The sequence below is a fragment of the Mesorhizobium sp. B2-4-17 genome (assembly GCF_006441275.1).
Classification (GTDB): Bacteria; Pseudomonadota; Alphaproteobacteria; order Rhizobiales; family Rhizobiaceae; genus Mesorhizobium.
Genome location: NZ_VFUX01000035.1, coordinates 1 through 57,671, shown reverse-complemented (window position 1 = coordinate 57,671; position 57,671 = coordinate 1). Strand labels below are relative to the sequence as shown.

The following is a 57,671-nucleotide window of genomic DNA, read 5'->3' as shown; positions in this document are numbered from 1 at the left end:
TGCCGCCATGGCGAGGACATGTACTGCGACAACGGCCAATTTCCCGGCCTTGGCATGAATGGCGGCTTCGCCGAGTATTTCATCACCAGCGAACGTTCGCTGATCAAGCTGAACGCCAATGTCACGCCGATCGAAGTGGCGCCGCTGGCCGATGCCGGCATCACCGCCTACCGCGCCGCCAAGCGCGCCGCCAAACTGCTGCGACCAGGAAGCTACTGCGTGCTGCTCGGCATCGGCGGGCTCGGCCATATCGCGCTGCAATCGCTGCACGCGATCTCGGGTTGCCGGATCATCGCCGTCGATCGCGAGCCGGCTGCGCGGGTTCTGGCCAAGGATCTGGGTGCCGACTTCATCCTTGATGGCGGGCCAAACGTCGTCGAGGAGGTCAGCCAGATCACCGGCGGCGGCGCCCATGTGGTCATCGACTTCGTCGGCGAACTCGGCGTCGAGAACATCTGCTGGAAGATGGTGCGCAAGGGCGGGCAACTGTTCGTCGTCGGCTATGGCGGCAACATAAACGTGCCGACCGCGCATCTGGTCATCGAGGAGATCAACATCGGCGGCAGCCTGGTCGGCAATTTCACCGAGCTGGTCGAACTGATGGAACTCAACGCCGACGGCAAGGTGAAGATGCACTACACCGAGTACAATCTTGCCAGCATCAACACCGCGCTCGACGATTTCAAGAACCGGCGGTTCACCGGCCGCGGCGTCATCGTTCCCTGACGCTCGGCCGGAATGCAGGCGTAGGCCGGTCGCCAGTCCGATCCATCGGCTGCAATTCCCCAACCCCATGGCGCGAATGCCGTGGGGGTCTTTTTTGCTGCGTGTCAGAGGAACCCGCGCCGGATGCCGTACTGGCCGAGCTTGCGATAGAGCGTCGGCCGGGAAACCCCAAGCCGCAGCGCAACCTTGCTGAGATTGCCGCCCTCCGCGGCAAGCGCGTTCTTGATCGCCTGGCGTTCCGCATCCTCAAACGAGCACACCGGCGCTTCGAGCGTGGCCGTGGGATGGTCCCCGAGCCTGGCCATGCTGTTTCGATCGCCCGAGCCGATTTCCCCGGGAAGGTCTTGCAGGTCGATCGCACTGTCGCGCGCCAGAATATGCAGGCGCTCGACCAGGTTCTTCAGTTCGCGCACATTGCCCGGCCAGCGATAGGCCAGAAGCGCGTCGAGCGCGTCGTTTGAAAACTCCAGCGGATCATTGCCTGCCAGCTTTGCGATCTGCCTGTTGAAGTGCTCGATCAAAAGCAGGACGTCCTCGCCACGCTCGCGCAACGCCGGGACGTGGATGGAGACCGCGCCGATGCGGTAGTAGAGGTCGCTGCGGAAGCGCCCGGCAGCCACTTCCTGCTTGAGGTCGCGGTTGGTCGAGGCGACCAGCCGCACATCCACCGGCCGGCCCTTCGAATCGCCGATGCGATGCACCACGCGCTCTTCCAGGACACGCAGTAGGAACGGCTGGATTTCGAGCGGTAGCTCGCCGATCTCGTCGAGGCTGAGCACGCCGCCATTGGCGAGTTCGAAGATGCCCGGCTTGCCGTCGCGCGAAGCGCCGGTAAACGCGCCCGCCACGTGACCGAACAATTCGCTGCCGAACAGTTCCTTGGTGATCGCCCCGCAATTCATGGCGATGAACGGATCGTTTTCCGAGCGCCGGCTGCCGGCATGGACAAGCCGCGCGAACAGCTCCTTTCCGACACCCGTTTCGCCTTCTATCAGCAGCGAGGTGACGCCGTTCGATCTTGCGACGCGGGAGGCGACATCGATGGCGGCAAGCAGCTTCTCGCTCTCGCCGACAATCATCGCAGCCGCCGTCTGCAGCTGCTTGTTCGCCTGTCGGTCGATCACGGTCACGCTGGAGACGACCGGCACCGAAGGGAAAACCAGCGCCGCGCCCCGAAGGTCACCGTCGAGCTTCAGCGGCGTGACATGGCAGGATCGCAGATGCGCCGGCAGCGCATTGGCGAGATCGGTCTCCGAGCCGGAGGCCGGCAGGTTCATCAGCCAGCGGCCGCGGCCCGGTTCCATCGGGCCGTCCATCATCTCCGTCGTGTCGCCGTTGGGCACGTTGTTGCAGAAGATCGCGCGGCCGCGATGATCGACGATCACCAGCCCATCCTTGCGGCGATAACTGGGGGCCGACGAGATGAAGGCCTCGAGCAAGCGCGTGCGCTGCTCCTGCTGCTGTTCGGCCAGCGCCTTTTCGATCTGCCTGGCGGTGGCGGCGACGAGTGCTGTGTTGTGCGGCCGAAAAATCGGCGAATAACCGGACAGGTCGACCACGCCGACGATCTTGCCGTCCAGCGGATCGCGGATTGGCGCACCGGCGCAGGTCCAGGATTTGATGCCGGCGCAGAAATGTTCGGCCGCATGGACGAAGATCGGTTCGCCGGTCCACAGCGCGGTACCGATGCCATTGGTGCCGACGGCGTCCTCGTTCCATTTGCCGCCGATGCCCAGATGAATGTCCATGCCGTCATGCAAGGTCTTCTTGTCGCCGATGGCGTCGATCAGCACGCCGTCGCTGTCGGCGAGCACCAGCATCGCTCCCGTCCCCTCCAGCAACTGGCCAAGGGACGCGAACGATCGCCGTGCTGCCGAAAGCAGCTCGGCGTTGGCGCGGGTCAGGTATTCTATCTCGTCACGGTCACTGCTCAGCGGCGCTTCGATGCCTTGCGCATTGATGCCGCCGGTGGCGCTGCGATACCAGGAATCGTGGATCAGCGAGCGAACGTGGACCGGATCGCGTGCGCTTGTCGGCTCGTCGGAAAGAAAACTCTCCCACGCACGCATGGTGGCGCGCTCATCATAGTCGATCTTGTCCAGAACCAGTTGCCCGGTGGCGATCGACGCACGCGCCGGAAGAGCACCGGGTTTCATAGGATTGGGGCCGCTCGCGTGTTTCATTCAGTCATCACAGTACCTTTGAGGTATGCCATTTCTGTATGCTGTCGCGGATCGGACGTGCACAGCCACGCCGGATATCAGTCCTCAGTCGATGCCTAGTCTCGCCCCGATGTCGGCAGCAAGCTGCTCTTCGCTGTAAGCCGCCGTCAGCCGCGATCCATCCAGCCCGGCAAGCGCCTCGGCGATAGTGTCGTCGACCGGTGAGAAAAAGCCGTTCTTCTTCGTAGCCAGCACGAAGGTCTGGTCTCCGTTGCGGTTGCGGACATCGCCGATATGATGAAGTTGGCGGCCGGTATTCTGATCCTTTGAGATCACCCGGCCATTCATCGTCACCTGGATGGACGGCTTGGCGTCAGTCGCGGTTGTCGTGCTGCCGCCGACATGGATGATCAGGCCTTCCGCCTTGGGTTGCTGGCGCGGCTGCCTGGACGCCGAATAACCACCACCGCTGATCTGGTCGGCGAGGCGAACGATGGTCGAGCGGTTCTGCTCGATCAGCCGCTTGACCTGAACATCCTCGCGTCGCGGGCCGTCCCGCTTTGAGATGATCTCGACCATGAATCCTCCCAGATTCGTCGGCAGTGCCGTGGACGCGGCGAATTCTTCTTCCTTACAGCGAACCCTACACTGACGCAGCCAGCTTCGCCATTCACACATTAGATAGCAACGAAATTCGGCTGGTTGGTAGCAGGTGGCTGCTACAGTCCCGCCCCCAAGCCGCGCAGATCAAACTGGATCACAACGCGATGCTGCGTTCGACTATCGAATATTCATGCGCACATTGGCTAGAGAAGACCAAACTGCGAGTGCCGCCTGTTTGCCATACAATCATCAGGAAGCCGTTGAGGAACCCTCGCAGGCGGCTGAGCTCGCGATCACGAAGGGCGAGATCGAGGCGGCCGGCCGCAAGGCCTATGTCTACACGATGGACGTCAGCAAGAAGAAGGACATCGAAGCGACCGCGCAGGCGCTGCTCAAGGCCGCGGGCAGCATCGACGTGCTGGTCAACAATGCCGGCATTCTGAAACCCAGTTTGCTGCAGGATCTCGACGAGGCCAACTGGGACGCGCATTTCGACGTCAATGCCAAGGGCGTGCTGATGATGTGCCAGGCGGTGTTGCCGCACATGCGCGCCAAAAAATCGGGAAGGGTGGTCAACATCGCCTCGATCGCAGGCCGGCAGGGCGTGCCCACACAGGGCCATTATGCCGCGACGAAGGCGGTCGTGATCACGCTGACCAGGGTGCTGGCGCAGGAGGTCGGCATGGACGGCGTCACCGTCAACGCAATCTGTCCCGGCATCATCCTGACCGAGATGGGCAAGAACAATCTGGGCAGCGAAGCGGCGATCCGCCATTGGGAAGATGTCGCGGCACTCAAGCGCCTTGGCGCGCCGGAGGATGTCGTTGGCCCGGTGCTTTTCTTCGCCTCGGACCTATCGGCATTCGTCACGGGGCAGGCGCTCAACGTCGACGGCGGCATCTACTATCACTGACGATCAGCTTCAGCGGCACGGCAGCTGCGCCTTCTTTGCCGAGCGTGGGACCATTGAAGTCCCCACCCGTTCAAGCGCCTCGCTGAAGTCAGCAGGGTATCGTGGCGCCGGCAATGCAGAAAATGCTCGCGGCGAGACCGCGGGGCAGCTGGCGCCAAACTCGTCAAAGTCGCTTTGGAGCAGGTGAGGGCTCTGAAGCAGCTAATTAGAAGCGTAGCTCAGCGGTTCAGATCATCGGCGTTGGCAGCGAAATTTCATCGCTGCCAGATACTGGAGTAATGGTACTATTTGGAGAGCGGGTGAGATTTAGAGAGCGGGTGAGATGCGTTTTGAAGACAAGGTCGTAATCGTCACTGGAGGCAATTCGGGAATTGGACGTGGAATAGCGCGGTACTTCGCCAAGGAAGGCGCCAGACTTGCTCTTGTCGGTCGCGACATTGCCAAGGGCTCGGAAGTGGAGGCGGAAATTGTTGCCGCAGGGGGAAGAGCCACTTTTTTCCAGTGTGATCTTGCAAGCGAAACGGCGGTCGAGGCGCTGGTGAGGACGGTTGCTCAATGGGGCAGTCTGGACGTCGTCGTCAACAATGCGGGGGTCGGCTCTCGCCGGTCAGGCATCGAAGCCAATGAATCGCCGGGCCAGCGCTGGTCGAAGTTGCGCGGCCCCAATCTCGATTCGACCTATTTCGTCTCCTCCTATGCGCTTCCGGTGATGCGCGACTGCGGCGGTGGGTCGATCGTAAACATCTCGTCGACGGCCACACTGCACGGAAACTGGGGATTGTACGGCGTTGCGAAGGCGGGGGTGGAGGCGCTCACACGCTCGCTGGCGGTCGAAGGCGCGCCATTCGGAATCCGGGCAAATTGTGTCAGCCCCGGCTGGATCGCCACAGAGCTCGATGAAAAAGAACCTGCATCGAGCACGAACTCCTCGGGCGAATGGGAAGTCCCGCCGGGTGTCTTCAACCGCATGGGTACACCCAACGAGATTGCCGCAGCGGTGGCCTTCCTCGCAAGCGAGGAAGCATCCTTCATCACCGGTCAGACGCTTGTGGTCGATGGCGGGTTGTCGATCCTTGATTACACGTCCTTGTCGCTGCTCAAGACGCGCGGCCCCGCGCTGTTTTCGGGAACGTTGGCCGATAGGTCCACCCAGCAGGAACCAAAGTGACACAATCAAGGCGCTCATCGCCGGTGCGGGTGCGAAGGATGGCTGAGTTAGAACCCTAGCACGGCAGTTCAGATCATTCGGCGTTGGCAGCGAAGTTTTCACTGGGAGCCAGGTGCGATCACTTGGCCTGCTGGCAGGTCTATTTCGAAGAGGCAAACTAAGCCTGACTGCTCAAATGAAAGCGAAACGGTGCCAGCGGATTCGGACTCGAAAATCCGCTCCAGCATCCTGGTGCCGAATCCCTTGCGCTCCGCCGGTTTTACGGGCGGACCTCCCTGCTCGCGCCATTCGACCCTAAGACGTCGAGCTCCGGCCGTATCGATCGCGACCCAGCCAATTTTGATTGTTCCGTCGGCCACCGAGAGGGCGCCATACTTGATGGCATTGGTGGTGAGTTCATGAAAAGCCAACGCCAGCGACAGGGCGAGGTTGGGCGGTAGCCATACGGATGAACCCGTAAGCTGAAACCGACCTGTAACCGCGTGCGGCGAGACCGAGGCCGTAATCACGTCCTTAAGGTCGGCACCCGTCCAGTTCTCGTGGGTCAGAATCTCGTGCGCTTTCGAAAGAGAGACGAGTCGGCTCGCGAGAGTGCGCCCGGCCTCGGGAAGGCTCGTAGCGTTTCGCAGGGTTTGACTGGCGATCGCCTGGACCACAGCAAGAGTGTTTTTGACGCGGTGGTTGAGCTCGTTCACAAGCAGCTTGCGCTGTTCCTCGCCGCGCTTGCGATCGGTTATGTCCAGGCTGATTTGCACCGCACCTATGATGTTGCCACTGGAACCGGGAATAGGGCGCGCACTCGAGAGCAGGAAGCGTTGTACGCCAGAGGGTAGGATATAGGCGAACTCCTCGTTGTCGGTCTGCTCGCCACGCATGGCCCGGCTAAGCGGCCGATCCGCTCGACTAACCTTGTGGCCGTCTTTGAGGGCGATGGTGTCGATGACCATGTCAGGAGCGCCGAAGGATCTTCGAGTATCGGTCGGCAGCCCCATCAGCTCTGCAGCAAAGCGGTTGCGAATGACCTGAAGTGCCTGCGGGTCATAGGTGAACCACACCGCGGCAGGGACCGTTTCGAGTACGGCTTCCAATTCGTGTGTTCTTTCAGCGATGGCGCGCTCTGCCCCAGTTAGAGCGTCCGCGATGGTCGCGAATTCCGAGACTGAAGTCGGCATTGGCGTGACCGGCTGACCCTTACCCATCGCCTCAGCGCGAACCTCAAGATTACGAGCAGCTCCGGCAAAGCGCTTGCCTACGACATAGGCGAGGGCAAAGGACAATAGCATCGCCAAAAAGCCAATCGCGCAGATAGCGGCGAGAGAACGCCAGAGCGGAGCCTGAACTGCGGACAGGGGTACATTGGCGGTATAAAACCAATCGGAGAGACCTGAGCGGTAGTAGCCTGCAAGCAGTGTCGTTCCCTGGTAGTTGCGCGATGTGAACGTCCCGGAACTTCCCACGATCTTCTCAAGATACTCCGGCAGCCCCGGCTTGCCGGTCATTTCGTCGTGCAACTGAGAGCGTGCCACATAGGTGCCGCTGCGATCCCCGATACCTATCGTCCAGCCTGCGGGTGCTGCAGGTATCATGACATCGCGAATCTCGCTGGTCGGAACAGTAAGGGCAAGAAGCCAGCTTTCGCCGTGCGGGCCTTGCACTGGAATAGCGACGGCAATTCGATACTCTTTCGACGTAGGGCTGGCGTAGACTCCGCTGACCAATGGCAAATGCGATTTGAGCTTGTCGAGATCGGCAGGCGACAATGGGACAGCGGGAGGGAGTCCGCTCTCATACTCGGCTTGCGTGTTGAACAACTGACCACGGTCGAGGTCCCGGAGGAGTATGATCCGATCCGTGCCTTGAATTAGACTGCGTGCCTCTCTGTGCAGAGCCTTCAGATCGCCGTTGGCCAATGCCGTTGATTTGGATAACCCCTTTATCACTGTCTGAAGGTTGACCAGTTCACCTTCGACAACAAGAGCGACCTGACGTGCTGTCTGCAGCGCGTCCTCCTTGAAGCGATCTTGTTCACGGACGGCGTACTGGACAAGGAGATAGGCCGCAAAAAGCCAGACCGGAAAAACAGCGGCGGCGATCAAACCGAGTAGGTGCAATCGAGCGGAAACGCGACGCATCTAGTCCCCTGCGGAATTTTCCTCGCACAATAGAGGCGGCGATAGGAGCTGCAAGTGGATACTCGCATACGGTCACCCAGTGGCCCAGATGTGTGACTATTGCGCCGGTGCGTCGTGGGCCTAGGGAATTCCGCGCTAAGCGCTTGAATTAGGCGCCTATCGGCGGTGGCGGCGAGACCGCGTCCTTTCGGGCCCCGACGTCTCGCCCCTGATGCAGGGCGTTGGCGTTGGGGCTGTCGCAAAAGACCTGCCGATCAACTGTCACCTTGCGTCACAAGCGGACGTTGGCGCTGCTACGCGTTCTTGCCAGGGGTGCATCAGATCTGAAACAACCCCTTGGTTGCTTGAAGGCCCGATGCGTTTGGAGCGACCATCGCCATGGCCTGCCTTGAGAGTCCAAGATGGTCTTTCAACACAGCGTTGACGATCGAGCGTATATCGGTGGTGACCGCTAAATCGGTCCCCTCGTCGAGCTGATCTGGCGCCAACCCGGGCCAGCGACCCGCGATCCGCCCCCCGGCTATCGCACCACCCATCAAGAACGCTACGCTGGCACTGCCATGGTCGGTGCCGCCTTGTTCGTTGAAGTGGATAGAGCGCCCGAATTCCGTAACGCCGAGCACAACGGTTTGACGCCAGATCGCGGCTGCTGCTTCGGAGAACGCGACAACACCACGCGCCAATGTCTCAAGGGTCGCCGAAAGACGCTCTCCCTGAGCAACGTGGGTATCGATGCCGTCCAACCGCAGCAGGGCCACGCGCGGACCGTCCGGCCTGGACAGCGCCTGCGCCGCGGAGGTCGCCGCTGCGGCAAAGCTGGCAGCACTCAGCGCATGGCGCTGTGCAAGCAACGTCTGTACCGTGTCTCCGGCTGAACCGGACGCCGCACCGAGCCACAGGCGGGCGATGTCAAGTCCCGGATTGGCCAACACGAGATCGAAAAGCACATCATTCGAGAGGTCGGCCGGCGCTGCGCGCCAAAGTGTTTGCCTTCCCTGCGACAGCACCGAAGCGGCTCTTCCTGGCCAGCCAAAATCGCCGCCGTCGACATCGCCGTCGAACAGGACCCTCTGCGCGGCGTCATGCGATTTCCCGATACCCGGGATGCCCGTCGCGGGCAGGATCAGCAATTCGCCGGCCGAATAGAACCGAGCAAGAGGTTCCAGCGCCGGATGAAGCGCAAACAGCGGATCAAGCTTCACCCCGAACGCGTCGTCGGACGTGTCAAGTTCTCTCGCCGTGCCTCGCACCCGCCGGAAATCCGGATCACCATGGGGCGGCAGCGCGGCCAGCGCATCAAGTCCGCCCCGAAGATGAACGACCAGCAGCCGTGGGTGGCTGTCGCCAGCAAGAACCGCCGAGGCAAACCCTGCGCTCGTGCCAAACAGCGAGGCAAGACCCAAACCCTGGAGGGCCGTGCGGCGCGTCAATTGCATTTCGGATAATCCGGATCGGTGACGTCCGACTTTCCGGGCGTCGAATATCCGACCTGATCGGCATTTGGGATCACATACTTTTTGATCGGGACCTCCAGCAAATTCGCAGGGTTCCGAGCCAGCAGTCCTGCCAGAACTGGAGCGGCAAGGGATGTCCCCGAACAGATATTCTGTCTTAGCTCGTGTTTTTTTGTGCTCCGCCAAAGCACCGGGACGTCAACGCCGGGCTCGGACATGGCCGCGCCAAAAGAGCCGCCATTCCAAAGCAGATCACACCAATCGTTTGAAACGGTGCTGCACGCACCAATGACGATGGTACCGGTCGGGATATAAGTGCTTTTGGATGCCGAGACACTTTGGATGAAGCCTTGCGTCGGGTTTGGAGAAAAATATTCCGACGCATTCGCCGGGAAAAAGGACTGTACCCACGACGCCTCGTCGTCTTCCGGCGCATTGCCCGCCGCGATCACAATGCGGACCTGCTTGTTTGCGATCGCAAACAGCAGCTTGTCCATCAGACCAAGCTGTTCTAATTGGCCATCCTTCCTCGCGGTCTCCAAGAACTGCGCGCCCCAACTGATGTTCAGGATTTGGCCGGCGGACGCATTGTCACTGACATATTGCAGGGCGACAAGCGGCGATCCGACGATCTTCGACTTGTTATCCTTAAATGCCTTGACAATCTTGAGCGGCACCCCGGGGCTGATCCCAACGATGCCAAGGTATTTTCCACTTGTTGTACCTGACACACGCTTTCCGCCAACGATGCCTGCGACCATCGTGCCGTGACCTTGAGTGTCTGCCACACCCATGGTCGTGCTGCATGGAGTGACCGTGCAGTTGATCCGTTCCGAAATGTTAAGAAGCCCTTTTGTGACGATGTCTTCGTCGACGCCGCTATCGATGATCCAGACCGCGGACCCGTTGGTCACAGGACTGGGCGACCCGACGACTCTGCAAACGCTCGGCGGCACGAGCTTGTCCCCCGTCACATCCGCTAGCGGACTGCGTCCTTCGCAACCGCCATCCGCGAACAGGCTTACCTCAAATGAGTCCGGTTCCTGATACCCTTCCGACAGGAGCTTGTTCGCTTCCTCGTCAGTAAAGCTTCCCGTGACCAGGCTAAATCCCAGGTCCGGCATGTCGACAGCCTGCAGGGCGTCCCCCGACGGATTGATCTTTTTCAGACTGGCGATAACCGATCCAAATCTGTTCTTGTCCGCAAGTGGCGCAATGAATGTGTGTTGCGTTACTTGTGGCCCGTCCGGGTCTTCGTCCGCGTGCGCGATCGTGGCCGCGAAAAGGGTGGTGGCAAGAAAAGTCACAAGCCAGGTGAGCCTCATGGATCCCTACCGTCTGCTGGTCGACTGACGGGCAGCATGCTCCCAATAGCTCTGTCTGTCCACGGCAAAGCATTGGAGGCAAACCGTTGAGGCTCTTCTTGCAGCCGAAGAAAAAGCAGCCTAGGTTGTTCTCGCACGCCTCAAGCGCGGGGAGTAATGCTTGTGCCCAAGGTGAAACTCAAGCAGGGCCGACAGGCTCAGGAGATTGGCGCGGCGCTCGTGGGGGCCTGGCTGAAGGCTTTGCCGCCCGCGTTCACGGCGACTATATCAGCAGTAGGTTCGACCAGTCCTTTGAGTATAACCGTGAACGTGGCGAACGCATTCATGCTCAATGAAGTCATAGCTCTGCGCACTGAAGACAAGACTGGCGGCGTTCGAAGTGTGAGGGTAGGACCGATCACCACGGGAACTTCGGGTAAAACCTTTCGTGTAGTTGATCTTGATGGTGTCGATATCAATTACGAAGGAAAAAGTTTGGTGAATGGCGTGGTGTCGAAAGTAAAAGACTTGAAAGACGCCACTTTTCGCAACGAACTTAAGATTGTGCTGGAGCAGATCGTCGACGCGAAAGTGAACCTGGCGTGCGATGCCCCAACGGAGCTGACTGTGGTCCTGCCAGCCCTGCCGGAAGGCGTTGTCACGCGCGAGGACCTGATAGATTACCTCGGGACGTACCACAACAACGCACAGGGTCGGCACTATCATGAGGAGCTTGCGTCCGCGGTCCTTTTCGGCTGCCGATAGCAGACTTCAATATCAGTTCGGCAGCCCTGCGGCGAGCAGCGCCTTGAACAGCGTGGCCCGATCCTCCTCCAGGCGATAGGGCTCCTTGGCCACGAATCGACTGCAAGAAAAGCTGGGCGTACCCGCCAACACGCGAGCCGCATACAACTTCGCGTCGCTGTCCCGGCCAAGCGCCGAGCTCGAAGCGGCCATGTAGGCGCTAACCCATGTCGGCATTGTCGACGAACGGCTCAAAGCGACCAATGCCGGCTCGGGCCGGCCCGCAATGAAGTGGACGATGCCGCGAAACGGCCAATACCAGGATGGTTCATAGAGGGGATCGAGCACCTGCGCCCGCTCGAACCATTGCATGGCGCGATCCGGTTCGCCGCCAAATGTATAGAGGGTGCCGAGATAAGAAACCTGCTCGGGATCGTTCGGATTGAGGGAGAGGGCCCGTGCATAGAGTTGCGCGGCGACGTCGAAGTCTCGCAGGTGCAGCAGCACCCAGCCGAGAATGTTGAGGCAAACCGGATCGTTGGCGGAGAGCGCCACCGCCTTCTTGGCAATTGCATGCGCCTCGTCGAGCAGGGCATCGGAAGATCCCATGTCGCGAAACCATTCCAGCTGCTTGTAGTGAGCCAGCTTGGCGTAAGCGCGCCCATAGGTCGGATCGAGGTCGATGGCGCGCTGATACCATTGCCTGGCTTCCGCTTCAGACGCGAGGTCGCCTAGCGGCAAGGCATTGCCGCGCAGCACGCACTCATAGGCCGCCAGGTTGGCCGGCGGCTTGCGCCGCGCCTTCTCCGCACCCGCTGCCTTGAGGCGCCCGATAACCGTGCCCACGATCTTGCGGACCAGTTCGTCCTGCACATCGAATATGTCCTGATCGTCGCTGTCATAATACTCGGCCCAAACGTCACCGCCGGACGTCGCGTCAACCAGTTCGCACGAAAGGCGGATACGCTTCCCCATCCTCCGGATTCGCCCCGAAAGCTCGAAATCGAGCCCGATATCCGAGACCAGCTTCGGCAGTTCCACATCCTTGAGCCGCAACGAGGTATGATATGACGCGACGGAGAGCTGCGTGAACCGCGTCAGCTCGGTGATGACGTCTTCTGTGAATCCTTCGCTGAAATAGGGTTCCACGCCGCCGGTGCTGACAAATGGGCGGACCAGGATCGATGGCGTGTTCGAGCCAGAAGTCTCGGCGCCGATCCTCGGAGAGGGGCCTTCGGGTCGGTGAATAAGCGAGTAGACTGCCACGGGTCGGGGAATGTTCTTGAGCTGAAACTCGCCGCAATATTCGAAGGGCAATTGCAGCCCTCCGCGGACCTCCTCATGCACTTTTGCCGAAAGGCAAATGCCTCCGGGTGCTGCGATCTGTTCAAGGCGTGCAGCCACGTTCACACCGTCGCCGAACACGTCTCCGTCGCCGTCGACGATAATATCGCCGAAATTTATGCCCATTCGAAGCAACAGACCGGGCGACGATCGCTCGGGGTTTGCGAGATGGGCTTGAATAGCCACGCCACACCGGACCGCTTCGATGGCGCTGGGGAACTCCGCTACGACACCGTCGCCGGTGTTCTTTACAACGCGGCCGTCATGCCGATGAAGGTAGCCTGGGACCTCGTCGTGCATCAGCGCCCGGACGCGGGTAAACGTGCCTTCCTCGTCTTCCGCCATCTGTTGCGAATAGCCGACCACGTCGGCGACCACGATCGCGGTCAGGCGCCGCTTCAGGGTGCCGTTGTTTGCGGTCAATTCATGCTTTGGGGTCAATCCATACCTCGGGTCGGACGTCCGAACGTACTTTAGCACATTTGCAGGATGCTATCGCGCATGGCAGCGTGTAAACTGCCACATGAGAGCTTCGGACGTGCGACAGAGTGAATCCGTTCAGAAGCGCTCGCAATGCGAAGATCCGCACATTCGAGGGCTGCGTGGGGTCGAGTCTTCTTTATGGCCCGGTGGTAATCTCGGACCCGTTGCTCGGCTGTCCTCTCACTGTGGCGGCCGGCCGCGTTCGCGCCGCCCGAGATGGGGATGAGAGCACTTACTTCGTGTCTGGTTGGGGCACGACAGCCGAGCAGGCGCTGCAGGGCTGCCTTTATGAGGCGGACGAGACCTACTTCGCCCAGATCATTCCCGAGAGGCGAATTCTCCGGTCTTGCGCCAATGCGATTTATGGGCGGGTCGTCGAGCCGCCCGGCATCCTTCTTTTCAGCGAAGAGCAATATGACCGGAGAGAGGGCGGGAACCGACAACCCGCACTCCGCAACATGGTTCCGACCCGCTGGGATAGATCCGCGCCTGAAGACTGGATCCTGAGTGACGACAAGCTCGGTACGGAGCAAGCTTGGGTGCCCGCGAGACTGTGTTTCCTCGGATATAATCCCTGCGGCGAGGACTCATCTCTGCCGGCTGCCGACTCGAACGGACTTGCGCTGGGCATCAGCCTTGAGGATGCTGCGATGAGCGCGCTTCTCGAGCTGATAGAGCGAGATGCGACCTCTATCTGGTGGTACAATCGGCTTGTTTTGCCTCGAATCGATCCGAAGTCGATGGCAAGCGACACCGTATCTTCGTACGAGGATTGGCTTCGGCATCGAGGCCGCGAATTGCGGCTTCTACGACTTACGTTGGATTTGGCGGTGCCAACAGTTGCGGCAATCTCCAGCGACAGTTCCGGCCGGTTTCCGGCGATGGGGTTTGCGGCAGGCGCATCGTGGTCAGAGGCTGCCATAAGGGCGGTCGGCGAGCTTGCTCAATGCGAAGCGAACCTCGCTCTGCTCTCACAACAGGCGCGGCAACAAGGAACGATCCGCTTTACGCCCGGCGCGCGGCAACTTTATCGCTGGCATCAAGAAACAGATCTTGGGCTATATCCATATCTGCAGGGTGGGAATAGCGGGCCAGCTTGCACGGATGAATCGACACTTGATTACGCCTCATGCGTCAAACTCTGCCACGAGCGAAACCTGGAGATATTCGCCGTCATCTTGATGCAGGATGAGCAGCAGTCCCTTGTCCGCATTTTCGCTCCAGGCTTACGTTCGACCAAACCAAGGTTTGGCCCGGGCAGGCTCTATTCTGTTCCAGGCACTCTTGGCCTCAGGCCTGCGAGCTCAAATCTCATATGCCGAGACCCTTTCCCATTTTAGCGTCGAACCCAAGGCTGCCGCAAAGTTCTAAATTGGGACCGAACACTGCTCTGCCGCTTCAGCCCATTCGACGCTGTTGCGTCGAGAGGAGATGGTGCGCTGGCCGTTGTTGAAGGCCGCCTCCAAAGCCGATGTGGCGCGGATCCATGGCGTGATGGCGAAGGTTGTAGTGCGCTGGGTTGAGCGGTTCCTGTCGGAAGGACCTGCCGGCATGGCGGATCGTTCGTCGCGGAACCGCTGATATAGCGCGACATTATTCCTGCTTGGCTTTGTCAGAATTCCGAAACCTGGAGGCGGCGTGGCCGCGCAGGCTGGCTAGCTCCCTGGAGCAGTCCATCCGAGTTCCCGGCCTGTGCAATAGGGAATATGGCATAGCGCGCAACTTCGGAGAGTTCAGAGACGGATCCATTGCGACCGTTGCGACGCATAGAGCCGGGCCCATGCCTCCTCATGTTCACAAGCCTTTTCAAGCCGGGTACGGCAGGTTACCAATCATTATAAGACAATTGCAAAAGGCCGCCGCATGACCGAGGCCCTTGGGTCCTTGCAAGATTGGTTCCACCAAACGGTTCCCCCGGTGCTCTCATGGTGGCTCGGTTCGATCATGACCGGCGTAGCCCTGTCGCCGGCGTTTGCCCTGGTTCTACTGCTGATGTCGATTCTTTGTGCGGTGCTTGGAAGAAGTATCGCCATCATGATCGTTTCCCTCTGCTTCAGCGCGAATGCCGTTGCACTGTGCGGTCTCGTCCCTACGCAGCCTTTGAGAGGCGGGTTGATCGTCCTGGTAATGTTGGGCTTCGGATTGTTGGCGTCGGCCTTATATCGTGAGCGGGGCAAGGTCGACAAAATGTATCAACGACTGGAAGCCGCTCGAAAAGAGACTGAGGAAATAAGGGGGCTTCTGGATAATGAAATCAAATGGCGCAAGGCATCGGAATGACGCCGCCGAGGTTGGTAGCGGCCCGCACCCTTGACGGCCATTGAATTGCGCCTTGGGGCTGAACCATGTCGTGGCCAGGCACCATGACGCGCCTCGCGGGCTGGCGGGTGTCGGCCTGTCGGAATTTCCAGGCTCATCCGCCGAGAGCAGAGGAAGGAAGCAAACAGGCAGCTGCCAACGCCTGGCGGGTGGGGGGAAAGGCGTTGGCAGCTATCAGGGCGCGCATGCTCACCCCGATCACCCCGTCGCCCCCCCGCAATCAACGACGACGGAACGCTATTCGATCATTCTTCGTTCATGGCCCGCTTCATCTGATCGGTGAATGGCTTGACCAGGTAGGAAAGTGCAGATCTTTCCTTGGTGTGCAGGAAGACCTCGACCGGCATGCCTGGCACCAGTTGCTTGCCTTCGAGGCCACTGTCATCGACGATCGCGATTGTTGAAAGGTAATAGGCCTGGCCGGTCTGCGCGTCGACACTAGCAGCCGCTCCAACAACGTTGACGCGTCCGCCAATCTCGGGTGTGGTGCGCTGGTTGAATGACGAGAAGCGCAGCCTCACATCCTGGCCCGTTGATACCTGGTCTATATCGGTCGGTGCGACCCGAGCCTCGATGACAAGTTCGTCACCGCCAGGCACGATTGACATGACGGTTTCGCCGGGCGCAATCACCCCGCCCACCGTGTGAACCTTGAGATCGTTGACGATTCCCGAAATCGGCGCCCGCAGCTCCATGCGCGTGAGACGATCCTTTGCGGCGACGATACGATCGTCCAGCTCGGCGACTTTGGCCTCGACGTCGCGCAATTCACGCTGGGCATCAGTCCTGACCTGCTGGTCGAGTTCAATCATCTTGAGATTGACCTCGCTGATCTGGCCCCTGGCCCGCGCTATGTCGGACTCGACCTCGGCGATATGGCCGTCGATCTTGATCAGGTCCCGTTCCAGCGTGCGTGTCTTGTCGCCTTCGATGAGCCCCTTGCGCAACAAGGGCGCCAGGCGGCCCAGATCTTCAGCGACGAGGGCACGTTCGCTTTTGCTGGACGTCTTCTGCGCTTCCAGGCCTCTGATCTGTTCCTCGTACTGTTCGATCTGCGATGCCAGTTGCGCCTTCTGAGCCACACGCGTGGCCCGGTTATTGGCAAACAGCCGCTGCTCGCCATCCACGATGGCGTGCGGATCGACATCGGCTGCAAAATCGAACGTGATCTGGTCCAGATCGTCGCGCTCGGCGCGCAAGCGGGCGGAGCGTCCCTGGAATTCCAGAAACTGGCCACTCAACACGCCCAGCTCCGCCCTGGTCTGGGTTTCGTCGAGACGGATCAAAACGTCACCGACTTTCACCCCATCGCCGTTGGCGACTTCGATCGCGCCGATGATGCCGCCGTCGCGGTGTTGAATCATCTTCAACTGCTTTTTCGAGGTGACTTTACCCTGTGCGATGATCGCACCCGACAGGTTTGCATTGGCCGCCCAACCTCCGCAGCCCAGAACCAAACCCAACGCCAGGAGGCCGGAGACCGCCACCCTGGAGCGAATGGTGTAATGTGGCCGACGCGTCTTCTTCTCAAGATTCTTGTCCACGCTTTACTCCTATCGTCTACGCGGTCGCCAATGCCTGACCAGGCATTGCGGCGTCGTGCTTTGCTTCAAGAATGAAGTCCTGGGCCGTCAGTTCGTGATGGCCGTCCAGGGCCAATGAGAATTCATCGTCCGGGTCGCTGTCGAGATTCCCGGAGACGAGCGTGACCTCGTGATCAATGTCGAGCGTTTGAAATTTGAAGACCACCGCCCCTAGATCGGCTGGTGCCGCCGAGGCCGCGCCGGCAAAGAACAGTTTGTGGCCTGCAAAGTCATTGAGATCTTCGGAAATGCGCGACAGATCGATGCGGTCTCCGGCATGGAAATCCATTATCAGGTCGCGCGGCCCGCCCTGGTTTTCCAGGGATTGAAGCGACTGGAACACGAACAGGTCACTGCCGCCGCCGCCCACCATGACATTGACGGCATCGTTCGCCACCAGCGTGTTTCGCCCATGGCCGCCCACGATGCTCTCGATTTCAAAGATATGGGCCTCTTCGATGCCATCGAGGAAGACGAGCCCGTCCGGCAGGTCCACAAGGGTGTCGTGGACATTGGCGGAGAGATCGAGCGTATCCTGGCCCGCGCCGCCAACCACGATATCGATCCGGACGTCGTTGCAAAGAACAATGACGTCATCGCCCGCGCCGCCGTCAATGTGGTCGAGACCTGCGCCATCGCTCAGATGATCATTGCCGTCGCCGCCGCTCATGGTGTCGTCACCGGCGCCGCCAATGAGCGTGTCATCGTCTTGCCCGCCGTCGAGCACATCGTTGCCGTCGCCGCCGTCCAGCGTATCGGCGCCCGTATCACCATGGAGCGAGTCGGCGCCGTCGCCGCCCAGCAAAGAGTCCGCGCCGTCGCCGCCGGCGATTGCATCGTCACCGCTGCCGCCAATCAGGAGGTCGGCCCCAGCGCCGCCGTCGAGAGCATCGTTGCCATCGCCGCCGTCCAGCGTATCGGCGCCGTCTTCACCTTCCAGCACGTCACTGCCCGTGCCGCCGTCGGCGACATCGTTGCCATCGCCACCATGGATCTGGTCCTGGCCCTCGCCGCCGAGAAGCAGATCGTTGCCCGCATCGCCATACAGAATGTCGTTGCCCTCGCCGCCGAACAGGGAATCGTCGCCATGACCGCCAAAAAGGACGTCATTGCCGCGGCCGCCCCAGATGACATCGTTGCCGTCGCCCCCGATGAGCCGGTCGTTGCCGTCGCCGCCGTGGATCGTATCGTTGCTTTCGCGCCCATAGACGACGTCGTTGCCGCCGCGGGCATCGATCAGATCATCGTAAGGGGTTCCTATCAGCACATCGTCACCCTCGGTGCCGGCCGTGGATTCACCGGCGGGCTCCGTGACTTCGAGGTGAGCGCTCTGCTGGATGGTCTCGACGCCGTCGCTGATTTGATAATGGAACGTGACGGCTCCAATCTGGTCGTGCTCGGGCGTATAGAGCCATCGTTCCAGTCCGATGCGGCGAAGTTCACCACTATCGGCCTCCAGCGAGCGCACGATCAAATTGTCCCCATCCGGGTCGCTGGCGCCATTCAGCAGTTCGCCCATGGTGATGATGACCGACAGGTTCATCATGCCGTCGGAAAGAAAGACCGGACCGGTCAGGACCGGCCGCCGATTTGACTTGGTCGGTCCTGGCGAACCCTGGCCGGGGTCGGTTTGGCCGGGCTGATTTCCTTGTCCCCCGCTGCCGCCCGGGCCCGACCCGCCGCCGGTTTCGCTCCCGCCATGGCCCGGCAAAACGCCACCGGGAGGTGAGGATCCCCCACCACCATTGTCGTTGCTGGCAACGGGTGGCGGCGGGGCGCCATGGCCGACCGGACCGTGGATGCTGTTGCCGACGCCAGCGCGAACGTTCGGGTGCAGCCCTTGCACGCCCCAGGGCCGATGCGGCTGCCAGACGTCGAAATTGAGGTCGCTAACATTGACGCCTATGGGTTCGGCGAGACTTCGCAGATAGTCCGCGACATCGCCGATCTTCTGTATCTGCGTCACGACCGGGTCGTCCTCGGCGTTGGGTGGGTGATCGTCGCCCTTGGTGGGCTGGTCGGCATGTCCGCCCGGGTTTTTGTCGGGGACGTTCTGGTCGGTCTCGAACATCTTTTTCAGGAGTGCCGCGAATGCACCGATCAGGAATGGAAAGGCGGAGACCGAATTGACGCGCGAGCGTGCATCACGCAACTTAAAACGGTTCTTCGGAGCGTCGAGCTCCTCGTGGTTGGGCAGTCCAAGTGCGAGCCGATCGTCCATTTTTCGCTCATCAATCCTTTTGCGCGGCCGCAACGGCCGCCGCGGCGCGCACCTTGCCGCCAGAGCTAGGCGTTGGAGCGGCGCGCGTCTTGCCAGCTGAGGCAGGCACCGTGGCGACGCGCGCCGGTTCGCGGATCAGCTCATCCTTCGGGCCTATCGCAACCAGCTTGCCGTTCTGTATCAGCCCGACGAGATCGACCGCTGCCAGGGCACTCGGGCGATGGGCAATCACAATGGCGATGCCACCACGCTGACGAACGCCCTTGAGCGCCTCCGTCAAGGCGGCCTCGCCTTCGGCGTCGAGGTTGGAATTCGGCTCGTCCAGCACGACAAGGAAAGGGTCGCCGTAAAGAGCGCGAGCAAGGCCGATGCGCTGGCGCTGGCCGGCCGCCAGGGAGGTGCCGTTTGGCCCAAGTTCGGTCTGGTATCCCTGGCTGAGCCTGACGATCATTTGATGGACACCGGCGGCGCGCGCGGCGGCAACGATCCCGCGTGCGTCGGCTTGCGGATCGAAGCGCGAGATGTTCTCGGCGATCGTCCCCTCCAGCAGAGACACATCCTGAGGCAGATATCCGATATGGGCACCAAGTTTATCGCTGTGCCACTGATCGAGATCAGCATCGTCGAGCCTGATCGAGCCGCGCAGCAGCGGCCAGACACCGACAATGCTTTTGGCCAGCGATGTCTTGCCGCCGCCGCTTGGGCCGATCAGTCCCAGCGCATCGCCGGCCTTGAGTTCGAAAAAAACCTCGCTCAGAAGAACCGCGCCGGTATGGGGCGCAACGACGGTTGCTTTTTCCACTTTCAGCGTTTGGCAAGGCGCCGGAAGATCGATAATCCGGGCCTCATCATCCATAGCCGCCAGGGTTTCCTTGAGCCGGCCAAAGCTTCGGCGTGCAGCGACGAAACCTTTCCAGTTGCCGATCGCCATGTCGATGGGAGCGAGGGCGCGCGCCGAAGCGACCGAACACGCAATGATGGAACCCGATGAGAGTTCTCCTTTCATGGTGAGATAGGCGCCAAGGCCCAGAAGCGCCGATTGCAGCATCATGCGCAGCACTTTTGCCAGGCCGCTGAAGGACCCCGTCACATCGCTGGTCTTGGTTTGCAAATGGAGATGTTTGTCATTGGCGGCTGAAAAGCGCGACACGGCACGCGAGCCGAAGCCCATTGCCTTGAGAATATCGGCATTGCGCGCATGTGCGTCGGCGATGTTCGAACGCGTGATGGCGGCGCGGTGCGTATCCTTGACGACATTTCTCGTCATCACTTCGGTAACGACGGTCAGGGCGATGAGGACTATGGCGCCCGCGAGTGTCAGCAATCCGAGCATGGGGTGGAGGAGATAGACGAAGCCCAGGAAGAGCGGCATCCAGGGCAGGTCGAACAGGGCGATAGGGGCCTGGCTGGATATGAAGCCGCGCACGGTATCCACGTCCCGGCCCCGCTCGAGTGCTTCCGACGTGGAATAGCCGTAGCGCGGCATCTCGATAACCACCTGATGGGCCAGCGGGGCCAGCCTGGCGTCGAGGCGCGCACCATAGCGGACGAGAATCTGGGACCGCAACACGTCGAACAGGCCCTGGAAGAGGTAGAGTCCGATGGCCAGCACCGAGAAGGCTACCAGCGTGGGCACGCTGCCGCTGGGCAAGGCCCGATCGTAGATCTGCAGCATGTAGAAAGAGCCGGTCAACGCCAGAAGGTTGATGACACCGGAAAGGCAGAGCAGAAAGACTGCAAGCCCGCGATAATTGCCGATGTATTGCGACACATCGGGAGCAGAACGGGTGCGTTTCTTTTGGGTACTCATGAAAGCCCACCTCAACCATATTGAACTGTCTGCAGACTTGAACGGCCGCCAGGGATTGCCCCGGCGGCCAGAACGTTCAGGCGAACTTGAACGAGGTTCCGTCCAGGTCGTGGTGGCCGGCAACATCGATGCTGAAGTCGGCCGCGCCGTCTCCGTTGATCTCGCCCTTGACCAGCGTATGTTCACCGTCCGCGGCGGTCTGGTAGCTGACCATCACCTGGCCCGCCGAAGTGAACCCGGCTCCGGCAAAGAGGACGAAGGACTGGTGGCCCGCGGCACTCGTGTCGGCGTCGATCAATGACAGATCGATCTTGTCGCCCGGCTGCAAGCCCACGATCGTATCGCCATTGGCGTCGGCTGCCGACCCGAACACGAAGGTGTCGCTGCCAAGCCCGCCATCCATTGTGTTGGCGGCGGCGTTGGCAATGATTGTGTCATTGCCGGAACCGGCGATCATGTTCTCGAAGCCGAACACCGTATCCTGACCGCTTTGCGCGCTCGAGACACTGCCGTGGTGCAGCAGCCCGTTGCCAAGATCGATTGTCAAGCTGGCGCCGATGGCCGCGTAGTCGAGCGTATCCTGCCCATCCTCGCCCCAGTAGACGTCGTCGCCATCGCCAACATTGGCGATGATGTGGTCGTCGCCGGTGCCGGCATAGACAGTGTCGTTGCCAGCTCCGCCTTCCACGACGTCGTTGCCCTCGTCGGCAAATATCCGGTCGTTGCCGCCATCGCCGAAGATCGTGTCATGCCCGGCGCCGCCGAAGATGTTGTCGTTGCCTGCGCCACCGAAGACGACGTCGTCGCCGGCGCCAGCCTTGATGAGGTCGTCTCCGGCACCGCCAAGCAGCGTGTCCGCGCCGTCATTGCCCAAGATGACGTCGTCACCCTGGCCACCGCTCAGCACGTCCGCATCGGGCCCGCCGATCATGACGTCGTCACCATCGGTGCCGAGATGGGCATCGCCGCCGGGCACCGGCGCATCCCCGCCGTCGCCTTCTCCCGCGGCAGCCGCCGTCAGATCCAGCGAAGCCGTTTGGTGGACGGAAGCCTGGCCGTCGCTGATGTCGTAACTGAAGCTCACCTGGCTGGTGTCGTCGGTATCGGGTGTGAAGGTCCAGCCATCGGGCCCCTGGGTGACAGTTCCTGAAGACGGCGTGAGGTTGGTCACGGTCAGGGAGTCGCCATCGGCATCCGAGGCTCCGGCCAGAAGCGTCGCCGCGGTGATCAGCATCGCCGTGTTCGCGCCCAGCGGGGGCAGCACGATGGCTCCGTTCACGACCGGCGCACGGTTCTGGTGCTCGTTGTCGTCTTCGTCGTCGTCGTCACCTTGTGAGGTGTCGCCTCCGTTGCCAGGCGCATTTCCGTTGCCGGGCACGCCATTGTCGACGACGTCCTGGGGACGCAGGTCGCCAATGACATGGTTCGTCCCACCGGCACCATGGAAGACGATACGATGATCGGAGGTCAGGCCGGAGATATCGACCGTGTCGTCGCTTTCGCCGCCGTTGACCGTGATGGTGGAGTAGTTGAGGTCCGTGGCCGCGAAGTTGCCATGGATGACGACCGTGTCGCCGCCCGTGGGGCCACCATCGGGTCCACCATTGTTGTTGTTGGCAGTCACGTTAAGCGTGTTGACCGTGATCTCGTCGATATTGTCGAGTTCCGCCGCGACCGTGGTCACGCCGCTGACCGTCCGGGTGATGACGATCTCGGTGTCTGTGGCAAAGCTCGTGCCGAGCAGACTTGCCAGGCCAGCATTCTGACCACCGGTCATCGCGTAAATGTCGAACGTCTCTGCCGAAGCATTGCCATTGACAACGAAGGTGTCGCCGCTGCCGCTGCCGCCGTCGATGGTATCTCTGCCGCCCAAGGCGTTCCAGGTGAATATGTTGTTGCCACCGTTGCCGACAAGGACGTTGTTAGCGCTGTTACCGACAATATTCAGGCTTGAGCTGCCGGTCAGGGTCGCATTCTCGACATTGGCAAAGACCGAGTCGTTGAGATTAAGGCTCGAATTGGACGACGTGATCGTGTCGGTGCCACCGCCGACGTCTTCGTGTACGACGTCCCTGGTGCCGCTGACGTCGTCGATGACATAGGTGTCATCGCCGGCGCCACCCGTCATCGAGTCCGCACCCGTACCTCCGTCGATATAGTCATTGCCGCTGCCGGTCACGATCGTATCATCGCCGTTATTGGCGAAGACGATGTCGTTGCCGCCATTGCCGTTGATGGTATGGACGCCTGTGCCACTGGTGCTGTCGACGATGATTTCAGAACCCCCCGTGCCGGTAAGATTTCCACCGTTCTGGTTGGAAACAGTCACCGTCGGGCGGCCAACATCATTCGAACCGACACCGCTGCCATAGTATCGGAAAGTACCGCCATAGCCGCCGATTTGACCGCTTGTTGAATCCTGGATCGTGACGGACTGGTTGCTATTCGAGTGTGTCGGCGACCCGTTGGCGAGCTCCGAGCCTCCGTTCACGCCGCTGATGCTGAGAACCGAGTCCGGGTCGCTGTCATTGGCCAGCAAGGCCCAGTCCGGTACAGTGAACGACGTCGTGCTATTGTTGGTCAGGATAGTATCGTTGTGAAGCGTGGCCGGATCGTCGACAGGCGTCACATGCACCGTCGTCGTCGCCACGGGGCTGTTCTTGAGACCATCGCTGACCGTCACCTGGATGTGCCGATTGGCGCCGGTCGGATTGTCGTTGGTCGGGTTTGAGAAGGTGATCGCCTCAAGCGCCGTCCGGTACGCGGCCAGAGTAGCAGCCCCGGTGAGAGTGATGAGGCCGGTGCCGTTTCCGGTTGCGACAATGCCAGACGGCAAGACGCCAACGTTGAGCCGATCCCCGACGACACCGTCGGTCAGGACGATCTTCGCCGAAACCATGTTCGTGTCGTCCGGGTCGGTGATCAGCGGGGTCGACGCTATTGCGGCCGGCGTGAGTTGCTCGGTGTAATTGGTCGAGTAGTTGACGCCGTCGGCGTCGGCGTTGAAGGCAACTTGTACGTTGTCGACGTGGAAGTAGTCGCTGCTGTTTCCGAGTTGAGAGACGACGAACCGAATCGCCGAGTCGGCGGAGAGCACCTGCCCCGAAAGGTCGATCGTCTGACCCCCGGTGGCGTTGCTGGTGGAATTGCTGCCGTCGCCGTATGTCGCAACCGTGGTCCAGGTCGTACCGTTCGAGGAGTACTGGACCTGCAGGGTTTCGCCGGAGCCGATGCCGGTCTTGGTGAGGTCGAACGTCAGCAGCGGCCGATGGGTGCTGAGGACACCGCTGGTGGTGGTCGTTGCGCCTGAAAGATCGACACCACGGGAAATGGAAGCACCATCCCCACTGGCGCCGGTCTCCCGGTCGAACTGCAGAGCCCAGTTTTGACCGTTGCCGGCCTGAGTATCGACAAGCCGGATTGCGCCACCCGAGGCGCCGTTGTTTGATGAATTGATATCTCCGCTTTCCTGCCAGGAACCGTTCCAGTTCGTGGTACCATCATTGCGTGTGTAACTACTGGAGTTGCTTGTGCCAAACGTATCCCGAACCGTCCGAGCGGTTGGCGCGTAGTGCAGATCGAGCGTTGGGGCGATGTCGAAATAGGCCTGGATGTTGAAGTTGTGGTCGTTGGCGAAGTCGAGATACTCGACCCCAACCAACAGATCAGTGCCATCGGAGGCTAGGACCGTGCCGTCGGCCAACGTGCGATCACCGACATCATCGTGGATCTTGACCGCGAACACATTGCCCCAGTTCGCATGGGGATTTGCCACTATCGCGCCGTTGGCGTCGAGCGCCGTCAACGTGTAGTCGCCAACATTGCCGGTGTAGATTGCGACGTCATGATCTCCCGCTGCACCAACGTCCGCGCCGAGGACCAGGTCCTTGCGGTCATGGGTCTTGAGCATTTCAGTGAAGTGCTTGGCGAAGCCGGCTGCCTCGCCGTGGCCGAGCAAGCCTCCTATCAACGTGGTGTCACCGTTCAGCAACCCGTGCAGTGCGTTGCCGTTCGCATCGAACTGCGGCAGCTCGGGGTGATCTTCCAGGTAGCCGGAATAGTGCCCGATCAGCGCGTCGAGACGGACGGAGTCGCCGACGATGACGTCGTCGCCACCGTTGCCGAGGCTGCCGGTCTCATCGCCGACGCGGGTACCGAAAGTGTCGTTGCCGCCACCGCCTATCAGCCAGTTATCGCCTGACTGCACGCCTTCGGCGTCGACGGCGCCGGTGTCGGCGCCGATGATGGTGTCGTTGAATTTCGAGCCAACAACGCCCTCGAGGTCGGTCCAGAGCTGGTTGAAGGGTTCGAAGGCCGTTCCGCCAGGCGCGCCGGTCAGGTTGACGTTGCGCAGGTCGGCTGCGGTGTCGAGCACGACGCTGGTGTCGCTGAAGGCCGCCATGTCGAAGCCGGTGTCGCCCAGCGCTTCATCGCTGTCGCCGGTCTGGGCCGCCTGGCCGATGCCGCCGAAGAAGATGTCGTCGCCATGCTCGCCCTTGAGCTGGTCGGAGCCCGAGCCGCCCGACAACATGTCGTCGCCTTCACCGCCGCGCAGTTCGTCCGGGCCGTCGCCGCCGAACATGATGTCGTTGCCCGAATCGCCGAAGGCCAGGTCGGTGTCGCCGCCGGCGTCGATATAATCGTCGCCCTCGCCGCCATAAAGTTCGTCGATGCCGGCTTCGCCGTACACCCTGTCATTGCCGTGGCCGCCGATGGCGACATCCAGCCCGCCGGCGCTGGTGCCGGCATAGATGATATCGTCGCCGGCGCCGCCGTCGAGGAAGTCCTCGATGTCGCCGCCGTAGATGACATCCTGGCCATCGCCGCCATAGATGTGGTCGGCGCCCGCCTTGCCGTCGAGCACGTCGTTGCCCTTGTCGCCATAGATGGTGTCGTCGCCATTACCGGCATCGAGCCAGTCGTTGTAGTCGGTGCCGGCGAAGGTTTCGTGCGAATTGTAGCCCGAAGAGGGCGTCCCGTCGGGGTTCTCCCCGACGTCGGGCCGGAAGTCGGCGATATAGGTATTGCTGAGGCCAAGATCGGCATTGATCTTCGTGAGCAGCGTACCGTTTCCGGCAGTGCTGTTGCCTGAGCCGGAATAAATGCCGTAGCCCGTTGCAGTGCTGGTGCCGGTGACCGCATGGGTGACAGGATCAATCTTGAAACCGTTCGTCATCCCAGCATTGGCCGCGAGTGCCGCAGTATACATTGGCGCGAGCTCGAACGTGTGATCGGACCAGCCCATCACGTCGCCGTTGAGATGCAACGCCCCGGTCGTGCGTTCGATGATGTCCTTGAACTGCTCCGTCGTGATGGCGTGACCCAGGTCCGGATCGATATTGAGGGCGAGACCAAGCCGGTAGAGGTAGTAGAAGCGGTCGCCATCCATCAGCCGTTCCATCTGGTCTTCGAAGATGGCGTTGAAGGTGGTGCCGAGCTGGCCGGTGAACACATGCAGTTCGGCCAGGCCACCCATCCAGAAATCGATATGGTTGTAGCCGTCGTCACCGCCATTCAGGAAAGCCACGGCCTGCTGCAACGTATAGTTCATGGCATCGGGGGCGCCTTCGATGATGGAGCCATCCTCGAGCCCAACAATTGCCCGGGCTTTGGCGAGATCTCCGTCGAAGGAATAGGCCGCGATGAAATTCACCAGGGATTCGGGATGCTGCATCTGAGAGCCGAACTCAGCCCAGCTGGTATATGGATTGAGGGCATCGACGATCAGATTGGTGTGGTGCGGCGTCGCCGGATCGGCGAGCCGCTCGGCAACGAGCGCGTCATGCAATTGGCGGCGCACTTCGTTGAGGGTTGGCATGCCGACATCGCGGCCGCGAGCGATGTTGATGGCGGCGAGATCGAGCGGCTGGCCGAGCAGCGTCTGCTGCATGGCCGGGGTGACGAACTCGTCCACTTCATTGGTAAGTTGCTGCGACATGCCGCGCAGGATGTCCTCGGCGCCGGTTTGGGCGTAGGCGGTCGGGTTGAGGAACGCCGCCTCCAGCGCCCATTTGGTCACAGTGCCGTTGGGGTCGATGGCATCAATTGTTTCACGCAGCTGGGAGTGCCCAAAGCGGAATGCGGCCTGCGAGTATTCGAGCGAGATGTCCGACTTGATGTCGTTGTCGTAGGTCACGAACTCCGGCAGGTCGGGGGTCACCAAGCGCGCGTACTGGTCGATCGCGACGTGCTGGTACTCCATTTCGTTGATAAGCTTGGCCGCCTCGAACATCTTGTCCTGGTTCCAGGAAATTGAACCATCGGCGAGCGTGTAGTTGTGGTTCGCGTCTTCGTAGTGACCGTTGATCAGGCTGATGCCATTGGCAACCACGTCACCGCTGTGTTGCGTGACCGCGACCTCATAGCCGTGGCGCGCATCGATATCGGGCGACGCCAGCACCATCTTCTCGAGGTTGATCAGCTGCACATTGTGGTTGGCGTGGAAGACATGGTGGATGGCGGTGAGGCCGAAGTTTTCGTTGGCACGTCCGTCACCGGCGACGTAATGATCGCCGACCGACGCCATCATTATCTCGCTGACCGCGCCGTAGATGTCATCGGTCGCAGTTATGCTGAAGTTCGAGAAGTCGACCCAAAGCGCCATGGCATAGGCGCCGGTATACGCGACATTGGCCTGGAGCGGCCCCATCGCCGCGTTGAGGGTGAGGGTGAGGTCGTTGCCGACGAGTCCGAAGGAACCCAGACCGTTGTTCGAAACCCATTGGCTGAGGGTCGCGATGGCCGCATCCACCTTCGCCGCGGCGTTGGTATCCCAGTTCGTCCCGGCGTTCCCGTCATTGGGATGGAGCCGGCCGATGTCGAAGCGCGGATTCATGTCGAGCAGCAGCGCTTCGCCCGTGTAGTTGAAGCCGCCTGGAACGCTCCCGTTGGTGTCGATGACGTGACCCTGAGCATCCCGCGCACGCAGGTTGTTGATGTCGTCCCACGTCAGGTCGTCGCGCATGGTGAGGCGCAGGTGCTCGCGCAGTTCGTTGAGCGTGGGCAATGTTCGGGTGGTCTGGCCGACGCCAAGGCCGGTCAAGGAGGAGTCGTCGAAATATTGGCTGTTGTAGGCTTGGGTCTGGTGCCCGTCCAGCAACTCGGCGCCCGCGATGTAGTGGCCCGGATTGTTGGGATCCTTCACCCATTCGCGCAGGATGTAGGTGGTCTGCGAATCCGAGCCATAGCTCTGGCTTTGGTCGATGTAAGGCGAGGTATGGTTTGTGTAGGACGTCGTGGCCGGCTTTACCATTGCCGCGTGAACATCGTCGCCGGTCCCATAGACGCCGTCAGCGCCGGGGGCGCTCAGGTCGTCTGGTGTGCCCCAGACGTTGTCTGCTCCGGCTATCGAGATCGGCCGACCGTGATAATCGTCCACGGTGTATCCGTCCGGCGTGGCGCGCGAGATCGTGATGGTTGTGTTGCCAGGGTCGCTTGGACCATTTGCCATCGGAGCTCGGTACAGAGGATCGGAAGGCGACAGCGGAATGATGATCTTGGAGCCTTGGCCGCCTTTGCCGATGAAATCGAGACCATGGTCAAAAAATTGGCCGAACAAGGTGAAGATACCGCTGGTCGACGGGTCACCCGGCAGCGTGTTCAGGTTTCGCACCATATATTCGGTGATCGTTTCAGTCGTGCCGCCGACGCCGTGAACATTCTCGGACGTCACCACATCGGTGTAGACACCCGTTCTGATCATGGCGCTGGCGCCATCGGGCACGACAGGGTCAAACGTGCCGCCGAGGCCAAGACCGGCGTAGTCGAAGACCGCAAAGCTGCCATCCTGCGGAGAGCCCAATGACATGCTGATATGACCGTTTGCGTCGATGGCGACCACCGCGTCGGGAACACCGCCAATATGAGGATCGCGCAGGGCAACCTGCATGGCCTGCATGGCACTGGCTACGGTCGCCGGCGGGTTGACATTGATACCGACCAGATTGCCGTTGGAAGGATCCGCTCCGATATAGAAGCTGAAGGCAACCAGGCCAGCGCCGGTGCTTACGATCATCAGCTCGCCAGGAAGCATGGAGACTATCGCTGGATCCGTGCCAGCGAGAACGATGCCGGTGGCAGTCGCGGCACCGGGCGCACCATACGAGGAACTGATCGTCTGGGTGATCATGCGCGGCGTGTAGTCCACCACCGTGGTGTTGAGGTCGCCATAGGCGCCCGGTGATGCAAGTTGAGTGGTGTCGGGAAGGGTATGTGTATCCAGATAGCCCGTGTGAAATCCATTGGTCAGCGCCGGATTGAGCATCACCTGGGCCACGTAATTGTTGTAATCGGCCGCGGTCAGGCGCGGGAACGGATTGTCCGAAGAACCCCACTTCCAGCGGGTGACCTCGACCAAGTTGTTGAAAAACCCGATCGGGATGCGAAAGCCACTTGCTTCGCGCGCGCCATCGTAAATAGAAAGATGTGTAGTCGGATCGATAATGCCTAGAGGGTCGAACGTTCCAAAAAGGCCTAGCGTCCGGGTGGTTCCGCCAGCATCCGTATAGCCATAGATGGCGTGACCGCCGGCGTCGTAGCCAGTGATGAAGATTGCGTCGCGCATCTGGTCGAGAAGAAAGTTGATATCACTGAGCGTGATGTCGAACGGCTTGATGGAAGGCATCGCTTTTCTCCATTCGTGTGCCGTACGCAACGGCGACAGGACTACGGTCAGCGCCCTCGGGCGCATTGGCGGGAGTTGGGAAGTGCCTTCTCGGGGGAGGGCAATGAGGCTGTGAAGCAGCGCCAATGCCGGTCTTCTCCGACTGGTTTAATCCCCACGTTAACCCTTGATTAAGCATGACACCGCCAGTCCGAATGCCTACGGTCGGACGTCGCATGATGTTTTCGGCACAAAGGCTAGGGAATTTCGACGGATGGTCTGGCGCCAGCCTGGACCAAGGTTGGGGCTGAAACCAGACTTTGGTCAGGACCGGGCCAAGGTGTCGAATTTGTCAGGTAAGCTTTCGCGTCTGCAGCGATTGGGCTGGGCGCTACACGCTTGCTCGCTGGCGGCCCCTGGCAGCGACGCCTTGCGCGCCATCGTCTCCGCGGTGGAAGCCCAGGCCGAAATCCTTGCGGTCCAGCCAGCCGAAACCTGATTGCAGCGATTTCGAGGCCTCGAACGCTGCCTCAACGCCTCAAACACTTCGAAAGCATCGCCACCGATATGACGGACACGCCTTGTCCTTCTTCAACTCCGTCCGCTCGTCTGCGCCGTGTCTGGATTGAATATCGATCGAAGCCAGTCGCAGCCCCGCGGGCGGCTCAAACGCATGGGACAGGCGCAATGATTGTATTGTCGATCTCTCAGGCCCGATCGATTTAACCGCGATCACAAAATCTCCATGCGCGTCTCCGCGGGATTTTATATGTATCGATAAAACAATGTGCCTGATTTTCTTTTGTGACTACAAAACGTGTAAAAGATTTACCCTACGCAAATTGTTATACACAAAGAGATCTAGAAAGATTTGCTGAATACCTCGAATCTTTGTCGATCCTTAGCTGCGTTGACATCCACTTAAGTCAAGTCTAACATATGGTCAGGGTGTTGATGGGATTGTGCAGGGTTGACGGCTCACTGGCGTGAGACACGCCTTGGGTTGTGCGCTGGGGGTAGCGGCGTGGGCGATCTGGAGAGAGTTTCAATTGCCATTGTCGACGATCATCCGATCGTTCGACGCGGTCTAGCCGCTGTCATTTCAGGCGAGGCGGGTTTCAGTCTCGTTGCCGAAGGCAGTACCGCGCGTGAAGCGCTGGAAATCGCCGAACGGTGGCGACCCCAGATCATGCTTCTCGATCTGGGAATCCCAGGAGGCGGCATGGAGGCGCTAAAGCGCATCGTCGTCCAGGCGCCTTCCGTCCGATGCATGATCCTGACAGTCTGTGATTTGGCGGCCACGGCGATTTCTGCCTTGAACGCAGGCGCCAAAGGCTATGTGCTCAAGGGCGTGAGCGCCGGGGATCTCAAGAAGGCGATGTGGACGGTGGCGAACGACGAGTCGTTCGTCTCGCCTGAATTTGCGACGAAACTGCTGCAGGCCGCACAGATGAACGTCCGGCAGACGTCCTCCATCGATCAGCTTACCCACCGTGAAGCTCAAATCATGAAAGCCGTTGAAGAGGGTCTTACCAATCGAGAGATTGGCGAGAAGCTGGATATCAGCGAAAAGACGGTCAAATATTACATGTCTGGCATTCTGCAGAAGTACGGCGTCACAAACCGTGTTTCGGCGGTAATTGCGGCGCAAAAGTCGCGCGGGGTAAATCCGCCTCTGGGCAATTGACGCGTTAAGGACCGCCTTCTACGCGGTGCAGGTCTTGCGGGATGATAGCAAACGAGTGAGAGCCCCTGCGGCGGAACCGAGATCAATGCGCCACGCGCGTCTCTCCTGGATCGAGTTGGGTGGCTGCCTCCTGCTGGCCTCGCTCGGCTATCTGCTTTGGTTCCAGTTCAGCACTGGGCGGGAAATGGACATCAAGGCCGCGATGCTGGCGTTCCAGGCAGAGAACCAGGCCAAGAATCGAGCAGTCGCGGTCAACATCGAGGCCAGTTTTCGCCAGATGTACCAAGGCATTCGCACGATCGCCCGCTTGCCGACGGTGCGAGCGCTGAGCTCCGAATCCCATTCCTTGCAAGAGGATGCGAGGGTAAGCGCCCAGGAGATATACAACAATCTGGCGGAAAACCTCTCAGTTTCCGAACTGTACATAGTGCCGGCCAATTTCGATCCGGACCGCGTCGACGCCGATCGGGCGACGCCAGAAGTACCGTTGATGACGTTCGATGAATTTATAGTTGGCAAGAATGCAGATCAGAACTCGGCGCGCTTAGCCTCTTCCGTAAAAAGCAGAGTAGAAGAGGTAGAAATATTTGAATATCGAGCGATGAAAATCCAGCTCGACTATCTAAACAGAAAATATGGCAATGACAACGTAATCTCGAATCTGAACTATCCTGCAATTGCAAGCAGGGAAGTCATTACGTGCGACAACACGCACTACTCGCCGACGGCACCTGATGACGACAATCGCAAGGGCCTTGTCTATTCGGTTCCATTCTTCGGGTTTGACGGAAAACTGCGAGGCATCGTTACCGCGGTCGTGCTGTCCGACGTCCTTACCGAAATTCTGCCGAACGACGGCTATGCGTTAAGCAATGACAGGCTCGGTTTCTACAGGGGGTCCCGTGACGGCCAACTTTGGAGGCAAGTCTCGCCGCGAACCGAAGCCGGTCTCGACAACGTCGCTTATGGCAGCTCGACGCCGCTCGATTTTCCGGATGTCGGGGGAGGATGGAGCCTTTGGTCCGTGGTGCCGACGGCGGTGTTCCTGAAATCACCCGCCGTCCAGTCGATCAACGAGCGTTTCCGCACCGAGGTCATCATCCTGATTTTGGGGAGCGTGGCCCTGGCCGCCGCGCTCCGATGGCTCGCCTATAGAGGCTCGACGGTTGAAAGGCACAATCGGGAGCTCGCCTTGCGCATCGAGGAGCGCACGGCCGAGCTGGCCAATGCCAAGAAGGTAGCGGAGGAGGCCAGTTCCGCCAAAAGCCGGTTCCTTGCCCGGGTCAGCCACGAGATCAGGACGCCTATGCATGCGATAGTCGGTGCGGCGGAGTTGCTACGCGCCAGTCAGCCCGACAGGCGTGCGCAGGCCAAACTTGAGATCATCGACCATGCCAGCCAGACATTGCTCGACATCGTCAACCAGGTGCTTGATCTGTCGGCGATCGAACACGGCAAGCTGAACGTCAACTCGGTCGAGTTCGAGCCTTCGACGCTTTTGTTGGAAACATGCGACATGATGCGGGCCGTTGCCGACCGCAAGGGACTGACGATCGCTGTCGAATGCGCTTCGAACACGCCCGCCCGCTACCGCTCGGATCCGGCGCGCATTCGCCAAATCCTGGTGAACCTGATCGCGAACGCCCTGAAGCATACTCCGGCCGGCGGAGTGACCGTCCGGGTCAGTAGCGAGATATCCGGCATTCTCGCCTTTGACGTCGTGGACACGGGTTCGGGCATCGCAGAGGACGATCGCGAGCATATCTTCCAGGAATTCTATCGCGGTGCCAATTCGGACGGGTCGGGACTGGGGCTGGCAATCAGCCGCCAGCTTGTCGAACGGCTCGGCGGAACCATCCAGGTCAGCGAAGCTCACCCACATGGCGCTCACTTCCGGTTCACCATCACCATCGAACCGGCAGCCGCAATCCCCATCGCACGCGAAGAACCTAGCTTGCCGGAGCCGAAGCGGAAGCTTTCGACCGCGACAGGGCCGGCGATACGCATCCTGTTGGCGGAAGACAATGAGCGTGTCCGCGGACTTCTCGAGGAAACCCTTCGCCAGTTTGGCTGCCTTGTGCAAGTTGCCAGCGATGGAGAGGGGGCGGTCGCCGCAGTTCGCCACACCAGTTTTGACGCAATTCTGATGGACTGCTCGATGCCGAAGCTCGACGGAATTCGTGCCACTTCCAGGATCCGTGAGATCGAGGCGGCCTCAGCCCCCGACTGTCGTCGGGCCCGTATCATTGCCTTGACAGCCAGCGCATATGCCAGCGATCGCGAAGCATGCCTGCGGGCAGGAATGGACGATTTCCTAAGCAAGCCATTCAAACGGGAAGAGCTCTTTCGTGTCTTAGGAATTGCCGGCGAAGCAACGGGCAACGCCAGTGCAGTTTTGGCACCGGTTGCGGAGTAGAGTAGCGCTGTCCGATTTCGTATGGCTGCGCCAAGCGCCGGAGCATAGAAAAGCAGGGCCACCGGTCAGTATCTTCCTGGACTCATGCCTGTCACGCCAGCTGGCGCGAGATCTGCCGGAGATCGTTCAGCGCGTCGACGCTCGCCGACTTCACATCCTGAATTATCTGTCTGGGCACCGGTTGGACGCTGCCTTCGGTGTCTCGCAACATGTCTTCGAGTTCATCAAGGCGCAGTATTGCATAGGTGAGCATTTGTGCCGGGCCATCATGGATGCGCTGGCCGATTCCTTGGTGGTGCAGGCCATGGGCGCGCCGGAAGACTACAACGATTGCGCCGAGCATGATGGCCCAAACGAGAGCGACTGCTGCGGCCACGCGTGTTCTGCCGGGAACTGCATCCGGACCGGTCGTCGCCCCAACTGCCACGGAGATGTATTGATCGATCCACCAGCCGAGGGCGATCATCGAAAGGGAAACGACGACAACGAGAAAGATACAATGCCGAATCGCCCGAGGCGAATGCCTGAGCCAAGCCCGTGCACAGTTGAATCCACGTGCGGCAGCACAAACTGCCTGCCAGGCGCGAGCCGTAAGTCCAATCGTCTTTCCCCTACCATTTCCAGCCATATTGTTCCTCATGGCGAGCGCAAAACAGGTGAATATACGTTAGAAAAACTTTCGAAATTTTCACGAATCTCGGTTGCGTCAAAATTTACGCTGCGCCCCAACACTACATTTCGCAATGAGCCTCGCATCCGGTTCGCGATCTTGTGTGACAGAATAGGTCCATTGCCGGTGGGCGGCAACGGTCTGGAAGATTTGCCAGCTTCGCCAAGCAAGTCTTGGTCCGGGGCGCCGTTGACCGTCAAAAAGGATTGGTGAAGTTCCTGGTCGGCTACAGAGAAATTCTGGAGGGACAGTTCCGAAGGACGTCATGCCCGCTATTGACTGGACACTGCTTGGGGATCGCTGAAATCGCTACAGCGAACCTCAGATGTCAGCGCAGGAATGCAGCCTCCCGGTCATTGGCCGTGCCCCAGCAGCCCCAATACTCCGGTGTTGGGCGCGCTGGTGCCTTCTCTTTCGATTCACTTGCGTCGGTGTGGGAGGCTCAAAACGTCCCTACATAAAACCTGCCCGTCGGCTTGTCGTCCTTCATCCATCCGGGCTTCGAGGGCCGGTTGTGTGTGGCCTGTCTGTTCAGGTCCGGTCACGAAGCAATCCCGGACATGTGAGTTCACCGTTGGTGATGCACATTGCAGTGACAGTAAGCGCCTTTGCGCTTGCCTTGAAGACATTCTAGTTTGACGGGCATCAGCCGCTCGTGGGCACAGAATGTCGGTACTGCCTTTCTTGAGAATTTACGCGCCGCTCAACGCGGTGCTGGCCGCGCCTGGGCTTCTGGCGGTGGCTGCGCTCACGATACCTGACATGCCCGGACGAAGCAGACTGGCTCTGGCCGTCCTGCTTGCTGTCATTTGGGGCGCCTATCTCCTGCAAATGGGCGCGACGCTGCTCAAGCACCGGGCGGGAGACGTACGGAACTGGACGCCGGTAATCGCCATTGATGTGCTCGCGGTTTTGGTTCCACTCGCCGCATTTCTGCTCGTCGGCACGCCCGACCGGAGCCTCTACTGTGCTGTCTGGCTGCTGAAACCGCTGCGTGACTCGACGTTCTTCCCGGTGCTGGGCAGGGTCCTGGCCAACGAAGCGCGCAACCTGATCGGCGTCACCACGCTCTTCGGCGTCGTTCTGTTCGCCGTCGCGCTCGCGGCCTATGTCATCGAGCGCGACATTCAGCCGGCAAAGTTCGGCAGCATCCCCCAGGCAATGTGGTGGGCGGTGGTCACGCTGTCCACCACCGGCTATGGCGACGCTATTCCGGAAAGCTTCGCCGGCCGCGTCCTTGCCGGGGTGGTCATGATGAGTGGCATCGGCATCTTCGCGCTCTGGGCTGGCATTCTTGCCACCGGCTTCTATCAAGAGGTCCGTCGCGGGGATTTCGTCCGTAATTGGCAATTGGTCGCCGGCGTGCCGTTGTTTCAGAAGCTCGGCCCGGCCGTGCTAGTCGAGATCGTGCGCTCGTTAAGACCCCGCGTCCTGCCGGCGGGCGCCGTGATCTGCCGCAATGGCGAGCGCGGTGATCAGATGTTCTTCGTCGTGGAGGGGCGCGTCAGCGTTGCGCTGCCGAACCCGGTGGAGCTTGGCCCTGGCGCCTTCTTCGGCGAGATGGCGCTGATCAGCGGCGAACCGCGTGCGGCGACCGTCAGCGCCGCAACGGTGGTCTCACTCCTGTCGCTGCACTCGGTGGATTTCCAGATGCTGTGCAGCAGCAGCCCAGAGATCGCGGAAATCATCCGCAAGACAGCGCTCGAACGGCGCGGCGCGGCGCCGATGGCGTGACCGTACCAGGTGTGCAGTTCCCGGACTGTATTGGTGTGTCATCGATCTTGAGTACCGAAATCGACGGATAATTTCCTCGTACTGCGCCCCTTTCCCAGGGTGGCCTCTGTCAGAGAAATACGGGAACCCGGACGCTGGGAGTATCGTATGACAATGCTGGCATATGCGCTGTTAGCCAGCGACAACAAGCGGCTCGTTTCAGCAAGATCCTGAGACAGCGTGGTTGTCCAGCAAGGCGAGCCGCAGAGCATCATCCTCAACCCCCGGAATACGCCCCGGCGCGGGCGCATCCGGCAATGATGTCTTGTCGGTAATGTAAATTGAAGGCGGCGTGCTGTTGAATCGCCCAACTGTCCGGCTAGTTTATTAGGGATGTCTAAATTGGCCGGAAGGGTTCGAAAATGCAGCGGGCGAAACGAGTTCTGGTGACGGGGGGCGCGGGTTTTCTGGGATCGTTCTTGTGCGAGCGACTGCTTGGTGAAGGTCACGAGGTTACATGTGTCGACAATTTTTTCACCGGAAGCCGAAGAAACGTCTCGCATTTCCTCGACAACAGGTCCTTCGAGATCATTCGTCACGACGTCACGTTTCCGCTCTACGTTGAGGTCGACGAGATCTACAATCTTGCCTGTCCTGCAAGTCCCGTTCACTACCAGTTCGATCCGGTCCAGACGACCAAGACCAGCGTCCATGGGGCGATCAACATGCTGGGGCTGGCCAAGCGCGTTCGCGCCAAAATTCTTCAGGCGTCCACGTCGGAAGTTTACGGCGATCCTGAAATTCATCCGCAGACCGAGGACTATTGGGGCAGGGTAAACCCGATAGGACCCCGTTCCTGCTACGACGAAGGCAAAAGATGTGCCGAAACTCTGTTTTTCGACTATTGGCGACAGCATAAGCTGCGGATCAAGGTCGCGCGCATCTTCAACACATACGGCCCGAGGATGCGTCCGGACGACGGCCGTGTCATTTCCAACTTCATCGTCCAAGCGTTACAGAACGAGCCGATAACAGTGTATGGGACGGGCCAGCAAACACGTTCATTTTGCTATATCGACGATCTCATCGACGGTCTGGTTCGCTTGATGCAGACCGATGACGATGTTACCGGTCCGATCAATCTTGGCAATCCAGTCGAATTTACGATGCTCGAGCTCGCCAATCTTGTGATCGAGATCACTGGAAGCCGGTCGGCGATTAAATTCACGCCGTTGCCAATTGACGACCCAAAGCAGCGGCAGCCCGATATCGGGACCGCCTTGCATGAGCTCAATTGGAGACCAAAAACCGCATTGCGCGATGGTCTTGCCAAGACCATCGCCTATTTCGAAAGCTTGGTTTCGTCGAAACATTTACGATCGACCGCTGCCGAATGAAGACTGTCCTGGTTACCGGCGGGGCCGGCTATATCGGATCGCACTGTTGCAAGGCGTTCGCTGAATCCGGCTGGTCGGTCATCGCATATGACAATCTCTCGCGCGGTTGGCGCGACGCGGTCAAATGGGGGCCGATTGTCGAGGGCGATATTTCCGACGCCGCGACCGTGTCGGCGGCGCTACGACAATATCGGCCTGATGTGGTGGCGCATTTCGCCGCCTATGCGTATGTGGGCGAGTCCGTCGAGCACCCCGAACTCTATTACCGAAACAACAGTTTCGGGTCGCTGGTCTTGCTCGAGGAAATGTTGAAGGTCGGCGTCGACAAGCTGATCTTTTCCAGCACCTGCGCATCTTATGGCGTTCCGGTTCGCTCGCCGATCGATGAAATGCATCCGCAGTCGCCCATCAATCCCTATGGATGGTCGAAATTCATCATAGAACGGATGGTGGACAATCTGTCGTCTGCCCATGGCCTGAACGCGGTCATACTCCGGTATTTCAACGCGGCCGGATGCGATCCTGATGGCGAGGTCGGTGAGCGGCATGAACCGGAAACACACGTCATACCGCTCGCCATCGAGGCGGCGATCAGGCCGGGCCGGATTTTTACCGTCAACGGCACCGACTTCGATACCCGCGATGGAACCGCGGTACGGGACTATGTCCATGTCACCGATCTCGCGCGTGCTCACGTCCTGGCAGGGGAGAAGCTTCTCCGCGACAAGGGTGTCGACGTCTACAATCTCGGGACGGGAACCGGAACGACGGTGAAGGAACTGGTCGATGCGGTGAACCGAGCTTCGGGGTCGCGCCTTCCGGTGGTCTACGGCCCGCGCAGGGCAGGTGACCCGCCAGCGCTCGTAGCCGCGGCAGGCAAGGCGTGCCGGGAGCTTGGCTGGACACCCGAGCAATCTGGAATCGACAGGATCGTCGAGACGGCACTGGCTTGGTATCGTAGCCGATTGTGAATTGTGATAGGTACGACACTCCGCCAGCTGGCCTGCCCGCCCGTCAGCAAGAGAGCAACCGCGCCGGCCGAAACTGTCGATTCCATTGCCCCGCGCCGGACCGACACGCTGGCGATCGGGGACGTCACGGCCCCTCACTTTCAGCCTCGGACGCACGTACCACTTCGTGCTGGCGATGTTGATATTGAGGAACGACGAGTGAGGCAGGCCCTTGGCTGATGACTCTGCCGTTCTCGATCCAAATTACATTCGCGGCTTCACGCGCTGTGTCGATGCGGTGCGTGATCAGCAAAATTGTCCTGCTACCAAGCTGCCTACCAATCGCACGCCGCACCTGGTCCTCGAGCGCGGTATCGAGTGCGTTCATCGCCTCATCGAGGATCAGGAGGTCCGGATCGCGCAATACAGCCCGCGCCAGGCCAATGCGCTGCCGTTGGCCACCGGAAAATCGCAGTCCCTCCTGTCCGATCCAGGTGTCATAACGGTCTGGAAGGCCCTCGACGAATGCCGAGACACCGGCACTGCGGGCGGCGGCAATGATCTCTTCTTCGGTCGCATCGGCTTTGGCCATTCGGATGTTCTCCGTCACCGTGCCCTCGACGAGGTCGACGTCCTGACCGGTCACGGCGATCTTGGATAGCCAATCGTCCCGCCTGATTTCCGCGAGCCGGGTGCCGTCAATCATGATGCTACCGGAGGTCGGTTCGTATAGCCGCAGAAGGAGATTCACGATCGTAGTCTTGCCGGCGCCACTTGCACCGATCAGCGCCGTAGTCACTCCGGCTGGAATCTCGAGCGACAGGTCGGTGAGCACCGGCGTGTTTGGATCATAGCCAAAGCTTACGTGGTCGAAGACGATACTCGCGTTCAAATCCTTGAGCGCGATTGTGCCCTGCGATGGATATTCCTTGTCCTCGGACCGGATCATCTCCAAGACCGAGCGCAGCTGTGGCTGCATCTGAGCCAGAAACAGCAGGTTGCTTTCGAACTCCTGCGTATGCGGCTGCAATCGATACAGCAGCGCGACAGCGGCCAGTGTCACCTCGAAGCTGATATGCCACCACCCGGAGACCAGAACGATAGTGCCCAACATTCCCAGATAACCGATCTCGGTGGTTGGGCCGATCCACGACGAAAGGCGGATCATGGACAACGAGGCGTTGCGCGCGGCCGCTGACGATTGCACGAAACGGCGCTGATGCAGCGCCTCTTGTCCATAGGCGCGTATGGTGCGCAACGCCTGGAGCGTCATGAGCATGTGCTCGCCGAGCGATTGATGGATCTTCTTTACCTGATGCCCCAGGTCACGCGCGGGCCGCGAAAAGATGCGCAAGATCGCGGAGATCGCAACTGAGCCGAGAGCTGCGATCAGCAGGATCTTCCAGGAGATCATGAGCAGGAAGACGGCGAACACGAAGATCGAGCAGCTATTTATGATGAGTCGGGTGACCGCCCCATAGGACTGCGCGACCAGCCACGATTCGGTCCCGAGCACCTCCATGAGTTGCGATTGCTCGTGCTGCTGGATGGATCCGAAAGCGACCCTGAGATATTGCTGGTGGATGAGGTTGCGCACGCGTTCGCTGATCCGTTCGCCAATGCTGGAGCTTATCAACGAATACACCAGCGCTAGTGCTCCCCGCGCGAGGATGAGCAGGAGGATCGCGACGGCGAGCCGAGTGGGACTACCGAACCAGGCGACTGCCAGGCCCAGCGCTCTACCCTGAAGGCCACCTCCTGCTTCCGTGATCCGATCGGACACCAGATAGAGGAACAGCAGGATCAACGTGATGCCGAGCGTCTCGGCCAAGGACGACAGAAAGCCGAGCGCGAGCAGCACCGGGGTCGCCCAGCGCGGCTTTCCAACGATGCGAAGCAGCTGCGAAAGATCGCGCAACGAAGCACGGACCGCACCGCGGCGTGTGGGGCCGTTGGCTTCGCTCATTTCAGTTCCCCGGTCGGGAAGCGCGCGGTCACCTGCGAGCGGATCGGCCGGCGACCACGCACCAGCCTCGTCACGACGCGCTTGGCCAAATGCGCGCCGACCCATGGCAAATCGATGACGATTATCCGCATAGCGATCGCAGGATGATGGCGAAGCAATAGCGACAGGATCGGAAGCACATAGCGTGGTTGCCGCTGGCGCAACGTTCGCTCCAGGAGCCAGACCGAATAGAAATGCAACCCCTCACGCAGCGTGGATGCCGCATCCGGGTGGCGGCCGAGCATCTCGTCCACCACAAGCATCCAGGATCGCAGCATGCGCGTCATGTTGCTTGACATATTCCCCGGAAGGTAACGATATCCGACCAGCGGCTCTTCGACGACTTCGAAGAGGTATCGTTCGGCGACGCGACAATAGAAGAGGATGTCTTCACAACCTTGCGCGCCCGCCGCGCGCAGTCCGCTCTCGAAACCGCCGGCGTCTATCAGTGCCTGCCGGCGTACCAGGGCGGCGCTGCCGTTACCAACGAAATTGCCGTGGAAGAGGCGTTCAAGCACATCGCCCCGCCAGTTTGGCCGATGCTGATCATCAGTTACCTTGCCTTGGGCATCGACCACCAAATACCAGCAGTAGACGAGCCCAACTTTCTCGTCTGTCCGGTCGAACACAGCCAGCTGCCGCTCGATCTTGGTCGGCGCCCACAGATCGTCGGCATCGACAAAGGCGATCAGATTGGATCTCGCCGCTTGCCAACCCGTATTGCGAGCAGCGGCCACGCCGGCGTTTGCCTGCTCGATCAGCCGCATCCGCGGGTCGATCTCCATGTGACGTCGGGCAATGGCGACAGTCTGGTCGCGTGAACCGTCGTCGACGACAATAATCTCAAGCGCGCGGTGAGACTGCGAGCGAACGCTGCGGAGCGTCTCGTCGATTGTATCTTGCGCGTTGTGCGCGGGGATAATGACACTGACAAGTTCACCGTTCATTCGAGTGCGGCCTCCAAAATGGCGACAAAGTCATCGAGCGAACGATCGCCGCGAATCTCGATGCGGGGAAGGTCGATCGGATCGCAATCGAGGTCCGCCGGCCCGTGCCTGCCGCCGAAGCCGGTTCGATAGCCGCACTCCCTGGCCAGCCGGCCAAGCCGCCGGTCGGTGACAGAGAAAGGCGCCGCGAACGTCGTCGTTGGCCGGCCGGTCCATCGTTCGACGAACATGCGGGAGCGCAGCAGTTCGGCGGCCAGCTCGGAGCTCGACAGACCGTCGATGGCACGATGCGTCGCCATATGGCTTCCGAAGAACGCACCTTCGCCGGCGAGGCGCCGCACCGTCCCGGCGTCCATGAGCGGCGTCGGCGGACCGCAGTCGGCATCCCACTTGGCACTGTCCCCCACCAGATCCGTCACCAGGAACACTTCCGCGGTCAGGTCGTTCCTGCGCAAGATCGGCCAGGCATGGTCGGCAAAGTTCTGGAAGCCGTCATCGAACGTGATCAGCACCGGGCGGCCAACGAAAGGGTGACGGTTGGCGATGAACCATTCCAGCTGCTCGGACATGATCGCGTGGAAGCCGTTGGCGCGCAGCCACGCCATCTGCTCGGCAAACGCGGCGGGCGCCAACCGGAAACGGGCGAGCGCGGCCGGCCCATCATCGGCGACGCCATGATACATGAGGACGGGGATACGCTGCCGCCGCTCGCTGCGCGCGACATCGCGGCGCAAGGCCCGCGCCCCGCCCCAGACGATTTTTCGCGCGACCTCCCTTTCGATGGGCGCGCGGATTGGCACATGGTCAATCGTCGGTTCCGTCGCCACGTCGCCTGGCGGCAGGCGGCGGAAGCGGTCTATGCGATAGAGCTCGGTCTGGATCGATTGCTCGAGGATGAGGCCTTCGGTCGCCGCCAGCGTCTCCGAGATCGCTTGTGCACCGAATGTGTTCCAGTCGAAGCCCGTCCGTTCCAAATTGTCACGCAGCACGAATGCGTGTGCGCTGACGAAACTGCCGCCAGGCGCCAAAGCCTCGACGAGTTTTTTGGCGACGCGCCGCAACTCGGCGAGATCATCCAAATAGTAGAGGACTTCCGAACAGACGATCAGATCCATCTCGCGCGGCAGCGTGTCGGCAGAGAAATCCAGCACCCCGAACTCGACATTCGGCTGATCGCCGCATCGCGCGCGCGCGCGCGCGATGGCTACGGCGGAGATGTCGGTCGCGGTCAAATGGCCCACTCGCGGCGCCAGCTGCCGCGTGAAATGGCCCTCCGCGCAGGCCAGCTCGAGCGCCCGGCCGATTGGGCCGGCCGGCAGAATTTCGAGCTGCCGCTCATATTTTTCCTGTTCATAGGCCGAACCATAGTTCCAGGGATCCTCGGTCGCGAAATGGCGATCCCAGAACGACGCGCGATCATTGTCGCGCCCACCGTCGGCCGGTGCGTGACGCGGCGCTGCAAGAGGCTCCGCAACTTCGGCGCTCGAGCGCATCAACTGCTTGGCTTCCGCCGCCAACCGCGCGAGCCTGCCGTAGTGGCTGTCTTGATCGGACCGGCGTCCCGCCATGGACAGCAACGCCGATGCTGCAAGCATGTCTGACTTGTCGGCACCGGTACCCTTTTGCAGTGCATGTACAGGCGATCGGCCAGCCAGCCGCGCAACGCCCTTCCAGAAGCGGAACGCCATGCGCCGATGGCCGGAGAGGCCGCGTATGATCTCCCGAGGGGGCACGAGATCCAGGATCAATTCCATCCAATGACGCCTCGTCACTTTCCCGAGTGCGCCGAACTGCACCAAAGCCTCGATCCTGCCGTCGATCATCAGGTAGGCGTAGATTTGATCGATCCCTTCCGGCAGTTCGGTCGAGGTCGGATTTCGGGCGTCGACGCGAATCCCTAGCGTTCGCGCTAGCGGACGCGGCGCGGCAAGGTCATCGAAGTCGAGAAGCATTTGCTCAAGGTGATATTGGACGCGGCGACCCGCCACGGGATTGTCCCAGACCTGGCCGAGTTCGACGATCAATTTGCTTAAGGGGCCGCCGAACCTGTCCCATCTGGCAGCCAATTGCGCCGGCCCCGACAGGCTTCCCACCATCAGGCCGTCGAAAATCACCTTGGCGACCTCACGCGCCCACTTACGTCCCACGGGGAGCGCGCGCAGGGGCTCCGGGTTGGCCAGGCGCGAGCCGCTGCCGCAATCCGACGCGGCATTCCACAACGCGAACCAGGCGAGCGCTTCGGAAGCGGTGCGGCCGTTCGCCGGGATCGCCCCCTTGGCGTGCGCCGGGGCTGGGTGTTTGACCCTGGGGTCGGCAGAAAAGCCGCGGGCGATGACGATTTCCGCGTCTGCCAGCATCTGCGTTGAATTGCGGGTGAGCGAGTTGGGGCTGGCCCGATAGAAAGCGAGCGGCTCGTCGACCATCAGCCAATTTTTGCCCTGACGTGCGACGCGCTGCCACAAATCCCAGTCCTCGCAGGTGCGCAGCGACACATCGAAACCGCCCAGCTCGACGATTGTCGCCCGATCGATCAGCAGCGCGTGCGTGCGGATGCCGCACCGGCGCGCGAATGTCTCGAAGGGCTCGATCGCAACCTCGGTCGCGATGCTCGGCGGGGTGAGTGCGCCATCGGGCATCACGCGCCGGAAACCGCAATAGGCGGCCACGGCATCGGGCGCGGTTTTCAGCGCGGCCAGCATCTTGGCAAGGAAGCCGGCGTCCACCCAGTCGTCCGCGTCCAGGAACATCAGCCAGCGGCCGCGCGCTGTCGAAATCCCCTTGTTGCGCGCGCCGGCGGCGCTGTGGGCGCAAGACTTCAGCGTCCGAAATCGGGCGTCGCCTTCCATATAGCCGGCGATGATCGCGGGGGTGCGGTCCGTGGAGGCGTCGTCGACGACGATCGCCTCCCAATCAGCAATATCCTGACCGACAAGGCAATCGAGCGCCTGCGCCAGCGTCACCTCCGCATTGTGCGCAGGCACCACGATCGAAACCAGGGGATGATGCACCACGCCGTCTTACCCGCGCCTGGTTCGGAGGTAGAACAGGAGCCCCGACACATAGCCGGCGATTTCCTGCCAAAGGAAACGATCCTCAGGGACCCTGCGTCCAAGCAGCCTCCTGCGAACCCTGCCGAGATACCAAAGCGGCTTCCATTTGAACGCCTGTCTCAAATTCGCCCTGACGCCAGTCCGTTCATGCTGGACGAGCAAAGCGGCTGAGTGACCGCGCATGTAGAAGTAGATTTGCTTGGCCAGGCCTTCCATCGTCCGCCTGTGGAAATGGAACGCGACGGAGGTGGGCTGGTAGCGGCAGTCATATCCATTGGCGAGCAGCCGATACCAATATTCGGAGTCTCCAGAACATCCGGCCTGACCGACGTCGAGACGCTCGTCAAACAGCCCGGCGTGGTCAAACACGTCGCGCCGGAACGCCATGCTGGCGCCAGCCCCAACTTTCCAGGCAGGGAATACCTCGTGCTTGCTGGCGGCAAAATCGGCCGCGCGGAAAATCCGAGGTGTATAGCCTTGCCCGAAACTCCAGAATGTCTCGAAATAACGCTGCGCTTCGGTGGTAATCTCGGCGGGCAGCACAAGACCCGTCACCGCGCCGATCGAAGGTCTGTCAAATGCTGTGACCAGCCGCTCAAGCCATTGCGGATGAAGCAGAACGTCATCGTCCGTGTAGGCAACGATCTCGGAGGATGCACGCTCAGCGCCTCGATTTCGGGCAATATCCAAGCCGGGTCGGTCCTCGCGGACATAGATTGCGCCGGCAGCGAGCGCTACCTCGCGCGTTTCGCCGCCTGCCGACGCGTTGTCGACCACAATGACCTCCGCGGGCGGAAGGGTTTGCAGAGGGAGCGAGGAGAGGCAGCGCCGCAGCTCTTTCGGCCTGTCGCGCGTACAGATGACCACGCTGGCGCTCGGCAGGTCCAGAACCGGTGGAGCCGGGCTTGAGTCTTGAGCGATCGCAATTGGGGCAATGCGGCACTCCCCGTCGCTCGCCCTGAGCAAATGCCCGACCGGCAGCCCGCCGCGCCACAAGACGATCATGCCGGCATCGCAGTCCTCAGGAGCACCTTGGATGTCTAGATCCACGTGGCGGACACCTACGCAGCCGTCCACGCCAAACATCTCCCGCAGTTCTGCCTCCAGCACATTTACGTGCCCGTCTGGAGTGGATGACATTTTCACCAGCTCATTTCGCTATAAAGAGGCCGAAATTCGGCGTCTTTGTTTAGCATCCGTTTCACTCGAAGCTTGATCCAGCGAGGAACCAGCCTGGCCCGGCAATATGCGTCTACGATGTCAGGCAGACCAGAAATCGCGGTGCGTGGGTCCAGGACGACGGACTTCTTCAGCAGGTCGTAGGCCGCGAAAAACCGTCCCTCAATCAAAGCTCTTGTGGCAAGCCAATGGATCATGTCGACCAGATGGGCATCGAGATCGCCCCCGAATTGCGGATATTTTTCACGAAACTCGGCAAGGACGATTTCGCAGGAACGAAGCATCTGCATGACATCGCTCGACATGTTGACGTTCGTCATTCGGTAGCCCACAAGATGTTGAGGCACGACACGGAACTCGTAACTTTCCGCTATTCTGAGGCACATCAGAAGATCCTCGCAGCCTTGTGCGCTCTTGGCCCGCAAGGACGAATCGAATTGTCCCGCTTGCTCGAATGCGGAGCGACGTACAAGCATCGAACTTCCATTGCCGACAAAATTTTGTCTGCACATGCGCTGGAGCACATGACCTTGGGCGTCGGGGTGATTATGCAGCGAGAATACCCGACCGTCCTCATCGATATGCGCAAACCAACAATATGCCAGGCCTGCTGAAGAGCCACCTTCCAGCAAGGCGCGCAATTGCAATGCGATCTTGGATGGGGCCCAAAGATCATCCGCATCGACAAACGCTAGAAATTCCGCGTCGGTAGAAGCCGCGCCGCGATTGCGAGCGTGCGCAACTCCGCCATTTGACTGCCTTATGAGGCGTATACGCCGATCTTTATCGGCACAGAAGGCCACGATTGATGCGGACTCATCCGTCGATCCATCGTCGACCACGATAATGTCCAGTGCTTGGTAGTTCTGGCGGCAGATGCTGGTCAGGGTGGAGCGAATGGTTCGCTCCGCGTTGAACATCGGCACCACGACGCCTACTGTGGCATTGTCCTTGACCATCGGGGACTTCGTTTTCTCCGCAAGGTGGTGGAGTTCATGCAGGCACGCCGTCAGTACCGCTCTCTTCAAAGATCGGGGCGAATTCGCGGCAAAAGACGCTATTCTATTAGTTTTTACTAAATAATCATGCAAGCCAGCAGGCTCGGGTGGGCTTGGCAGGTCCACCCATAGTGATTTTTTGCCGCAGGCGGCTTCAGTTACGCGATGTGGCAGACAGAATGGAGTTCGTTCCGGTTCGCGTTTCAGGTCGGACCGGCCGCCATGGCAAGCATCGCCAGCAGTCGAAAGATTTCCAGTTCGCCGCCAACGCGCTGGGTTTGATCGGTCCCGATGCAATCTCCTCGCAGGGAGGCGGCGGTGTGTCGAGCGAGCGTCGACCGAGGACCGAAAACATTCCGACAGATGATCTTCACTTCTTGTCCAGGCCTGCACACTCTTGTGGCGGCAAGGGCGCATATTAGGTCGTCGCTCGAATGAGAGAGGGTCTTTTGCGTCGATTGGCGGATACGTGGTACACTGCATCAGCGGCGTGTGGGGTTGTCTTAGCCCCGGGTCTTACGTCGGCAGAATTTGAACACGCACCCTGCGTGCCTTGCGAGCCGGACAATGATCCACGCTGACGCCCTCTGCTCGTCATCGCGGTGCACTTCTGGAAATAAGTATTGGACGATCAGGCCATGTGCGGTACAGACTTCTCCGAGCACCGGAGCACCGGACCTCATGTTTGGGTAAGAAGAAAGATATCAGGACAATTGGTTTTAAAATGCGACCTTCCTGCCGGACACTGTCATCTCCGACGCCATGGCAAGCGCAGAACGTGTCGCTGCTGAACCGCACAGGGCGTGGACGATCGTCTCGAATATCGATCGAGAAAGGCCGGAAGCATTCGTGTCTTCAAGGTGAAGCCTAGTGCCTTCCGGTCTCAAAAAATCTGAAGTCGCCCATTCAAAGATCGGGTCCAAGAGGCCCCGCGTCATCTCGCGGCTCTTGACATTGCGCGGTTTGGCCCTCGTGCACGATGGCCTTATGGGGGCCGCCGCGCTGTTGCTGTCATTCGCATTGAGGTTGGACGGCTTCTCGGGGAACTTTTGGAAGTTCGTTGCAGCTGCGGCACTCTTCGGATTCATAGTCAGCATCACTGGCTTTTTCCTTGGGCTCAATCGCGGCGTATGGCGTTACGCATCGCTGTCAGATTTCCTGGCGATCGCCGGCGTAACTACCGCATCTCTCGCCATCTTCACGGTCATCGAATTTCTGGTCGATCGACTGAATTCGATCCCACGTTCTTCCATTCTCATCGCGTGGGCCTTCGCGATCGTGTTTCTGGCCGGGCCGCGTGCCGCATACCGCGTCTATCGGAATCGGCACGATGTTAGAAAGGGGAAGGTTGCCAAAGGAAGCGCCAAGAACGTTCTTCTCATCGGGGCGACCGATAATGCCGAGGCTTTCATAAGAACGATCAAGGAGAGAAAAAGTGCCTCTGTGGAGGTGCTTGCAATTCTCGACGAACGCGGCCGAAGAACAGGGCGAGCGATCCGGGGTATTCCGGTCGTGGGGCCGCTGAGCAACCTGCCTCAGATATTGGACCGGTTCGAAGCGCGGGGCCGCCGGGCCGAGGCAATAATCCTTACTCGATCTCGCGAGGAATATCAGCAATACGCCAGCCTCGAGGAGTTGGTGGACGTCGCGGCGCAGCAGAAGGTGGAGTTGCTGGCACTCCCCAATCTGCTCGACATGAAGAGTATCGATGCGGAGATTCAACTTAGCCCGATAAAACTGGAGGATCTCCTGCAGCGTGCGCCCGTGAGGTTAGACACGCAGAAAATCACCGCTATGATTGGCGGTAAGAACGTGATGATCACCGGAGCCGGAGGTTCGATCGGGTCCGAGCTGGCGCGACAGGTATTGGATCTCAGTCCGCTGAGCCTCGTTCTCGTGGATGCCAATGAGTATGCGCTCTATTGCATCAAATCCGAGCTGAGCCAAAAGCATCCTGACCTACGTATCCACGCGGTGCTGTGCAACGTGCGCGAGAGGGAGGCGATCAGCAACGTCGTTGAAACCCACGCACCCAATCTGATCTTTCATGCAGCTGCTCTAAAGCACGTGCCGATGGTGGAGGCTCAACCAATCGAGGGCATTTTCACCAATGCCATCGGTACGCGGAACGTTGCCGACGCCGCATTGCGCTGGAAAGTCTCCAAGATGATCATGGTTTCGACCGACAAGGCAGTAAACCCTGCTAACGTCATGGGAGCCACTAAACGTATGGCGGAAATGTATTGCCAAGCGATGGATATCGATCAAAAGACGTCCACCACGCGCTTCATGACGGTTCGATTTGGCAACGTATTGGGATCAGCCGGATCCGTGGTTCCGCTCTTTGAACAGCAGATAAGGGCCGGCGGCCCTGTAACAGTGACCCACCCGGACATTGTGCGTTTTTTCATGACCATTCCCGAAGCGTGCCTGCTGGTGCTGCAGGCAGCAGCCCATGATCCGGACGACGTTAATGAGCGCGGCCGAATCTTTGTTCTCGATATGGGTTCACCGGTGAAGATTGCTGACCTGGCGAGGAACCTCATCCGCCTATCTGGGCTGCGTCCGGACACCGACATTCAAATCGCTTACACCGGGCTGCGTCCCGGAGAGAAACTCTACGAAGAACTGTTCGACAGTAACGAGACATTGCGTGAGACGGGGTCGCCGGGAATCCTGGCAGCGTCTGCGCGATCCATTGAGCGGGCGATGATCGAGCGCATCTTCGATGAGATGCAGCGTATGATAGATAGACTGGATTTGGAGGGCGCGCTTCGCCTTCTTCAATCGACAGTACCAGAATTCACCGCGGGACCTGATATTCACCTGACAATGAGCAACACGCGCTCGCTACGGCAATGAATTTCATTTACCCGGCAACTGAGGGTCTGCAAACAGAAAGCGGCGCGACCGAGGAGAGATTGCGCGTACTGGTGATCAGCCAGCATTTTTGGCCCGAGAGTTTCAGGATAAATGAGGTTGTCGAATCGCTGCGGCACCAAGGCTGCGACGTTGAGGTCTTGGCCGGGCAGCCAAACTATCCACAGGGCAAGATTTTCGAGGGCTATAGCGCCTTTGGCTTCGGGACCGAGACCCACCCTTCAGGGTACTTGATTCATCGAGTACCCGTGGTGCCTCGAGGCCGCGGCGGCGGAATTCGACGGATATGGAACTACTTCTCATTTGTAATATTTGGAGGGCTGCTGGGCCCGTATCTTACGCGGACCAAGCGATACGACGTCATCTTTGTCTACGCAATCTCGCCCATATTGCAAGGACTGGTGGGCGCCGTTTTCCGGCGTATCAAGGGAGCAGCTCACGTCATTTGGGTGCAGGACCTGTGGCCAGAAAGCCTTGAAGAAACCGGCTTCATAAAAAACAGATGGATGCTGGCAGCGGTCGAGCGGCTCACTGGTTTCATATATCGACGCGCTGACCTTCTACTTGTCCAGTCTCGCGGATTTATCGGGAAGATACAGGCCATTGTGGGTGACGACGTGCCAATCGCGTATCATCCGAACCCCGGTGACAACCCCTTGGCGGAGAGCGCATCCCCTGAGAGTTCATCTCTCAAACTACCCACGGGATTTAACGTCGTGTTCGCGGGTAACCTTGGGACGGCTCAGGCATTGGAGACCGTGCTGGATGCAGCAAGTCACATTCAAGATCCAGAGATATGCATCGTTCTTGTGGGCAGTGGCAGCAGATCCGATTGGCTCAGAACGCAGATCGAGCGGCGTCGCTTGAGCAACGTGGTATTGGCAGGCCGATTTCCAGCCGAGATGATGCCAAGGATATTGGCGCAATCATCGGCGCTTCTTGTCACATTGAAGCGGTCGGCCGCCTTCGGGCTGACCATACCCAGCAAGATTCCAACTTATCTTGCCGCAGGCCGCCCCATTCTGGCCTGTTTAGATGGCGAGGCTGCAGAGATCATTCGTGAAGCCAATGCCGGAATAACAATTCCGGCAGAAGATTCGTTTGGTCTGTCCGAGGCTATGGTGCGGCTCAAAAATATGCCCGAAGAAGCGAGAGAATCCATGGGAGAGTCGGGCCGCGAGTACTTCAAATCGCATTTTGCGCCCGCGCCGCTTGCTCGTCAGCTAATTGATCATTTTCGACATGCACGAAGCAAGCTAGCGCGCTCGCGGTTGTAAATCAGGAATCGGTGATGGAACGACAGACTCATCGCAAATTGCTGGTGCTAGGTGCCTCTGGCATGCTGGGCAATGCAGTCTTCAGATTTTTCTCAACCAGTCCTGGCTTTCAAACTTTTGGCTCAATCCGTTCCAGATCCCATCAACGCCTCTTCTCGGAGGAGGTCAGCGGAAATTTGGTCAATCTGCCCGACGCGGAAAACCCCGACGCGCTCCTCGATCTGTTCGCCGACGTGGCACCCGACGTCGTCGTAAACTGCATCGGCTTGGTCAAGCAGCTTTCCTCGGCAAGTGATCCTTTGGCGGCAATCCCCATCAACGCGATCTTGCCACACCGGCTAGCGCGACTCTGCAGGATCGCAGGTGCCCGCCTCATTCACATAAGTACGGACTGTGTCTTTGATGGCGCGGACGGCAACTACAGTGAAAGTTCGCGTCCTAACGCATATGATCTCTATGGGAGAAGCAAGCTGCTCGGCGAAGTCGATTACGACAACGCGATAACACTGCGGACTTCGATCATCGGCCGGGAATTGAACAGCGCCCACAGCCTGATCGACTGGTTTCTGAACCAAGAGGGCAGCGTTAAGGGGTTCACGCGGGCGATCTTTTCCGGCTTGCCCACTGTCGAGCTAGCCAGGGTCATCCGCGATTTCGTTCTTCCGAACCCGGCCCTGACAGGCCTCTATCATGTTTCCGCCGCAGCAATCAGCAAACACGATCTCTTGAACATAGTGGCGCAAATCTACGCGAAGGAAATTCGCATCGAGCCGGATGATAGGGTGGGGATCGATCGATCTCTTAACTCATCCCGTTTCCGCCACGCTACCGGATACGAGCCTCCACAATGGCCCGCGCTCATTCAAGCCATGCATGATTTCTGCTAACCAAACGAGACCATAAGTATGTTTTCCAACAAGACGCTGCTCATAACCGGGGGTACTGGATCCTTCGGGAATGCCGTGCTTTCGAGATTTCTAGCAAGCGATTTCGCGGAAATTCGCATATTCAGCCGAGACGAGAAGAAGCAGGAAGATATGCGCTTGGCGCTCCGGGATGAGCGCCTCAAGTTCTACATTGGCGATGTTCGCGACTACCATGCTGTCGACGATGCGGTTCGTGGTGCCGATTACATTTTTCACGCGGCGGCTCTCAAGCAAGTACCTTCCTGCGAGTTCTACCCAATGGAGGCGATCAAGACCAACGTCCTGGGGGCGGAGAATGTACTTCGCGCGGCAATCAGTCATGGGGTTCAGCGATGTGTCGTGCTCAGCACGGACAAGGCGGTGTATCCAGTCAATGCGATGGGGATGTCCAAGGCTCTAATGGAGAAGGTGATGATCGCCAAATCTCGACTGAGCGATTCCGTCCGTACGATCGTCTGTGCGACACGTTATGGCAACGTGATGGCTTCTCGCGGATCGGTGATCCCCCTCTTTTTGGATCAACTCATGCGTGGCCAACCGCTCACGGTGACCGATCCGAACATGACCCGCTTTCTCATGTCTCTCGACGAGTCGGTGGATTTGGTTCTCTACGCCTTCGAGCATGCGCGGTCGGGCGATATTTTTGTTCAGAAGGCGCCAGCTTCCACAGTGGGGGTTTTGGCGGACGCGATGCGGGAGGTTCTCGGACGCGACAACCCCGTGAGAATCATCGGCACGCGGCACGGCGAAAAGCTCTTTGAATCTTTGGTGTCTCGCGAAGAAATGGTTCGTGCAGAGGACCTCGGCAACTACTACAGAATTCCCGCCGACTCGCGCGATCTGAATTACGACAAATATTTCGTAGAGGGGGAGCGAGCGGTTTCAGCTCTCGAAGACTATACATCTCACAACACGATACGCCTTGGTATTGATCAGGTCAAAGAGCTCTTGAACCGCCTTGATCTAATCAGGGGGGCTATCAGTGCTTAAAGTCATGACTATCGTGGGGACGCGGCCGGAAATCATACGGCTGTCGCGGATCATCGCCCTGTTCGACGCAAATTTCCAGCACACCCTGGTGCACACAGGACAGAATTACGACTACGAACTGAACGACGTCTTTTTCTCAGAGCTTGGAATCCGGACGCCGGATATTTTTCTCAGGGCAGCCGGGAAATCAGCGGCCGAAACGATTGGGCAGGTGATTATCGCGGCTGACGAGGTGCTGGATAAGCACAATCCTGATGCCTTGCTCATCCTCGGCGACACAAATAGCTGTCTGGCAGCCATCTCTGCGAAAAGGCGTAAGGTCCCCATTTTCCACATGGAAGCGGGGAATCGGTGCTTCGATTTCCGAGTGCCCGAGGAGATTAATCGCCGCATCGTTGACCATATCTCGGACGTCAACCTGACTTATAGCCAAATTGCTCGCGAATACCTGTTGCGAGAAGGGCTGCCGCCTGACCAGATAATCGTCACCGGAAGTCCCATGCGCGAAGTCCTCGAGTACTACCGCGAAGCGATCAACGGCTCAGATGTGCTCGGCCGTTTCGGACTCGCCCCGGGGAGATTTTTCATCGTCAGCGCACATCGCGAAGAGAATGTCGACGCGCCTGATAGATTGGAAAAGCTGCTGAGGATCATCAATGGGATTGCGGACCGTTACGATGAGCCAGTGATCGTATCGACCCATCCCCGCACGAGGAAGCGCCTGGATGCACTCGGCGTGGATTGCAGTCCTAAGGTAAGGTTCGAAAAGCCGTTTGGCTTCCTCGATTACATAAAACTTCAGAGCTCTGCCCGAGCTGTTTTATCCGACAGCGGGACCATTACGGAAGAGAGCGCAATCCTCAACTTTGCTGCGTTGAATTTGCGCGAAGTGCATGAACGTCCGGAGGGGTTCGAGGAAGCTTCGGTTATGATGGTTGGGTTGGAGCTGGAGCGGATACTTGATGGACTTAAAATCCTGGAAAGCCAACCGCGCGGTGCGGACCGGCTGTTGCGCATGCCGAGCGATTACCATCCCGACAACGTGTCCGAGAAGGTCATGCGAATTGTCCTAAGCTATACCGACTTCGTGAACAGGCGTGTCTGGAGAACACAATAGCGACTAACCGCGTTCGCCTACTGCAGCGATTGTGGCTCAACGGGCGTGCTTTCAACTCGACCGTTGCTGGACGCCAACCACTTCGTGGCCCACCAAACCGCGCCAAGGAACATAACGGAAAGGAGTAGTTCGATCGCATAGATCAGCAAAGTCCATGGAAATCCCATTTGGACCGTCAGGTAGGCCAGCGACACGCCTGTTACGGACGCGGCTGCCAGGTTTTGCGTCGAACGGGCAGCTATCCACTCGACCAAGTGACCCGCTAGCGTGAGTGCAAACATAAAGGCCGCCACGACCATCGCCGATCCGGACAGGCTAGCTACGCCGATAGGGCCGGGGAGTGTGAGGAATGTATAGTACTCAACATGCCCGTAACGATTGCCCGACATTTCTTGGTAGATTGCGTGGGAGCCTGCGGCGGGATCCTCAGACATCACTTTCAAGAACAGGTCGGCGCCGAGTCGGTCGGAATTGGCGGCTGCTGTCATAACGCCCTCCATTCCGACCCAACGCATGACAGCGAGATTGCGGAGTTGGCGGAACAATCCCTGGAGAGCAGAACGATTTCTCGTTACGGTTTCCACTTTGTCGGCCAATGAAGTTTCTTGAAGCGCGGGAGGCTTCGGGACTGCTCGCGGAGTTGCAGGAACCTCTGAAGTCGAGCTCGCCTCAGCGGAGTTCGAATCATTGGATGCTTCAGGAGGCGTTGCCGGCAGAGGCACGGAGGTCCCGGACGCAGTTTGCGAGAAGTCGAACGTGCGTTCGAAACTGACTACCGCCAGCGACGCCACAAAGATAAACGCGGCTAAACCCATCGCCAAGCCAACGGCAATCCAGCTCCGCACCTGCCGCCGCCGCAACGCAATGACTACGACCGCAGCCAGGACGTAGAGAAGAAGCTGGATCCGGCTGCCCATCGAAATAGAAGCGAGCAAACCAAGAAATGTCGCCGTAAGGATCAAGGCGGCATATGGCCATCCCCGGAGTTCGATGAGCCAGAGCACCGCAGTCAGCCCGCCCAAGAGGGAGCCCCAGGCGATGCCAAAGGCGGCGACCGCGTAGATGCGAGCGTCCATGTCAATGCCAAGGGGGAAGCCAATTCGGAGGATATGAAATGTGTAGTTCGCCCAATACATGCCGATTGAGCAAACTATCAGCACAGAAAACGCTCCGAGGACCGAATTGGCAAGATGAGCGGTTCCAGAAGCTCTCAAAGTGTTTGGAAAGGATGGAAACAATGTCGCCATGAAGTTCGCCAAACACACGCCCGACAAGCCACTGGCCGCAAAAATTAACGCTTGGTCCCATTGCGACGTGAATGTGCTAACCGGCTCAATTAGCTGCACGCCAAACACGAAGTGCGCGATCGCTTTCGCTATGAAACCCACGAAGAGGAATGACGACAACAAGAAAACGAAGAAAGAGGAGGGAAATGCAAGCGAGATGGCTACCGCGGCGCAGCCGGAAACATAGAACCAGAGGAGGATTAACGGCGAGGCGCCAGAATTGGTCGTCAAGAGCAATAAGAACAGAGGTAGCGCTATGACCGCTCCTGCAGGCAGCGCGAAACCTGTGATCGAGCCGGATCGGGAATTTGGCGAAGACGCAGTCATGGGCATTCCCTATACTCCGAAAGCGGCTTGCGACCCAAGGGCGACTTTTCCATTTCCCCAGCAAGGGTTGGTGGGCCTAAGCCAATGGTCCGGCCGTCGTTGCGCGGCGTGTCGGGCTTATGGTATAGGCCGAGCAAATGCGAATTGGCCTGGCTCGCTTTAACCGCTCACCATCTCGGCATCGCCGCGTGCAGTATCACCCCGAAGAAGCCTCTACATGAACGACGAGCGATTCGAAAACGAGCCACGCGTAGTCGTGCTCGGAGGGACCGGTTTCGTCGGCGAGGCCTTTGCCAAGTGCTGGAATATCTCTGCGGTCCGTCCCAGCCGATACCTGGTGCACAGGTCGCGGCCAAAATGGCTCGATACAAGCGGCGTGGAACGCAACGACGTCAACCTCGGTGACCATGCTCAAATGCTGAGCGTGCTTCGCGGTCAAGATGTTCTGATCAACCTTCTGCGCCCGGATGGCAGCGGCTGGTATAGCGGTGCGATGGAGAGCCTGAAGTCGATCTTTCGGGAGTCCGGAATCCGTCGTTGTATCCACGCGAGCAGCATTGACGTTTATGCCGGCGTAAAAGACCATCTCGTTGACGAAGATACGCGACCGCGGCCACTGTCACCTTATGAAACAGAGCATATTGCGGTCGAAGCGGTGATGAGAGATTCGTTCCCGGAGACAATCGTATTGCGACTGGGGGCCGTGTTCGGGCCAGGTGGCCGCAATCTGGTCAGCTTGGCGGAAGAGATAAGCCGTGCCCCGCAGTGGAAAATCGTGCTTCGCCGCTCCCTCTACGGCGCCAGACGGATGCACCTTGTCAGTGTCGAGACTGTAGCTCGGGCACTCGTCCAATTGTCGCTCGAACGAAAGCGTCTTGGGCTTCAGGTGGTGCTTGTCACAGACGATCACGACCCAAACAACAATTTCGCTTTCGTCCAGGATCGCCTCGCTGCGGCGTTTCGTCGTAACCTACCCAAGATTGGGCCTACGGCGCCGAGATCGTTGCTGAGGTTGCTCCTTCGTGCGAGAGGATTGCCGGATCGGAACATCGACCGACGTTTTTCCCATAGAAAGGCCTCCGAACTCGGATTGCCATCCGAGGCGTTCGTGGACCGATTGGAGGAATATGCTCAGCATCTAGCCGACGACATCGGCAGATATGACCAATGAATATCCTCCTGACCACCGTATCGCTCGATTCCCGAAAGGGAGGGGGTACCGCAGAACGAACGCGGCGCCTTTCGGCTCATTTGGAGGCCAAGGGACATCGATGCGAAGTCGCGACTATGCAGGATGGCGATTTGGCGGAAAAGCTTCGCCAGCGAGGCGTCCCAGTGTATGCGACGGGTTCAGTGCGCCTACGGCTTACGGTCCCATTTATCAATCCTCTGCGGCTCGCCCGGAGCCTCCGCAGAGCCGATGTTGTTCACATTCTTGGTTACTGGAACCTTCTTTCGGTCGCGACAGCGTTTCTGGCTTCGCGGCTGGGCAAACCCTACGCATTCAGCGCCGCGGGCGAGTTCGTGGGCCTTGACCGCCCACGTCCGATCGCGCGTCTTTTCCATGTCCTTTTTGGCAAACGGGTAATCCGCGATGCAAGCTTGCTGGTTGCGATTACCCCACTGGAACGAAGCCAAATTCTGGAGCGATTTCAGCTACCAGAAGACCGTGTCATCGTCCTCCCCAATGGAGTGGAGGAGCACGCCCAGGCCGTCACCCATCAGCCTTCTCAGTCGGATGCGCCCTACATACTGTTCATGGGACGCCTTGCCGAAGTGAAAGGCCCAGACCTGCTCGTCCAAGCTTTCGCCGATGTGGCGTCGGAATACGGTGATGTCCGGTTGGTGATGGCAGGGCCGGACTTTGGAATGCGCTCCAGTTTGGAAAAGTTCGTTGGAGAAAGGCAACTTGGTGATCGCGTTATCTTTACGGGTCATCTAGGCGAGATTGAGCGGAACGACGCCTATGAGCGAGCTCTGTTTCTTGCCGTCCCATCGCGCGCCGAGGCGATGTCGCTTGTTGCATTGGAAGCTGGAGTTGCCGGAACACCGGTGCTACTGACCGATCAATGCGGATTCGACGAGATTGAAAGCGTTGGTGGTGGCCTTGTTGTGCAGGCGACCGTTGAGGGGCTGCGTGGCGGCCTCCGGTCGATGCTGGCAGAACGCGAGTCGCTGAGCACGATGGGCCAAGCTCTTCAGGCCCACATTCGCGGAAAGTTTACATGGCCTTCGATCGTGGATCGCCTAATTTTACAGTTCCACAGCATGATCGCGAACTGCGGGGG

The 57,671-nt window shown here is 59.7% G+C and carries 35 protein-coding genes and 1 pseudogene (1 of these 36 running past the window's edge); 19 read left to right on the top strand and 17 right to left on the bottom strand.

Going from position 1 to position 57,671, the window contains the following annotated elements:
* Nucleotides 1-726, top strand: partial view of an NAD(P)-dependent alcohol dehydrogenase gene (locus FJ548_RS24485; protein WP_140693297.1) — the 3' portion only. Its footprint begins 318 nt before the window's first position; the window shows 726 of its 1,044 coding nt (coding positions 319-1,044); its start codon lies beyond the left edge, outside the window; its stop codon occupies nucleotides 724-726.
* A 104-nt stretch (nucleotides 727-830) separates the two neighbouring features.
* Here the strand turns inward: FJ548_RS24485 and FJ548_RS24480 are convergent, their stop codons facing one another.
* Entirely contained in the window at nucleotides 831-2,909 is a 2,079-nt protein-coding gene (locus tag FJ548_RS24480) for a sigma-54-dependent Fis family transcriptional regulator (protein ID WP_140779182.1), read from the bottom strand.
* An 84-nt stretch (nucleotides 2,910-2,993) separates the two neighbouring features.
* On the bottom strand, nucleotides 2,994-3,467 hold the full coding sequence (locus tag FJ548_RS24475; protein ID WP_140611905.1) for a hypothetical protein: 474 nt from the start codon (nucleotides 3,465-3,467) through the stop codon (nucleotides 2,994-2,996).
* Between the two features lie 259 nt (nucleotides 3,468-3,726).
* Between FJ548_RS24475 and FJ548_RS24470 the strand changes: the two genes are divergently transcribed.
* Both FJ548_RS24470 and FJ548_RS24465 read left to right on the top strand, forming a co-directional pair.
* The gene (locus tag FJ548_RS24470) at nucleotides 3,727-4,404 is read left to right on the top strand and encodes an SDR family NAD(P)-dependent oxidoreductase (RefSeq protein WP_246678753.1); all 678 of its coding nucleotides are present in this window, start codon (nucleotides 3,727-3,729) and stop codon (nucleotides 4,402-4,404) included.
* Nucleotides 4,405-4,726: 322 nt separating this feature from the next.
* Complete coding sequence (locus tag FJ548_RS24465) at nucleotides 4,727-5,572, top strand: SDR family NAD(P)-dependent oxidoreductase (RefSeq protein ID WP_140761614.1); 846 nt, start codon at nucleotides 4,727-4,729, stop codon at nucleotides 5,570-5,572.
* A gap of 98 nt (nucleotides 5,573-5,670) precedes the next feature.
* Here the strand turns inward: FJ548_RS24465 and FJ548_RS24460 are convergent, their stop codons facing one another.
* From FJ548_RS24460 to FJ548_RS24450, 3 genes are all read right to left on the bottom strand, one after another.
* Entirely contained in the window at nucleotides 5,671-7,704 is a 2,034-nt protein-coding gene (locus FJ548_RS24460; protein WP_140779181.1) for an HWE histidine kinase domain-containing protein, read from the bottom strand.
* 317 nt (nucleotides 7,705-8,021) lie between these two features.
* Nucleotides 8,022-9,140 carry a DUF1501 domain-containing protein gene (locus FJ548_RS24455; RefSeq protein WP_140779180.1) on the bottom strand — a complete coding sequence of 373 codons (1,119 nt, stop codon included), beginning with the start codon at nucleotides 9,138-9,140 and terminating at the stop codon, nucleotides 8,022-8,024.
* The gene (locus FJ548_RS24450; protein WP_140761609.1) at nucleotides 9,131-10,483 is read right to left on the bottom strand and encodes a S8/S53 family peptidase; all 1,353 of its coding nucleotides are present in this window, start codon (nucleotides 10,481-10,483) and stop codon (nucleotides 9,131-9,133) included. The genes FJ548_RS24455 and FJ548_RS24450 overlap by 10 nt, the downstream gene beginning before the upstream one ends.
* 162 nt (nucleotides 10,484-10,645) lie before the next feature.
* Between FJ548_RS24450 and FJ548_RS24445 the strand changes: the two genes are divergently transcribed.
* On the top strand, nucleotides 10,646-11,227 hold the full coding sequence (locus FJ548_RS24445) for a hypothetical protein (RefSeq protein WP_140761607.1): 582 nt from the start codon (nucleotides 10,646-10,648) through the stop codon (nucleotides 11,225-11,227).
* Between the two features lie 12 nt (nucleotides 11,228-11,239).
* Here the strand turns inward: FJ548_RS24445 and FJ548_RS24440 are convergent, their stop codons facing one another.
* Nucleotides 11,240-12,991, bottom strand: coding sequence for a tetratricopeptide repeat protein (locus tag FJ548_RS24440; RefSeq protein WP_140779179.1), 1,752 nt, complete (start codon nucleotides 12,989-12,991; stop codon nucleotides 11,240-11,242).
* Between the two features lie 107 nt (nucleotides 12,992-13,098).
* Between FJ548_RS24440 and FJ548_RS24435 the strand changes: the two genes are divergently transcribed.
* The 3 genes and pseudogenes from FJ548_RS24435 to FJ548_RS24425 all read left to right on the top strand — a co-directional run bounded on the left by FJ548_RS24435 (nucleotide 13,099) and on the right by FJ548_RS24425 (nucleotide 15,313).
* Nucleotides 13,099-14,373 (top strand): YcaO-like family protein, encoded by a 1,275-nt coding sequence (locus FJ548_RS24435; protein ID WP_140779178.1) that lies wholly within the window; start codon nucleotides 13,099-13,101, stop codon nucleotides 14,371-14,373.
* A 121-nt stretch (nucleotides 14,374-14,494) separates the two neighbouring features.
* Nucleotides 14,495-14,611 (top strand): annotated as a pseudogene (locus FJ548_RS24430) (leucine zipper domain-containing protein); the annotation flags it as partial.
* A 285-nt stretch (nucleotides 14,612-14,896) separates the two neighbouring features.
* A complete protein-coding gene (locus FJ548_RS24425) occupies nucleotides 14,897-15,313 on the top strand; it encodes a hypothetical protein (RefSeq protein ID WP_140611923.1) in 417 nt (138 codons plus the stop codon).
* A 284-nt stretch (nucleotides 15,314-15,597) separates the two neighbouring features.
* On the opposite strand, the gene FJ548_RS24420 is transcribed toward FJ548_RS24425, so the two are convergent.
* The 4 genes from FJ548_RS24420 to FJ548_RS24400 form a co-directional block, all read right to left on the bottom strand.
* Nucleotides 15,598-16,896 carry an HlyD family type I secretion periplasmic adaptor subunit gene (locus FJ548_RS24420; RefSeq protein ID WP_140779177.1) on the bottom strand — a complete coding sequence of 433 codons (1,299 nt, stop codon included), beginning with the start codon at nucleotides 16,894-16,896 and terminating at the stop codon, nucleotides 15,598-15,600.
* Nucleotides 16,897-16,912: 16 nt separating this feature from the next.
* A complete protein-coding gene (locus FJ548_RS30775; protein ID WP_181168892.1) occupies nucleotides 16,913-19,189 on the bottom strand; it encodes a cadherin-like domain-containing protein in 2,277 nt (758 codons plus the stop codon).
* Nucleotides 19,167-20,966, bottom strand: coding sequence for a type I secretion system permease/ATPase (locus FJ548_RS24405; RefSeq protein WP_140779174.1), 1,800 nt, complete (start codon nucleotides 20,964-20,966; stop codon nucleotides 19,167-19,169). Before FJ548_RS24405 ends, FJ548_RS30775 begins: the two co-directional genes overlap by 23 nt.
* Nucleotides 20,967-21,042: 76 nt before the next feature.
* Nucleotides 21,043-29,589 (bottom strand): peroxidase family protein, encoded by an 8,547-nt coding sequence (locus FJ548_RS24400; RefSeq protein WP_140779173.1) that lies wholly within the window; start codon nucleotides 29,587-29,589, stop codon nucleotides 21,043-21,045.
* A gap of 1,003 nt (nucleotides 29,590-30,592) precedes the next feature.
* Between FJ548_RS24400 and FJ548_RS24395 the strand changes: the two genes are divergently transcribed.
* Nucleotides 30,593-31,255 carry a response regulator transcription factor gene (locus FJ548_RS24395; RefSeq protein ID WP_181165704.1) on the top strand — a complete coding sequence of 221 codons (663 nt, stop codon included), beginning with the start codon at nucleotides 30,593-30,595 and terminating at the stop codon, nucleotides 31,253-31,255.
* An 85-nt stretch (nucleotides 31,256-31,340) separates the two neighbouring features.
* Nucleotides 31,341-33,671 (top strand): ATP-binding protein, encoded by a 2,331-nt coding sequence (locus FJ548_RS24390; RefSeq protein ID WP_140779172.1) that lies wholly within the window; start codon nucleotides 31,341-31,343, stop codon nucleotides 33,669-33,671.
* Between the two features lie 91 nt (nucleotides 33,672-33,762).
* On the opposite strand, the gene FJ548_RS24385 is transcribed toward FJ548_RS24390, so the two are convergent.
* On the bottom strand, nucleotides 33,763-34,137 hold the full coding sequence (locus tag FJ548_RS24385) for a histidine kinase dimerization/phosphoacceptor domain-containing protein (RefSeq protein WP_181168891.1): 375 nt from the start codon (nucleotides 34,135-34,137) through the stop codon (nucleotides 33,763-33,765).
* Nucleotides 34,138-35,007: 870 nt separating this feature from the next.
* Between FJ548_RS24385 and FJ548_RS24380 the strand changes: the two genes are divergently transcribed.
* From FJ548_RS24380 to galE, 3 genes are all read left to right on the top strand, one after another.
* Nucleotides 35,008-36,075, top strand: a complete 1,068-nt coding sequence (locus FJ548_RS24380; protein ID WP_140779170.1) for a cyclic nucleotide-gated potassium channel — start codon at nucleotides 35,008-35,010, stop codon at nucleotides 36,073-36,075.
* A 401-nt stretch (nucleotides 36,076-36,476) separates the two neighbouring features.
* Entirely contained in the window at nucleotides 36,477-37,451 is a 975-nt protein-coding gene (locus tag FJ548_RS24375; RefSeq protein WP_140779169.1) for a UDP-glucuronic acid decarboxylase family protein, read from the top strand.
* Nucleotides 37,448-38,422, top strand: coding sequence for a UDP-glucose 4-epimerase GalE (galE, locus tag FJ548_RS24370; RefSeq protein WP_140779168.1), 975 nt, complete (start codon nucleotides 37,448-37,450; stop codon nucleotides 38,420-38,422). The genes FJ548_RS24375 and galE overlap by 4 nt, the downstream gene beginning before the upstream one ends.
* Nucleotides 38,423-38,546: 124 nt before the next feature.
* Here the strand turns inward: galE and FJ548_RS24365 are convergent, their stop codons facing one another.
* The 5 genes from FJ548_RS24365 to FJ548_RS24345 are packed head-to-tail and all read right to left on the bottom strand — an operon-like array spanning nucleotide 38,547 to nucleotide 46,541.
* A complete protein-coding gene (locus FJ548_RS24365; protein ID WP_140779167.1) occupies nucleotides 38,547-40,367 on the bottom strand; it encodes an ABC transporter ATP-binding protein in 1,821 nt (606 codons plus the stop codon).
* Nucleotides 40,364-41,353, bottom strand: coding sequence for a glycosyltransferase family 2 protein (locus FJ548_RS24360; RefSeq protein WP_140611952.1), 990 nt, complete (start codon nucleotides 41,351-41,353; stop codon nucleotides 40,364-40,366). Before FJ548_RS24360 ends, FJ548_RS24365 begins: the two co-directional genes overlap by 4 nt.
* Nucleotides 41,350-44,364, bottom strand: coding sequence for a trifunctional glycosyltransferase/class I SAM-dependent methyltransferase/polysaccharide deacetylase (locus FJ548_RS24355; RefSeq protein WP_140779166.1), 3,015 nt, complete (start codon nucleotides 44,362-44,364; stop codon nucleotides 41,350-41,352). Before FJ548_RS24355 ends, FJ548_RS24360 begins: the two co-directional genes overlap by 4 nt.
* A gap of 6 nt (nucleotides 44,365-44,370) precedes the next feature.
* Nucleotides 44,371-45,543: a glycosyltransferase gene (locus FJ548_RS24350; protein WP_226890666.1), complete on the bottom strand. Its 1,173-nt coding sequence runs from the start codon at nucleotides 45,541-45,543 to the stop codon at nucleotides 44,371-44,373.
* A gap of 2 nt (nucleotides 45,544-45,545) precedes the next feature.
* Nucleotides 45,546-46,541 (bottom strand): glycosyltransferase family A protein, encoded by a 996-nt coding sequence (locus FJ548_RS24345; RefSeq protein ID WP_140611957.1) that lies wholly within the window; start codon nucleotides 46,539-46,541, stop codon nucleotides 45,546-45,548.
* A gap of 1,026 nt (nucleotides 46,542-47,567) precedes the next feature.
* Here FJ548_RS24345 and FJ548_RS24340 point away from each other — a divergent pair.
* Genes FJ548_RS24340 through wecB form a run of 5 tightly spaced genes read left to right on the top strand, consistent with a single transcriptional unit; the run spans nucleotide 47,568 to nucleotide 53,770 of the window.
* The gene (locus FJ548_RS24340) at nucleotides 47,568-49,442 is read left to right on the top strand and encodes a nucleoside-diphosphate sugar epimerase/dehydratase (RefSeq protein ID WP_140611959.1); all 1,875 of its coding nucleotides are present in this window, start codon (nucleotides 47,568-47,570) and stop codon (nucleotides 49,440-49,442) included.
* Complete coding sequence (locus tag FJ548_RS24335; protein ID WP_210242687.1) at nucleotides 49,439-50,737, top strand: glycosyltransferase family 4 protein; 1,299 nt, start codon at nucleotides 49,439-49,441, stop codon at nucleotides 50,735-50,737. The genes FJ548_RS24340 and FJ548_RS24335 overlap by 4 nt, the downstream gene beginning before the upstream one ends.
* 14 nt (nucleotides 50,738-50,751) lie before the next feature.
* The gene (locus tag FJ548_RS24330) at nucleotides 50,752-51,624 is read left to right on the top strand and encodes an SDR family oxidoreductase (protein WP_140779165.1); all 873 of its coding nucleotides are present in this window, start codon (nucleotides 50,752-50,754) and stop codon (nucleotides 51,622-51,624) included.
* Nucleotides 51,625-51,642: 18 nt separating this feature from the next.
* A complete protein-coding gene (locus tag FJ548_RS24325) occupies nucleotides 51,643-52,653 on the top strand; it encodes a polysaccharide biosynthesis protein (RefSeq protein ID WP_140779164.1) in 1,011 nt (336 codons plus the stop codon).
* Nucleotides 52,646-53,770, top strand: coding sequence for a UDP-N-acetylglucosamine 2-epimerase (non-hydrolyzing) (gene wecB / locus FJ548_RS24320; protein WP_281407103.1), 1,125 nt, complete (start codon nucleotides 52,646-52,648; stop codon nucleotides 53,768-53,770). The genes FJ548_RS24325 and wecB overlap by 8 nt, the downstream gene beginning before the upstream one ends.
* A gap of 17 nt (nucleotides 53,771-53,787) precedes the next feature.
* On the opposite strand, the gene FJ548_RS24315 is transcribed toward wecB, so the two are convergent.
* Nucleotides 53,788-55,383 carry a hypothetical protein gene (locus FJ548_RS24315; protein ID WP_140779163.1) on the bottom strand — a complete coding sequence of 532 codons (1,596 nt, stop codon included), beginning with the start codon at nucleotides 55,381-55,383 and terminating at the stop codon, nucleotides 53,788-53,790.
* A gap of 217 nt (nucleotides 55,384-55,600) precedes the next feature.
* Here FJ548_RS24315 and FJ548_RS24310 point away from each other — a divergent pair, with 217 nt between their 5' ends.
* Together FJ548_RS24310 and FJ548_RS24305 are read left to right on the top strand one after the other, a co-directional pair.
* Nucleotides 55,601-56,554 carry an NAD-dependent epimerase/dehydratase family protein gene (locus FJ548_RS24310; RefSeq protein ID WP_140611969.1) on the top strand — a complete coding sequence of 318 codons (954 nt, stop codon included), beginning with the start codon at nucleotides 55,601-55,603 and terminating at the stop codon, nucleotides 56,552-56,554.
* Nucleotides 56,551-57,671, top strand: a 1,121-nt coding sequence (locus FJ548_RS24305; protein ID WP_140779162.1) for a glycosyltransferase family 4 protein, incomplete at its 3' end; no start/stop codon positions are given. The genes FJ548_RS24310 and FJ548_RS24305, both read left to right, overlap by 4 nt.

Bases quoted from the DNA above. Each gene is read 5' to 3' on its own strand.
- FJ548_RS24480 (WP_140779182.1), bottom strand. From the start codon at position 2,909: ATGAAACACGCGAGCGGCCCCAATCCTATGAAACCCGGTGCTCTTCCG.
- FJ548_RS24475 (WP_140611905.1), bottom strand. From the start codon at position 3,467: ATGGTCGAGATCATCTCAAAGCGGGACGGCCCGCGACGCGAGGATGTT.
- FJ548_RS24465 (WP_140761614.1), top strand. From the start codon at position 4,727: ATGCGTTTTGAAGACAAGGTCGTAATCGTCACTGGAGGCAATTCGGGA.
- FJ548_RS24460 (WP_140779181.1), bottom strand. From the start codon at position 7,704: ATGCGTCGCGTTTCCGCTCGATTGCACCTACTCGGTTTGATCGCCGCC.
- FJ548_RS24455 (WP_140779180.1), bottom strand. From the start codon at position 9,140: ATGCAATTGACGCGCCGCACGGCCCTCCAGGGTTTGGGTCTTGCCTCG.
- FJ548_RS24450 (WP_140761609.1), bottom strand. From the start codon at position 10,483: ATGAGGCTCACCTGGCTTGTGACTTTTCTTGCCACCACCCTTTTCGCG.
- FJ548_RS24425 (WP_140611923.1), top strand. From the start codon at position 14,897: ATGACCGAGGCCCTTGGGTCCTTGCAAGATTGGTTCCACCAAACGGTT.
- FJ548_RS24405 (WP_140779174.1), bottom strand. From the start codon at position 20,966: ATGAGTACCCAAAAGAAACGCACCCGTTCTGCTCCCGATGTGTCGCAA.
- FJ548_RS24400 (WP_140779173.1), bottom strand. From the start codon at position 29,589: ATGCCTTCCATCAAGCCGTTCGACATCACGCTCAGTGATATCAACTTT.
- FJ548_RS24390 (WP_140779172.1), top strand. From the start codon at position 31,341: ATGCGCCACGCGCGTCTCTCCTGGATCGAGTTGGGTGGCTGCCTCCTG.
- FJ548_RS24385 (WP_181168891.1), bottom strand. From the start codon at position 34,137: ATGATCGCCCTCGGCTGGTGGATCGATCAATACATCTCCGTGGCAGTT.
- FJ548_RS24380 (WP_140779170.1), top strand. From the start codon at position 35,008: ATGTCGGTACTGCCTTTCTTGAGAATTTACGCGCCGCTCAACGCGGTG.
- FJ548_RS24375 (WP_140779169.1), top strand. From the start codon at position 36,477: ATGCAGCGGGCGAAACGAGTTCTGGTGACGGGGGGCGCGGGTTTTCTG.
- galE (WP_140779168.1), top strand. From the start codon at position 37,448: ATGAAGACTGTCCTGGTTACCGGCGGGGCCGGCTATATCGGATCGCAC.
- FJ548_RS24365 (WP_140779167.1), bottom strand. From the start codon at position 40,367: ATGAGCGAAGCCAACGGCCCCACACGCCGCGGTGCGGTCCGTGCTTCG.
- FJ548_RS24360 (WP_140611952.1), bottom strand. From the start codon at position 41,353: ATGAACGGTGAACTTGTCAGTGTCATTATCCCCGCGCACAACGCGCAA.
- FJ548_RS24350 (WP_226890666.1), bottom strand. From the start codon at position 45,543: ATGTCATCCACTCCAGACGGGCACGTAAATGTGCTGGAGGCAGAACTG.
- FJ548_RS24345 (WP_140611957.1), bottom strand. From the start codon at position 46,541: ATGGTCAAGGACAATGCCACAGTAGGCGTCGTGGTGCCGATGTTCAAC.
- FJ548_RS24340 (WP_140611959.1), top strand. From the start codon at position 47,568: ATGGGGGCCGCCGCGCTGTTGCTGTCATTCGCATTGAGGTTGGACGGC.
- FJ548_RS24335 (WP_210242687.1), top strand. From the start codon at position 49,439: ATGAATTTCATTTACCCGGCAACTGAGGGTCTGCAAACAGAAAGCGGC.
- FJ548_RS24330 (WP_140779165.1), top strand. From the start codon at position 50,752: ATGGAACGACAGACTCATCGCAAATTGCTGGTGCTAGGTGCCTCTGGC.
- FJ548_RS24325 (WP_140779164.1), top strand. From the start codon at position 51,643: ATGTTTTCCAACAAGACGCTGCTCATAACCGGGGGTACTGGATCCTTC.
- FJ548_RS24315 (WP_140779163.1), bottom strand. From the start codon at position 55,383: ATGACTGCGTCTTCGCCAAATTCCCGATCCGGCTCGATCACAGGTTTC.
- FJ548_RS24310 (WP_140611969.1), top strand. From the start codon at position 55,601: ATGAACGACGAGCGATTCGAAAACGAGCCACGCGTAGTCGTGCTCGGA.